The 57372-nt window shown below is 66.7% G+C and carries 46 protein-coding genes and 2 pseudogenes (2 of these 48 only partly in view); 20 read left to right on the top strand and 28 right to left on the bottom strand.

Annotated elements, in window-relative coordinates; translation table 11 throughout:
- From CBP34_RS18935 to CBP34_RS18955, 5 genes are all read left to right on the top strand, one after another.
- Window positions 1-2458 carry the 3' portion of a DEAD/DEAH box helicase gene (locus tag CBP34_RS18935; RefSeq protein WP_094098932.1) on the top strand. The gene continues 722 nt to the left of window position 1, outside the view, so the window shows 2458 of its 3180 coding nt (coding positions 723-3180); the start codon falls outside the window, past its left edge; its stop codon occupies window positions 2456-2458.
- Window positions 2459-2483: 25 nt separating this feature from the next.
- Window positions 2484-3422 carry a LysR family transcriptional regulator gene (locus tag CBP34_RS18940; protein ID WP_094098933.1) on the top strand — a complete coding sequence of 313 codons (939 nt, stop codon included), beginning with the start codon at window positions 2484-2486 and terminating at the stop codon, window positions 3420-3422.
- A 291-nt stretch (window positions 3423-3713) separates the two neighbouring features.
- Window positions 3714-5177 carry an FAD-dependent tricarballylate dehydrogenase TcuA gene (tcuA, locus tag CBP34_RS18945; protein ID WP_094098934.1) on the top strand — a complete coding sequence of 488 codons (1464 nt, stop codon included), beginning with the start codon at window positions 3714-3716 and terminating at the stop codon, window positions 5175-5177.
- Window positions 5164-6345 (top strand): tricarballylate utilization 4Fe-4S protein TcuB, encoded by a 1182-nt coding sequence (tcuB, locus tag CBP34_RS18950; RefSeq protein WP_094098935.1) that lies wholly within the window; start codon window positions 5164-5166, stop codon window positions 6343-6345. The genes tcuA and tcuB overlap by 14 nt, the downstream gene beginning before the upstream one ends.
- A 52-nt stretch (window positions 6346-6397) precedes the next feature.
- Entirely contained in the window at window positions 6398-7375 is a 978-nt protein-coding gene (locus tag CBP34_RS18955) for a Bug family tripartite tricarboxylate transporter substrate binding protein (protein ID WP_086913744.1), read from the top strand.
- A gap of 57 nt (window positions 7376-7432) precedes the next feature.
- On the opposite strand, the gene CBP34_RS18960 is transcribed toward CBP34_RS18955, so the two are convergent.
- The 4 genes from CBP34_RS18960 to CBP34_RS18975 all read right to left on the bottom strand — a co-directional run bounded on the left by CBP34_RS18960 (window position 7433) and on the right by CBP34_RS18975 (window position 11011).
- Entirely contained in the window at window positions 7433-7924 is a 492-nt protein-coding gene (locus CBP34_RS18960; protein ID WP_094099275.1) for an NUDIX hydrolase, read from the bottom strand.
- A 91-nt stretch (window positions 7925-8015) separates the two neighbouring features.
- The gene (locus tag CBP34_RS18965; protein ID WP_094098936.1) at window positions 8016-8720 is read right to left on the bottom strand and encodes a riboflavin synthase subunit alpha; all 705 of its coding nucleotides are present in this window, start codon (window positions 8718-8720) and stop codon (window positions 8016-8018) included.
- Between the two features lie 258 nt (window positions 8721-8978).
- Window positions 8979-10334, bottom strand: coding sequence for an esterase-like activity of phytase family protein (locus CBP34_RS18970; RefSeq protein ID WP_094098937.1), 1356 nt, complete (start codon window positions 10332-10334; stop codon window positions 8979-8981).
- 170 nt (window positions 10335-10504) lie between these two features.
- On the bottom strand, window positions 10505-11011 hold the full coding sequence (locus CBP34_RS18975) for a GNAT family N-acetyltransferase (protein ID WP_335622255.1): 507 nt from the start codon (window positions 11009-11011) through the stop codon (window positions 10505-10507).
- Between the two features lie 465 nt (window positions 11012-11476).
- On the opposite strand from CBP34_RS18975, the gene CBP34_RS18980 reads away from it, so the two are divergent.
- Entirely contained in the window at window positions 11477-13372 is a 1896-nt protein-coding gene (locus CBP34_RS18980) for a bifunctional metallophosphatase/5'-nucleotidase (RefSeq protein ID WP_094098938.1), read from the top strand.
- Window positions 13373-13453: 81 nt separating this feature from the next.
- Here CBP34_RS18980 and CBP34_RS18985 read toward each other — a convergent pair whose 3' ends face one another.
- From CBP34_RS18985 to CBP34_RS19020, 8 genes are all read right to left on the bottom strand, one after another.
- On the bottom strand, window positions 13454-15148 hold the full coding sequence (locus tag CBP34_RS18985) for an FAD-dependent oxidoreductase (protein WP_094098939.1): 1695 nt from the start codon (window positions 15146-15148) through the stop codon (window positions 13454-13456).
- A 144-nt stretch (window positions 15149-15292) separates the two neighbouring features.
- Window positions 15293-16834 (bottom strand): polyamine aminopropyltransferase, encoded by a 1542-nt coding sequence (locus CBP34_RS18990; protein ID WP_094098940.1) that lies wholly within the window; start codon window positions 16832-16834, stop codon window positions 15293-15295.
- Window positions 16831-19551 carry a DEAD/DEAH box helicase gene (locus CBP34_RS18995; protein ID WP_094098941.1) on the bottom strand — a complete coding sequence of 907 codons (2721 nt, stop codon included), beginning with the start codon at window positions 19549-19551 and terminating at the stop codon, window positions 16831-16833. Before CBP34_RS18995 ends, CBP34_RS18990 begins: the two co-directional genes overlap by 4 nt.
- Window positions 19548-21443 (bottom strand): ATP-binding protein, encoded by a 1896-nt coding sequence (locus CBP34_RS19000; RefSeq protein ID WP_094098942.1) that lies wholly within the window; start codon window positions 21441-21443, stop codon window positions 19548-19550. Before CBP34_RS19000 ends, CBP34_RS18995 begins: the two co-directional genes overlap by 4 nt.
- Before the next feature lie 3 nt (window positions 21444-21446).
- Entirely contained in the window at window positions 21447-23168 is a 1722-nt protein-coding gene (locus tag CBP34_RS19005) for a site-specific DNA-methyltransferase (RefSeq protein WP_094098943.1), read from the bottom strand.
- Between the two features lie 117 nt (window positions 23169-23285).
- Complete coding sequence (locus tag CBP34_RS19010) at window positions 23286-23510, bottom strand: DUF350 domain-containing protein (RefSeq protein WP_086928438.1); 225 nt, start codon at window positions 23508-23510, stop codon at window positions 23286-23288.
- A 21-nt stretch (window positions 23511-23531) separates the two neighbouring features.
- Window positions 23532-25031: a DUF4178 domain-containing protein gene (locus CBP34_RS19015; protein WP_086928437.1), complete on the bottom strand. Its 1500-nt coding sequence runs from the start codon at window positions 25029-25031 to the stop codon at window positions 23532-23534.
- 104 nt (window positions 25032-25135) lie between these two features.
- Window positions 25136-26179, bottom strand: coding sequence for an SPFH domain-containing protein (locus CBP34_RS19020; protein WP_094098944.1), 1044 nt, complete (start codon window positions 26177-26179; stop codon window positions 25136-25138).
- Between the two features lie 222 nt (window positions 26180-26401).
- On the opposite strand from CBP34_RS19020, the gene CBP34_RS19025 reads away from it, so the two are divergent.
- Window positions 26402-26650 (top strand): DUF2061 domain-containing protein, encoded by a 249-nt coding sequence (locus CBP34_RS19025; protein WP_094098945.1) that lies wholly within the window; start codon window positions 26402-26404, stop codon window positions 26648-26650.
- Window positions 26651-26860: 210 nt separating this feature from the next.
- Here CBP34_RS19025 and CBP34_RS19030 read toward each other — a convergent pair whose 3' ends face one another.
- Together CBP34_RS19030 and CBP34_RS19035 are read right to left on the bottom strand one after the other, a co-directional pair.
- Complete coding sequence (locus CBP34_RS19030) at window positions 26861-27166, bottom strand: flagellar basal body protein (RefSeq protein WP_094098946.1); 306 nt, start codon at window positions 27164-27166, stop codon at window positions 26861-26863.
- Window positions 27167-27244: 78 nt separating this feature from the next.
- On the bottom strand, window positions 27245-28177 hold the full coding sequence (locus CBP34_RS19035) for a LysR family transcriptional regulator (RefSeq protein WP_208616354.1): 933 nt from the start codon (window positions 28175-28177) through the stop codon (window positions 27245-27247).
- A 172-nt stretch (window positions 28178-28349) separates the two neighbouring features.
- Between CBP34_RS19035 and CBP34_RS20185 the strand changes: the two genes are divergently transcribed.
- Together CBP34_RS20185 and CBP34_RS20190 are read left to right on the top strand one after the other, a co-directional pair.
- Entirely contained in the window at window positions 28350-28748 is a 399-nt protein-coding gene (locus CBP34_RS20185) for a hypothetical protein (RefSeq protein ID WP_236748470.1), read from the top strand.
- Window positions 28709-29383, top strand: coding sequence for a c-type cytochrome (locus CBP34_RS20190; protein WP_418134695.1), 675 nt, complete (start codon window positions 28709-28711; stop codon window positions 29381-29383). The genes CBP34_RS20185 and CBP34_RS20190 overlap by 40 nt, the downstream gene beginning before the upstream one ends.
- Before the next feature lie 74 nt (window positions 29384-29457).
- Here CBP34_RS20190 and CBP34_RS19045 read toward each other — a convergent pair whose 3' ends face one another.
- Window positions 29458-30123, bottom strand: coding sequence for a response regulator transcription factor (locus tag CBP34_RS19045; protein WP_094098947.1), 666 nt, complete (start codon window positions 30121-30123; stop codon window positions 29458-29460).
- Window positions 30120-31970: a sensor histidine kinase gene (locus CBP34_RS19050; RefSeq protein WP_094098948.1), complete on the bottom strand. Its 1851-nt coding sequence runs from the start codon at window positions 31968-31970 to the stop codon at window positions 30120-30122. Before CBP34_RS19050 ends, CBP34_RS19045 begins: the two co-directional genes overlap by 4 nt.
- A 249-nt stretch (window positions 31971-32219) precedes the next feature.
- Between CBP34_RS19050 and aptA the strand changes: the two genes are divergently transcribed.
- The 4 genes from aptA to CBP34_RS19070 all read left to right on the top strand — a co-directional run bounded on the left by aptA (window position 32220) and on the right by CBP34_RS19070 (window position 37344).
- On the top strand, window positions 32220-33578 hold the full coding sequence (gene aptA / locus CBP34_RS19055) for an omega-aminotransferase AptA (protein ID WP_086913727.1): 1359 nt from the start codon (window positions 32220-32222) through the stop codon (window positions 33576-33578).
- A 315-nt stretch (window positions 33579-33893) separates the two neighbouring features.
- Window positions 33894-36218, top strand: coding sequence for an NADP-dependent malic enzyme (locus CBP34_RS19060; protein ID WP_094098949.1), 2325 nt, complete (start codon window positions 33894-33896; stop codon window positions 36216-36218).
- Between the two features lie 155 nt (window positions 36219-36373).
- Complete coding sequence (locus CBP34_RS19065) at window positions 36374-36781, top strand: guanyl-specific ribonuclease (protein ID WP_086913725.1); 408 nt, start codon at window positions 36374-36376, stop codon at window positions 36779-36781.
- Between the two features lie 137 nt (window positions 36782-36918).
- A complete protein-coding gene (locus CBP34_RS19070; RefSeq protein ID WP_086913724.1) occupies window positions 36919-37344 on the top strand; it encodes a barstar family protein in 426 nt (141 codons plus the stop codon).
- 282 nt (window positions 37345-37626) lie between these two features.
- Here the strand turns inward: CBP34_RS19070 and rsmA are convergent, their stop codons facing one another.
- The 3 genes from rsmA to CBP34_RS19085 are packed head-to-tail and all read right to left on the bottom strand — an operon-like array spanning window position 37627 to window position 42244.
- The gene (gene rsmA, locus CBP34_RS19075; RefSeq protein ID WP_094098950.1) at window positions 37627-38397 is read right to left on the bottom strand and encodes a 16S rRNA (adenine(1518)-N(6)/adenine(1519)-N(6))-dimethyltransferase RsmA; all 771 of its coding nucleotides are present in this window, start codon (window positions 38395-38397) and stop codon (window positions 37627-37629) included.
- A gap of 13 nt (window positions 38398-38410) precedes the next feature.
- A complete protein-coding gene (locus CBP34_RS19080) occupies window positions 38411-39808 on the bottom strand; it encodes a peptidylprolyl isomerase (protein ID WP_094098951.1) in 1398 nt (465 codons plus the stop codon).
- Window positions 39809-39817: 9 nt separating this feature from the next.
- A complete protein-coding gene (locus CBP34_RS19085) occupies window positions 39818-42244 on the bottom strand; it encodes an LPS-assembly protein LptD (RefSeq protein ID WP_418134696.1) in 2427 nt (808 codons plus the stop codon).
- Between the two features lie 96 nt (window positions 42245-42340).
- Here CBP34_RS19085 and CBP34_RS19090 point away from each other — a divergent pair, with 96 nt between their 5' ends.
- A complete protein-coding gene (locus tag CBP34_RS19090) occupies window positions 42341-43471 on the top strand; it encodes an aminoglycoside phosphotransferase family protein (RefSeq protein WP_094098952.1) in 1131 nt (376 codons plus the stop codon).
- Between the two features lie 92 nt (window positions 43472-43563).
- A pseudogene (locus CBP34_RS19095) lies at window positions 43564-44306 on the top strand (16S rRNA (uracil(1498)-N(3))-methyltransferase).
- A 21-nt stretch (window positions 44307-44327) separates the two neighbouring features.
- On the opposite strand, the gene CBP34_RS19100 reads toward CBP34_RS19095, so the two are convergent.
- The 3 genes and pseudogenes from CBP34_RS19100 to CBP34_RS19110 form a co-directional block, all read right to left on the bottom strand.
- Complete coding sequence (locus CBP34_RS19100; RefSeq protein ID WP_094099278.1) at window positions 44328-44645, bottom strand: antibiotic biosynthesis monooxygenase family protein; 318 nt, start codon at window positions 44643-44645, stop codon at window positions 44328-44330.
- A gap of 13 nt (window positions 44646-44658) precedes the next feature.
- The gene (locus tag CBP34_RS19105; RefSeq protein ID WP_157896514.1) at window positions 44659-45222 is read right to left on the bottom strand and encodes a DUF3617 domain-containing protein; all 564 of its coding nucleotides are present in this window, start codon (window positions 45220-45222) and stop codon (window positions 44659-44661) included.
- A 110-nt stretch (window positions 45223-45332) separates the two neighbouring features.
- Window positions 45333-46621 (bottom strand): annotated as a pseudogene (locus tag CBP34_RS19110) (acyl-CoA dehydrogenase family protein).
- Window positions 46622-46859: 238 nt separating this feature from the next.
- On the opposite strand from CBP34_RS19110, the gene CBP34_RS19115 reads away from it, so the two are divergent.
- Window positions 46860-47621: an SOS response-associated peptidase gene (locus CBP34_RS19115; RefSeq protein WP_094098954.1), complete on the top strand. Its 762-nt coding sequence runs from the start codon at window positions 46860-46862 to the stop codon at window positions 47619-47621.
- A gap of 4 nt (window positions 47622-47625) precedes the next feature.
- Here CBP34_RS19115 and ubiD read toward each other — a convergent pair whose 3' ends face one another.
- From ubiD to ubiU, 6 genes are all read right to left on the bottom strand, one after another.
- On the bottom strand, window positions 47626-49113 hold the full coding sequence (gene ubiD / locus CBP34_RS19120) for a 4-hydroxy-3-polyprenylbenzoate decarboxylase (protein WP_094098955.1): 1488 nt from the start codon (window positions 49111-49113) through the stop codon (window positions 47626-47628).
- A 66-nt stretch (window positions 49114-49179) separates the two neighbouring features.
- Window positions 49180-49776: a UbiX family flavin prenyltransferase gene (locus CBP34_RS19125; protein WP_094098956.1), complete on the bottom strand. Its 597-nt coding sequence runs from the start codon at window positions 49774-49776 to the stop codon at window positions 49180-49182.
- Window positions 49769-50182, bottom strand: a complete 414-nt coding sequence (locus tag CBP34_RS19130; RefSeq protein WP_094098957.1) for a putative zinc-binding protein — start codon at window positions 50180-50182, stop codon at window positions 49769-49771. Before CBP34_RS19130 ends, CBP34_RS19125 begins: the two co-directional genes overlap by 8 nt.
- Window positions 50179-50703 carry a ubiquinone anaerobic biosynthesis accessory factor UbiT gene (gene ubiT / locus CBP34_RS19135; protein ID WP_094098958.1) on the bottom strand — a complete coding sequence of 175 codons (525 nt, stop codon included), beginning with the start codon at window positions 50701-50703 and terminating at the stop codon, window positions 50179-50181. The genes CBP34_RS19130 and ubiT overlap by 4 nt, the downstream gene beginning before the upstream one ends.
- Window positions 50704-50747: 44 nt before the next feature.
- On the bottom strand, window positions 50748-51674 hold the full coding sequence (locus tag CBP34_RS19140; protein ID WP_094098959.1) for a U32 family peptidase: 927 nt from the start codon (window positions 51672-51674) through the stop codon (window positions 50748-50750).
- Between the two features lie 20 nt (window positions 51675-51694).
- A complete protein-coding gene (gene ubiU / locus CBP34_RS19145; RefSeq protein WP_094098960.1) occupies window positions 51695-52738 on the bottom strand; it encodes a ubiquinone anaerobic biosynthesis protein UbiU in 1044 nt (347 codons plus the stop codon).
- A gap of 231 nt (window positions 52739-52969) precedes the next feature.
- On the opposite strand from ubiU, the gene CBP34_RS19150 reads away from it, so the two are divergent.
- The 4 genes from CBP34_RS19150 to CBP34_RS19165 form a co-directional block, all read left to right on the top strand.
- Window positions 52970-54160, top strand: coding sequence for an MFS transporter (locus CBP34_RS19150; RefSeq protein WP_094098961.1), 1191 nt, complete (start codon window positions 52970-52972; stop codon window positions 54158-54160).
- 147 nt (window positions 54161-54307) lie between these two features.
- Window positions 54308-55240 (top strand): TauD/TfdA dioxygenase family protein, encoded by a 933-nt coding sequence (locus CBP34_RS19155; protein ID WP_094098962.1) that lies wholly within the window; start codon window positions 54308-54310, stop codon window positions 55238-55240.
- Between the two features lie 84 nt (window positions 55241-55324).
- Complete coding sequence (locus tag CBP34_RS19160; RefSeq protein WP_094098963.1) at window positions 55325-56380, top strand: ABC transporter substrate-binding protein; 1056 nt, start codon at window positions 55325-55327, stop codon at window positions 56378-56380.
- A 13-nt stretch (window positions 56381-56393) separates the two neighbouring features.
- Window positions 56394-57372, top strand: partial view of an ABC transporter ATP-binding protein gene (locus CBP34_RS19165; protein WP_162290906.1) — the 5' portion only. It continues 11 nt past the right edge of the window; only the first 979 of its 990 coding nucleotides appear in the window; it begins with the start codon at window positions 56394-56396; its stop codon lies beyond the right edge, outside the window.

Genomic DNA, 57372 nt, shown 5'->3' on the forward strand with positions numbered 1-57372 from the left:
GACAGGCTTCGGTTCGGCGTATGTGGGCAGCGCCAACCTGTCGGGCGCCGCGCTGACCGGCGGTCTGGAGTGGACCGTCAAGCTGACCCAGCGCGCGCAAGAGGCCCTGTTTGCCCGTGCCGTGGCCCATTTCGAGACGCTGTGGGCCGACAGCGAGTTTCAGCGCTACGACCCGGACAACGTTGAACACCGGCAGGCCCTGGCAGCGGCGCTGGGCCGCGAATCGTTTGGCGGTGAGCCTGCGGCCGCGATCAGTTTCTTTGATCTCCAGCCCAAGACCTATCAGCAGGAGATGCTGGAGCAGTTGGCCACCGAGCGCGCCCATGGCCGTAGCCGAAACCTCTTGGTGGCGGCTACCGGCACGGGCAAGACGATGGTGGCCGCGTTCGACTACCGCATCACCTGCCGCAGCGAAGGCGGGCGCCCGCGCCTTCTGTTTGTGGCCCACCGCGAGGAAATCCTGCGCCAGGCCCTGCGCACCTACCGCGAGGTGCTGCGTGCCCCCGATTTCGGTGAGCTGCTCACCGGCAGCCACCAACCCGAGCGCTGGGACCATCTGTTTTCCACCATCGACAGCCTGACCAGTCGCGATCTTGTGGCCAGTGTGGGTGCCGACCACTGGCACACGGTCGTGATCGATGAATGCCACCGTCTGGCGGCCGACCGGTTTGACGCTTTTGCCAAAGCTGTTCGGCCCAGCGTGTTGCTTGGGCTGACGGCAACGCCCGAGCGCAGCGACGGCCAACCCATCGCGCAGTATTTCGATGCACGGCCCGACGGCAGCCCGGCGGTTGAGCTGCGGCTGTGGCATGCGCTGGACCTGCAGCTGCTGGCGCCGTTTGAGTACTACGCCTGCGACGACACCACCGACTTCTCGGAAGTGCCTTGGGACCGACCGGGAGAGAGGGAGGCGGTGGATAACCTGGTCACAGGCAACGACATTCGCGCCCGGCTGGTCATCAACGAATGGCGCCGCTTGGCGTCCGATGCCAAGCGGTCGCGGGCCATTGTTTTCTGTGTGTCGGTGGCGCACGCCGAGTTCATGACGGACTGGCTCAATCGCGCGGGTCTGCCCGCTGCCTGTGTGGTCGGTACGACGCCGAGCGAAGAGCGGCGCCGCGCGCCTCAACGCTTGGCGCAAGGCGAGCTGTGCGCGCTGGTCACGGTCGATCTCTACAACGAAGGCATCGACCTGCCGATGGTGGACACGCTGTTGTTGCTGCGGCCCACGCAAAGCCCGGTGCTTTTCCAGCAGCAGGTGGGCCGCGGCCTGCGTTTGGCGCCCGGCAAGGAAAGCTGTCTTGTGCTCGACTTTGTCGGCCAGCACCGGACCGAGTTTCGGTTTGACCGTTTGCTGTCGAGCCTGACCGGCTTGTCGCGCCGTGAGCTGACGGACGGTGTGGAGAACGGCTTTGGCAGCTTGCCGCCCGGCTGTCACATTCACCTGCAACGCCAGACGCGAGAGCAGGTTTTACAAGGCCTGCGGGCCCTGATAGCGCAGAACTGGCGTCGCCTGAAAACTGAGCTACAGACCTACGCAGCACTGCGTGGCCGCTCCGCTGTGAAGTTGGCCGATTTTCTGCACGACCAGTCGCTGGAGCTGGAAGACATCTACCGCGCCAGCATTGGCCAAGGCCGCAGCGGCTGGACGGCACTGCAACGCGACGCGGGATTGATGGTTGCCGAACCCGGCCCGGAGGAGGACTACTTCAGCCGCCGCTTTGGTGACCTGCTGCATGTGGATGATCCGCGCCGGCTCGACGTGATGACCGCTGTCGGTGCGCGCCAAGACCCCTCACTGGCGCTCAATGCAGAGCAAGCCTTGGGTGTGCAAATGCTGGCGTACCAGATTGATGGGCGCCATGACCAGGCCGCCGGGCACGATGCCTTCATGGAGCGCATGGCGCGCCATCCCGCCATTGCGGCCGAGCTAGTGGAGTTATCTGCACTGCTGCAGGCCCGCAGCACTTTGGGCGCGCATCCCGTGCCCGGTCTCGAAGACACGCCCCTGTGCCTGCACGCCGCTTATGGCGTGCGCGAAATACTCACCGCAGTGGGCTGGCTGACAGCGTCGCGACGTGTGCCGTTTCAAGCTGGCACCTTGTCGCTGCTCAACCGCAAAACCGAACTGTTGTTCGTCACGCTCGACAAGAGCGAGGGTTACCACGACCGCATCGCGTACCACGACTACGCGATCAGCGCCGAGCGTTTCCATTGGCAAAGTCAGAACAGCGCAGGCCCGGACACACCAGGTGGCCGCCGCTACCTCGAAAGCGCGACCAATGGCTGGCAATTCCAACTTTTCGTGCGGCCGCGCAAGGGTGAGGCCTACCGCGCCTGCGGCCCCGTGGCGCTGGAGTCGGCCGAGGGCGATCGACCCATGAGCATCGTCTGGCGATTGCGCAATCCGTTGCCCGCGCGACTGTTCCGAGAGTTCAGTGTGTTACGCGGGATGTAGCACTGCCGTCAAAAAAAGGATTCCCATGGAACTGCGCCAACTCCGCTACTTCGTCCGCATCGTCGAACTCGGCTCCATGGGCCGCGCCGCGCTCGACCTGAACATGGTGCAGTCGGCCCTGAGCCAGCAGATCAGTCGCCTGGAGGGGGAGCTCAGCACCCGGCTGCTGCAGCGCACCGCCAAGGGCGCCGTGCCCACCGAGGCCGGGCTGGCCTTTTTCCGCGAGGCGCAACTGGCGCTGCGCCATGCCGACCAGGCCGCGCGCGCGGCGCAGCAGGCGCGCCTAACGGGCAGCGTGAGCGTGGGCCTGTCGCCCACCACCGCGTCGGTGCTGGGCGTGCCGCTGATGCGCGCCATGCACGAGCGCTACCCCGATGTGCGGCTGCATATGGTGGGCAGCCTCTCGGGCCACCTCTCGACCATGCTCAACGCGCGCCAGCTCGACCTAGCCGTGTTGTTCGACACGCAGCCGGCGCGCCGCTGGAGCGTGCTGCCGTTGCTGGAGGAGCGCCTTTTTTTGATCCGCTCAGCCCACCACCCCGCCCCGCAGCCCCTGCCGCTGCCGACAGGCAAGGTGGCGCTGGCGCAGTTGGGTGATGAGCCGCTGATCCTGCCCACCGGGCCGCATGGCCTGCGCAGCCGGCTGGATGCCGCCTTTGCCCAGGCCCGCGTGACGCCGCGCATGGCCATGGAGATCGATTCGCTGGCGCTGCTGATGGATGCGGTGGACATGGGGCTGGGCAGCACTATCCAGCCCTGGGCCGCCGTGGGCCGCTACCCCGATGCGGCGCAGCGCTTTGTGCTGACCGAAATCGAGGATGGCCCGGCCTACCGGCCCGCCGCGCTGTGCAGCCTGTCGGACGACGAGCTCTCGCCCGCCGCGCTGGCGGCGCGCGTGGTGCTGGGCGACTGCGTGCGCGAGCTGGTGCAGTCGGGCCGGTGGGTGGGAGCCACGCTGGTCTGACCCCGAGGGGCTGGTCTTACCGGGAGTCAGCCCATCACGATTCGTGATGGGGTCATGCCGGGCAACCCCTGCGCAAGCGGGGGCATTCTTTCTACATTCAAGGATGAACTGCATAACCCCCGCGAGTCGGTGCTAGTGCGGATCGGGATGGGCCACAAGGCGCCTTTTTGCGGCCAATAGCTCGGCTATTGTCAAGAAGAGCAACGCAGTGGACCGCCCGAGGCCGCGCTACCAACGGCCGCAGGGAGCTATGCAGGTCATCCTTAACCCCATGAATGAAGAGAACTGCCCATGACGCCTGACGTGCTCGTGATTGGCGGCGGCAACGCCGCCCTGTGCGCCGCGCTGATGGCCCGCGAGGCCGGCGCCAGCGTGCTGCTGCTCGAATCGGCTCCGCGCGAGTGGCGCGGCGGCAACTCCGGCCACACGCGCAACCTGCGCTGCATGCACGATGCGCCGCAGGACGTGCTGGTCGAGGCCTACCCCGAAGAGGAATATTGGCAGGATCTGCTCAAGGTGACGGGCGGCCTGACCAATGAACACCTGGCGCGCCTCGTCATCCGCGCTTCCAGCAACTGCCGCGACTGGATGCGCAGCCACGGTGTGCACTTCCAGCCGCCGCTCTCGGGCGCGCTGCATGTGGCGCGCACCAATGCGTTCTTCATGGGCGGCGGCAAGGCGCTGGTCAATGCCTACTACCGCAGTGCGGAAAAGCTGGGCGTGCAGATCCGCTATGAAGCGCCGGTGGACCGCATTGAGATCGAGAACGGCCGCTTCATTGCCGCGCATTGCACCGTCAACGGCAAACCCGAGCGCATCACCGCCAAAGCCTGCGTGCTGGCCGCCGGGGGCTTTGAATCGAACCGCGAATGGCTGCGCGAGGCCTGGGGCCAGAACGAGCGCGGCGAATGGCCGGCCGACAACTTCCTGATCCGCGGCACGGCCTTCAACAAGGGCGTACTGCTGCGCCATTTGCTCGAAGACCACGGCGCCGACCGCATTGGCGACCCGACGCAGGCGCACATGGTGGCCATTGACGCGCGTGCCCCGCTGTACGACGGCGGAATCTGCACGCGCATCGACTGCGTGTCGCTGGGCGTGGTGGTCAACCGCGAGGCCGAGCGCTTTTATGACGAGGGCGAAGACTTCTGGCCCAAGCGCTACGCCATCTGGGGGCGCCTGGTGGCGCAGCAGCCGGGGCAGATTGGCTATTCGATCATCGACAGCAAGGCCATCGGCCGCTTCATGCCGCCGGTGTTTCCGGGCGTCAAGGCCGACAGCCTGCCCGAGCTGGCGCAAAAGCTCGGCCTGCCAGTGGACACTTTCATGCGTACGCTCGACAGCTACAACGCTGCCTGCCGCGTAGGCCACTTTGACCACACCGCGCTGGATGATTGCCACACCGAAGGCGTCACACCCGCCAAGACGCACTGGGCGCGGACCATCGACACCGCGCCGTTCTATGGCTATGCGCTCAAGCCCGGCGTGACCTTCACGTATCTGGGCCTGCACACCGACGACACCGCCGCCGTGCGCTTCAACAACCAGCCCAGCGACAACCTGTTTGTGGCCGGCGAAATGATGGCCGGCAACGTACTGGGCAAGGGCTACACGGCGGGGGTGGGCATGAGCATTGGCACAGCATTTGGCCGCATCGCCGGCACGAACGCAGCTTTGGCATCAAAACGGCCTCCAGCGCCTGCTCGCCAAGCGCAAGAAGCTACAAAACAAGGAGCAAACCATGCAGTCGCTTGAAGCCCTGACGCGCGACGCCCGGGCGCTGGCGAACGGCGATATCGTGCTGTCGGCCCCTGAAACCGAGGTGGCACGCCAAATGCAGATCTGCAATGCCTGCCGCTACTGCGAAGGCTTTTGCGCCGTGTTCCCGGCCATGACGCGCCGGCTCGAATTTGGCAAGGCCGATATCCACTTCCTGGCCAACCTGTGCCACAACTGCGGCGCCTGCCTGCACGCCTGCCAATACGCACCGCCGCACGAGTTTGCGGTGAACGTGCCCCAGGCCATGGCCCAGGTGCGCGGGCAGACCTATGCCGATTACGCCTGGCCACCGGCGCTGGGCCAGCTCTACCAGCGCCAGGGGCTCACGCTGTCGCTGGCGCTGGCCGCAGGGCTGGCGCTGTTCCTGGTGCTGGCCGTGGTGCTGCACGGCCAGGGCCCGGCCGCGCTGTGGAGCACGCCGGTGGGCGGCTTTTACGGCATCTTCCCGCACAACCTGCTGGTGGGCTTGTTTGCGCCGGTGTTCCTGTTTGCCACGCTGGCGCTGGCGCTGGGCGTGCGCCGCTTCTGGCGCGACGTGACACCCGCCACCAGCGGCGCGCCGCTGTCCACACCGGCCGCTGCCGAGGCCACCGATGCGGTGCTGCGCCTCAAATACCTGGACGGCGGCCATGGCGACGGCTGCCACAACGAGGACGATGCCTACACCCTGTCGCGCCGGCGCTTTCACCACCTCACGTTCTACGGTTTCATGCTGTGCTTTGCAGCCACCAGCGTGGCCACGGTGTACCACTATGCCTTCGGCTGGGCCGCGCCCTACGACCTGCCCAGCCTGCCCAAACTGCTGGGCGTGGTGGGCGGCGTCAGCCTGGCGCTGGGTACGGCCGGCCTGTGGCGGCTGAACCTGCGCCGCCACCCGCTGCATGGCGATGCCGCGCAAAAACCCATGGACCGCGGCTTCATTGCCCTGCTGTTCCTCACCGCCACCAGTGGCCTGGCGCTGTGGCTGGGCCGTGACACGCCCGCCTTGGCGCTGTTGCTGTGCCTGCACCTGGGCGCGGTGATGGCACTGTTTGCCACGCTGCCCTACGGCAAGTTTGCCCACGGCATCTTCCGCACTGCGGCGCTGTTGCGCCACGCGGTGGAAAAACGCCAGCCCAACCCCATCGGGCTGGGTGCGGACTGAGCGCACCACGATCCCACGCCACCCATCACCCACAACACCCCGAGGAGACCCCATGAACAAACGCCAACTGCTGCGCGCCACCGCGCTCGCTGCCTCGTCCCTGCTGCTGGCCGGCACGGCCGCCGCCCAGGAATTTCCGCCCAAGAAACCCGTCACGCTGGTGGTGGGCTTTGCCGCGGGCGGCGCTGCCGACGCAGCCGCGCGCCTGATCGCCAAAAAGCTGGGCGAGAACATCGGCCAGTCGGTGGTGGTGGACAACAAGGGCGGCGCGGGCGGCAACATTGCCCACCAGTTTGTCGCCAATGCCGCACCCGATGGCTCGGTGCTGCTGTTCGGCTCGGTCGGCCCGCTGACCATTGCCCCGCATCTGATGAAGCTCAGCTACGACCCCTTCAAGGACCTGGCGCCCATCTCGGGCGGCGTGAACTTTCCCAACGTGCTGGTGGTGCACAAGGGCACGGGCGTGAAGACGCTGGCCGAGTTCGTTCAGCTGTCCAAAAAGAAACCCGGCAGCGTGGACTTTGCCTCCACCGGCGCGGGCTCGGCATCGCACCTGGCGGGGGAGTTGTTCAACCAGCGCGCCGGCATCGACATGGTGCATGTGCCCTACAAGGGCGGCGCGCCCGCGCTGCAGGACCTGCTGGGCGAACGCATTGCCTCCTACTTTGCCGCGCCGCCCACCGCCATGCCGCATGTGGAAACCGGCAAGCTGATTCCGCTGGCCACCACGGGCCTGACGCGCCCGGCCTACCTGCCCAACATCCCCACGGTGGCCGAGTCGGGCTTTCCGGGGTTCGAGGCGCTGAACTGGTATGCCTTCGTGGCGCCCGGCAAGACCCCAGCGCCGCTGCTGGACCGCTGGAACAAGGAGATCGTGAAGGTGCTAAATGACCCGGGCGTGAAGGAAGCCTTGCTCAAGCACGGCCTCACGCCGCAGCCCACCACGCGCGCCGAATTCACGGCCTTCATGAAGAAGGAATCGACCCAGTGGGCCGCCATCATCAAGGAGCGCAAGCTCACGGCGGACTGATTTCGGCACGGCACCCCGACGAGGCCACAGGTGCCTCGCTCAAACCATGCGGCCCCGTCAGAGGGCCGCTGCGTTTTGCAGCACGCTCGCGTCGGTGTGGATCAGTGCCAGCGGCGCACGCTGCCCGGCCAGGTAGTCCTGGATGCTCTGCAACACCAGCGGGCTGCGGTGGCGGCCTGCGCTGGCATGCAACTCATCCAGCGTCATCCACACGGTGCGCACAATGCCTTCGTCGAGCGCGCGCCATTCGTGGTGCGTGCCCACCGTGCCGGCAAAGGCAAACCGCAAGTAGGTGATGTCGTCGCCCGTGCGCGTGCGCGTAAAGCGGTTGAGGTACACGCCCACCAGGGCCACGGGTGTGAAATCGTGCGCCGTTTCCTCCAGCACCTCGCGCACGCAGGCCTCGATGGGTGACTCGCCCGGGTCCAGGTGACCGGCCGGGTTGTTGAGCTTGAGGCCATCGGCCGTGTCTTCTTCGACCAACAGGAAGCGACCATCGCGTTCGATGATGGCGGCCACGGTGACATTGGGTTTCCAGCGGTTTGGCATGGCGCGCATTATGACCATGGGCCGTGACAGGCGCCTGATGGGGCCCGCAAAGGCGCTTTGGAGCCGCCACGGGACGCTTCTTGAGCGCCGTTCAGTGCGGCACCACGGGCGCCTGCACGAAGTCGTCGAGCGACAGTCCCTTTTCCTGGAGCAGAGCCTCCAGCACCGGCTGCAGGCGGCCCAGGCTCTCGTGCACCGCCTCGCGCACGGTGTCCACCACCACCTGGGTGCTGCGCTCGATCTCGATATTCAGGCGGTCACCCACCAGCTTGTTTTCAAACACGGTGGCACGGCGGGTTTCGGGGATCAGCCAGACCTCGAACCAGCCCTCGGCCCGGTTCACTTCCGCCACCGTGAGGCTGGCGCCGTGGATGGCGATGTAGCCCTTGGCGAAAACGTATTTGCGAAAGTCGGGCGGCACGGCCACGCGCCACACCAGGTTGTTGTCGAACTCCCGGCGCTCGATGAGCGTGCCGGTGAAATCGACATGGCCCGACAGCGGGTGCCCGCCGATCTCGGCGCCATCCTTGGCAGCGCGTTCCACGTTCACGCGGTCGCCCTGCTGGTAGCTGCCCAGCGTGGTGATGTTCAGGCTTTGCAGCATCACGTCGAAGTTGGCCTGCGTGGGCGAGAGGATTTCCGTCACCGTGAGGCACACGCCGTCGGTGGCGACGCTGGCGCCAATGGCCAGGTCCTGGCAGAAGCCTTCGGGGAAGTCGAGCGTGAAGGTGCGCAGCCCTGCGCGGTCGTGTATGGCGGCAATGCCTGCCGTGGCTTGGACGATGCCTGTGAACATGGTGGCGCGGCTTTCCGGGTGCGTTGGAATGGGAGTCGGGAATTTTGCCACTGGCCGCCTTCACAGGTCACCCTGGGGTTGAAACCTGCATGCGTCCTGCTTTCATGTGTGTCGTACCAGCTCAGGGCGCCCAAAACTGGCGCAGCCCAGGCCAGGGCAGCCGAGCAAGGGCCGCCCCGCAGCGAGGGCTGCGTCCCCCTGCCCGCGCGCAGCGCAAGAGCGGGGGGAAGACGCGAAGCGTCTCAGGGGGGTGTCACCCTACCTTGCGCGCAGCAGCTCGCCGACTTCCAGCAGCACCAGCTCGTTGTCGTCGGCCTTGTTCGGGTCGCGGCTGCTGCTGAACGGCAGGTTGTTGTCGTTGCCCACCACGATGTGGGTGCCGTCCACCACATCCACGTTTTCGATGGTGAAGAACGGGAAAGTCAGCACGCCGTTGGTCAAGGGCTTCTTGGCAATCTTCTGCGGGTCCTGGATGGCCATGAGGTCGATGAAGCCGATCTTGCGGATCTCGCCGCCCACGTTCGCGTCGCTCATTTCCACCTTGTACACGCGCTTGAACTTGGGCAGATCATGGAAGCAGTCGGTGCGCTTTTGGTCTGCCGGGCAGGCCTTGTCGGCAGTGCCTTCGCCATTGTCGCGCTCGATGATCAGGCCCGTGGTGGCGTCGATCATGTTGAAGTCGCCAATCGCGTGGTGGTTGCCTTCCATCACGTACTTCCAGTGGCGGCCCGTCCATTGCTCGGACTTCACGTCGAACTCCAGCACGCGCAGGTATTGCTTGCCACTCACGTTTTCATAGGCCTTGGCCTCTTCGTTCCACAGCGCGCCTTCGAGCAGTGCATAGAGCTTGCTGCCGTCCTTGGAGGCGGCCATGGCCTCAAATCCCTTGGAACGCTTGACCTCGAACGCCGTGGGCTTGGCATCAGGGGCGCCGGGCATGAGCACACCAGGCGCGTCGGGCGAGCGCACCACCTTGCCATCCACCTGGGTTTCGAACACAGCCAGCACCTTGCCGCGCAGGTCGGCCTTGATCAGGAAAGGGCCAAATTCTTCGCCGATCCACAGCGCGCCACCGGCGAACTGGAAGCTCTCGGGGTCCAGGTCTGCGCCGGTCAGGTAGCGCTGCTTGGTGCCTTCCTGGGTGATGCGAAACGGCAGCTTCTTGTCGGGGTCGTGCAGGAACAGGGTTTTCAGGCGGTTGAATTTGCCGCTTTGAAAGTCCACCTTGTAGTGGCTCAGGTGCAGCATGAAGTCGGGCGAGTTGGCCTTGGAGCCAGCGCCGTTGTCGGTCAGAACCCAATACGAGCCATCGGCCATGCGCTTGATGCCCGAGTGCCCCTGCACCGGCTGGCCCTTGAACGGCACCGAAATGCCCGTGGGGCGACCAACCGACTTGCCTTCCACGCTGGCGAGCTTTTCGACGCGGCTGCCGGTGGTGAACTTGCCACTGGTCTGCAGGTCTGCAGGCGCATCCTTGGGGGCGGAGATCAGCGTGAGGGCGGGCAGCACTGCGTGTCCGGCCAGAGTGGCGGGGTAGGCCTGCTGGGCCAGGGCAGAGGTGGACGCGGCGCACAGCAGGGCGGCGCAGGCTGCAAGGCGGGAGAGACGGAGCATGGTGGCGATCAGGGTGGATGAAGCCGCAACGATGCATGGGCCGCGTGACTTGCCCGTGAACGCTACATGACGCCGCCTTGACAGGCCGGGGGGCAGTTCTGCAGAAGGCGCCCGCGCCCGCCTGCGTGTCCTGCGGGGGGGCCCAGCAGGCGCCCGGCTGGGCCATGCCGTCAGCGCGTGGAGGGCCAAGCTGTTGCCGCCGCCATGGCGCGCGCCATGTACACCGCGCCCGCGCCATAGGTGGCCAGGCGCTCGCGCTGCGCGGCATCGCCCAGCGGCCTGGGGGCATAGCCATGCCGCTCCCAATAGGTTTGTGAGCCCTGCACCGAAACCAGCGCCGTGTGCCGCAGTCCCTGCACCGCCGCCTCGTCCCACAGCGACTGCAGCAGTGCCTGCGCCATGCCCTGCCCGGCAAAGGCGGACAACACCGCCATGTCATGCAGGTACAGCGTGTCGGCCTGCGGCACGGGCTCGAAATCACCGTGCAGAGGCGTCACCTTGCCCAGTGCGGAGCGGTAGGCGGCCAGATAGGCGCAGATTTTTCCATCGCGCTCCAGCACCAGCGAGCAGTTGGCCGGGCTGGTCAGGCGGCGCGCAAACACCTCGGCGCTCTCGACGAAGCCCGGCCCATAGCAGGCGAGCTGCACGGCAAGAAGGTCCGCGAGGTCGTGGTGCACAAGGGCACGCAGACGGACAGGGGACTTTCGGGAAACAGGGGGGGTCAACACGGTGGCTGCAGACAAAAAGCAAGCACCGGATTGTCGGGCAAGGGGAGCCAACACCTGGTTGGCTTGCGACGCGCGCTCGGCGCGCGGGCGGTCAGACGGCCTGCGCGGCCTGTGCGGAGGCTGGCAGGCCCCAGGCGCTGGCGGTCACGGTCAGCACGGCAGCAATGGTGGCATTCACGGGCGGGAGAGAGAGGATCGGCATGGCAAACAGCATTCGGAAAACAGAACAATGCCGCAAAGGTAACCACCGGCCATGACGCGCTGATGACTGACTTGCGCCCTGTTCAAAGTGGACCAACGAAGCGTTGTGCGCACGGTATCGCAGGGACTATTGCGTGTCGTCACACGGCCGTCACGCAATGACAAAACACTGCGCCCTTGTTGTTTCAAGTCGTCACATTACCGAAGGCCCCCATGCACCTGCACGCTCCGTTCTCCACGCCCCGCCGTCCGCTGGCCCTGGCCCTGATGGGCGCACTCACCCTGGGCCTGGCGGCCTGCGGCGGCAGTGACGATGCACCCAGTTTCAAGACCATCGAGCTGAACATCGCCCACATCAACGACCACCACTCGCAGCTCGATGCCTTTGCCGCCACCGAGCTGACGCTCGACGGCGTGGCCACACAGGTCGAACTGGGCGGCTTTGCGCGCCAGACGGCGGTGTTCAAGTCGCTTGCCGGCACGCCCAACCTGCTCAAGCTGCATGCGGGCGACGCCATCACGGGCTCGCTGTACTACACCTTCTTCAAGGGCAAGGCCGATGCGCAGATGATGAACAGCATTTGCTTTGACGCCTTCATTCCCGGCAACCACGAATTCGACGACGGCGATGGCGTGTTCAAGGGCTTTCTCGATGCACTGGCCGACCCGGCCAACGGCGGCAACTGCAAGACGCCCACACTGTCGGCCAACATCGTGCCGCAGACCGGCACGCCGCTGGCCCCGGCCGGCGCCCCCGCCTACCTGCAGCCCTACACCATCAAGAAGATCGACGGCGTGGACGTGGGCATCGTGGGCGTGACCATTGCTGCCAAGACGATGAACTCTTCGCGCCCGCTGGCCACCACCCAGTTCCAGGACGAGGCGAAGGCGGCACAGAAGGCCATCGACGATCTCAAGGCCAAGGGCGTGCGCCACATCGTGCTGATGTCGCACCTGGGCTACGACAACGACAAGCAGATCGCCGCGCAACTTACCGATGTGGACGTGGTCATCGGTGGCGACTCGCACACCCTGCTGGGCGACTTCAAGGCGGTCGGGGTTGCTTCCGCCACCGGAACCTACCCCACGGTGGTCAAGAACAAATCGGGCGAGACCGTATGTATCGGCCAGGCCTGGGAATACGCCAAGGCCTACGGGCTCATGAACGTGAAGTTCAATGCGCAAGGCAGCGTAGCCAGTTGCGCAGGCAAGACCCAGCTGGTGATTGGCGACAGCTTCAAGCGCAAGGACAGCGCGGGCGCGTGGCAGCCCCTGGCCGACGCCGACCGCGCCGCACTGGTCACCAAGCTGGCCTCCCATGCCAATGTGAAGGTCGTGACGCCCGACGCCGCAGCCACCCAGACACTATCCGGCTACGCATCCCAGGTCACGGCCCAGAAGGCCATCACCATCGGCACGGCCAGCGAAGCCCTGTGCCTGATGCGCGTGCCCGGTGGCTCCAATAGCCGCAACACCGGTGTGGCAGGCTGCGAAACCGCCAACACCCTGGCGCGCGGCAGCGACGCCGCCCAGGTGGTGGCCGAAGCCTTCCTGCGCGCCAGCAAGCGCGCAGACTTTGCGCTGCAAAACGCCGGTGGCGTGCGCACGCCGATTGCTGCTGGCTCGCTCAGCATGAACACGGCGTTCACGCTGCTGCCGTTCACCAACGTACTGGTTGAGATGGACCTCAAGGGTTCGGAAGTGATTGCCGCCTTGGAAGACGGCGTGGCCGCCCATCTGGACGCGGCCGTGCCGTCGGACGGTGCGCACCCCTACGCCGCAGGCCTGCGCTGGGACCTGGACATGAGCAAAGCCAAGGGCCAGCGCTTCAGCAACGTGCAGGTGCGCAACAAGACCACGGGCGCCTGGGCCGCCATCGACCCTGCCAAGACCTACGTGCTGGTCACCAACGACTTCGTGGCTGCGGGTGGGGATGGTTATGCCACGCTCAAGCCCGTCTACACCGCAGGCCGCTATGTCAACACCTACCTGCTCTACACCCAGAGCTTCGTGGACTATGTGATCGCCCAGGGCACCATCGCCCGCCCCAAGGCGGCTGACTACTCGCACCAGAAGGTCATCACCAAGGCCGGCGTGGCGCTGCCCTGAGGAAGATCTGCGTGGCATGCGAACCCATGCCAAGCACCCAACCTGCTCCGGAGTGCAATGCCTTGGCGCTGTGTGGCGCCGCTAGCGCGCCACCGCCAGCCCCGCGCCATGCCCGCGCGTGAAGGCTTCTTCAAACACCGAATAGCCCGACCAGTCGCTGTGCGCAAAGGCCAGGCGTGCGGTGGTGGGCGTCGGGAGCCAGGCGGCGCGCTCACCATTTGATAGCTGTTTGCGCTTATCTGGCAGGGGTTGAAGGCCAATCTGGCTTAAAAACCCCAGCACACCCGGCGTGGGAATGGACATGGCGTGACCGTAACGGGTGATGTCCACGCGCGTGGCGCGGCGCCGCAGGTCGGGGTGGGGCACGCTCAAGGCGGCCAGCGTGGCGTTGGCCCAGTGCGTCCAGGGCTGGGTGGCCAGTTGCTCGCGGCCCTGCGGCACATCGCCCAGCGCCTGGTAGTAGCTCAGCACCGTGGGGCCGGCGAGCACGGCGCGCGGGTCCAGGCGCTGGTGGCCGGCGTCCACATAGCCCAGGCCACCCGGGTTGGCATCGCCATAGAGCACGTTGTCCCACGCGGGCGCGGCGCCGGGGCGGTCGGCCAGCGGTGCGTCGATGTGGATGTTGGCCACCAGCCACGGCGCCCACGACAGGCGCCGCGCGGCCTCGCGCAAAAAGGCGGGCGGGCCCTGCACCACACGCGCCGCCATGAACACCGGCAGCGCCACGATGCAGCGCTGCGCCTGCCAGCGCTCCATGCTGTCGGTGGCATGGTTGAAGGCGTCCACCTGCACGCCACGGCGGCCCTCGGTGATGCGCAGCACGCTGCAGCCCGTGCGCAACTGGCCCCCGTCGTGCAGCGGCGCGGCCAGGCGCTGGGTGAGCCAGCCGTTGCCCTCGGGCCAGGTGAGAACGCCCTCGCGGTCTTCGGCGGCGGCCTCGCCCGGCGCATGAAAGCCGTGGCGGCTGGCAAAGTAGTGGATGCCGGCCCAGGCCGACACGCGCGCCGTGCCCGCGCCATAGTCGTCGCGGCAGCAGTAGTCGAGGTACCAGCGCAGGCGCGGGTCATCCAGCCCCTCCTGGTCCAGCCATGCAGCAAAAGTCATAGCATCTAGCGTTTGATGGGTGGGCGCTAGTGGCCGTTTTGCATCCAAACCCTTGAGCATGGGCATGGTGAAGCGCGCGGCCTTGCCCAGCGCCTGCACCCGCTCGGCAAAGCGCCGGTACTGCGCCAGCGTGGCCTCGCCCACGCCCTGCACGGGCAGCAGGCCCTCTTGCCACTCGCCCTCGAAGAACAGGCGCTCCTGCGGGCTGTGGGCCAGGTGGCGCTCGTCGTATTGCCAGCGCCCGGCCACGCGCTGGCGCAGGCCCAGTTCTTCCAGCAGGTCTTGCACCTCGCGCGCGTCGTCGCCGGGCACGGGCAGGTAATGCGCGCCCAGCGGGCAGGCGATGCCGTTGACCTGGCCGCCGCGGCTGTTGCCGCCCGGCTGGTCTTCCAGCTCCAGCAGGGCAAAGTCATCCACGCCCGCCAGCCGCAGCGAGCGCGCCGCCGCCAGCCCGGCCACGCCGCCGCCCGCAATCACCACCTGCGCGCGGCGCACCACGGCGGGCGCGGGCAGGGTGCCCGTGGCCAGCAGGTCGCGCAGGGCATGGCCGCGCGCCATGTCGATGCCAGTGAAGCCGCCTTCGAGCGTGCGCGGCGCCCGGTCGCAGCCCGACGACAGCACGGACATGGCTGCCGAGGCGGCTGCGGTGGCAAGAAAGTGGCGGCGTTGCATGGCGTCAGTATCTTTCAGGCCGCATGATGCACGCGCTCGAAGAAACTGGCGCGGCCAAAGCCAGCAAACGCCGCGCAAGGGCCGCCCCGCCGCGCTGGCGTTGTCCCCCTGCGGGGAAGACGCGAAGCGGCTCAGGGGGGTATCTCAATGTTTTCCCCACTCGCGCTCATAGGTGTGCACCAGCGCCTGGTTGGACAGGCGGTTCACCTCGGCGGGCACGCGCGCCATGTCGAGCGGAAAGTCAAACAGCAGGGGCAGCGTGCCGGCGCTCAGAAACTGCAGCCCCGCAGGCAGCGCCTCGGGCAGGCGCCAGGGGCGGCGGCTGGCGATGACGAAGCCCCACTCGCCAAAGCTGGGCACATGGGCGTGGTAGGGCGCCGTGCGCAGACCCACCGATTCGATGGTCTGCACCACGGTCCAGAAGCTTTGCCGCGCCACCAGGGGCGAGGTGGTCTGCACCACGGCATAGCCGCTGGCGCTCAGGCGCTGCTCCAGCAGGGCGTAGAAGCTGTTGGTGTAGAGCTTGCCGATGGAAAAATTGGTGGGGTCGGGGAAGTCAACCACGATCACATCGAAAAGGTCATCGGTGTCCTGCAGCCACTGAAACGCGTCGGTGTTGACGACATGCACCTTGGGGTTGGCCAGCGCCCCGCCGTTCAGGCGCGTCAGCGTTTCATGCTGGCTGAACAGCCGCGTCATGGCCGGGTCCAGCTCGACCAGCGTGACCGATTCGACAGAGGGGTATTTGAGGATCTCGCGCACCGCCATGCCGTCGCCGCCGCCCAGCACCGCCACCTTCTTGGGCGCGCCATGCGCCGCCATGGCCGGGTGCACCAGGGCCTCGTGGTAGCGGTATTCATCGCGCTCGGCGAACTGCAGGTTGCCGTTGAGGAACAGCCGGTGGCCCTGCTTGCCTTGGGTGACCACGATGCGCTGGTAGGGCGAAGCTGCGGTAAAGACAATGCGGTCCTGGTAGAACTTGTCTTCGGCAAAGCTGGTGATCTGCTCGGCCCCCACCAGCGCGGCCAGCAGCAAGCCCAACACCATCACGCAGGCCGCCACATGCGCGCGCAGGCGGCGCAGCTCCCAGCGAAACAGCCACACCGCCCACAGCGCCACCAGCGCATTCATCAGGCCAAACAGCAGCCCCGTGCGGATCAGCCCCAGCTGCGGCACCAGCAGCAGCGGAAACGCCAGCGACACGGCCAGCGCGCCCAGGTAGTCGAACGTGAGCACCTGCGAAACCAGGTCTTTCAGCGCCACGTTGCGCTTCAAGATGCGCATGACCAGCGGAATCTCGAGGCCGACGAGCGTGCCCACCACCAGCACCATGCCATACAGCAGGAAGCGAAACGCCCCCGGCGCATAAGCGTTGGCGATGAAGAGCGTGGCTGGCAGCGCCCCACCGATCAGCGCCACCAGCAATTCGATGCGCAGGAAATGCGCCGGCAGCTGCCGCTCGAAATAGCGTGACAGCCACGAGCCCACGCCCATGGCAAACAGATAGGTGCCGATGATGGTGCTGAACTGCAGCACCGAGTCGCCCAGCAAATACGACGCCAGCGCGCCCGCCGCCAGCTCGTAGAGCAGTCCGCAGGCCGCCACCACGAACACGCTGGCGAGCAGGGCGATGTCGATGGGGCGGGCGCCGCCGGGTGGCGCCCCAGGCGCGGTGGCAGGTGTCATGCCAACACCGTATCGAGCTGCTGCGCCAGGCTCTTGCCGTCTTGCTGCCGGGTCAGCCAGCCAAATACGGCTTTGCCCGCGCTGGCCTGGGCCCACAGCGCACCGACCTGGCTCTTTTCAATTTCATAAGGGTCGCTCAGCAAATGCGCCCCCTTGTATTCGAGCAAGGCCACACGGCCATCGACCAGCTCGGCCACAAAGTCGGCAAAAAACCGGCCGCGCGACGTGGGCAGGGCAAAGCCGCAGGGCGCGGTGTCGAGGTTGCGCACCCATTGCTTGACCTGGGGGTGGCGGTCGATCAATTGCGCGCACTGAAACTCTTCGCCGCCGTCTTTCAGGTCGGCCAGCACGGCAAAGTAATGCCGCGTGAACTGGTAGCGCCCGCTGTAGCGCGACGCCACCGGTGCCGGGTAGCGGCCCGGCTCAAACACATGGGGCCGGGCCCAGTCGCTCTCGACCAACCATGCGCCCGCCTGGCCGTTTTGCAACACCAGCTGCCGAAACTGCCGCGTGGCCGCCTGGTCGCGCAGATCGCCCACATGCAGCGCGATGCACCGGGCCAACTGAAACCGCGCCTGCGCCAGCACCACCAGCGGCAGGCCGCAGGCGTGCAGCTGGTGATTCACCACGGCCGCCAGAAAAGCGCGGCGCTGCGACTGGGTGGTGCCCGCCAGCGGCGCGTGCAGCGCCTTGTGCAGCGACTGGTCCAGCCAGCGCACCAGCGTGTCGGCGGTGATGCTGCTGGCGCCGTAGTCCATGGCCATTTGCTGCACATCGATGGGGCGCAGCGTCACGCGTGCGTCCTTCACGTCGATCTCGATCACGTTCGACTCTTGCACCACATGAAAACCGGGCAGCTGCACGGCCTGGGGGCTGAGCAGGTCCAGCTCCACCGTGCCCAGCACCGCGCCCTGCTCCAGCGGCCACAGCGGCGCCTGTGCGTCGGTGCGGTAGGCCAGGGTGGGCACGGGCGCAAAGGGCACGCCGCGCGATGCGGGCGCCACGCTGGCCGCCACCAGCGCGTTGTGCTGGGCCACCTGCTCGCGCAGCTGCTCCTGCTTTTTGGCACCGCGCACCTGGGCCAGCATCAGCGCCTCGGTGCTGGCCTCGATGTGGCCCGCCACCACCACCTGCGCGGCGCCCGCAATGGTTTGCTGCTGTACACCGGGCACCGCCAGCAGCTCGGGCGTGGCCGCAATCGCTTCAAAATTGGTAGCTATCAGCGCTTGAGGGGCGGGCGCTAAAGGCGAATTTTGTTCATATTCTTCGCCAAACAGCGGGTAGCTCGAAGGCGGCGCCAGCATCGACGCCACATCCAGCGCCTCGAACCCCATGTGCTGGATCAGGCGATCTGCCAGCGCGTGCGCCGCCGCAGAAAACTCCGCTGCGCACACATGGGCATAGGCGCGGTTGAGCGCCTCGCGCCCGCGCCGGCGGGCATGCGGCATGCGCAGCACCCGGCCCAGCAACTGCTCCACCGCCGTGGCGCTGGTCAGCTTTTGCAGGCTGCACAGCACATAGGCAAACGGGCAGTCCCAGCCCTCGCGCAGCGCCTGCACGGTAATCACAAAGCGCACCGGGCAATGGCGCGCCGCCAGGTCGATGTCGTCCAGCCCGCGCTGGGTGCCCGTGGCCACCACGATCTGGTTGTCTGGCAGGTTGAGCTCGTTGACCAGATAGTCGCGCAGCTTCTCGGGCGGCATTTCGTCGCCCACGTTCTGCGCCTGAAACAGCACGATGGGCCGCACATAACCGTGGCCCTCGGCCTCGTCCTTCAGTGCCTCGGCCTCCAGCTTGCGCTGCGTCTGCACCGCGCCAAACACGGCGGCGGGCCAGCCCTCGGGGTGCTCGGCCAGCACGATGGGCAGCTTGATCATGTCCTCGGCCGCCAACTCCTGGGCGCTGACGTGGTAAAGCACATTGGTCTTGGCCGCAATCGGCGTGGCCGTCAGCTCCAGGATGAACGCGGGGTTCAGGCGCTGCAGCGCGGTGAAGCTCTTGTCCGTCTTGGTGTTGTGCGCCTCGTCCACGATGACCAGGGGGCGGTGCAGCGCCAGCCAGTTGGCCAGGCTCCAGCGCGGCTGGCCCACAAAGCCTGCCAGCACGCCGGTGGCATCTTGCGCGGCGTCTTGCGCCGTCACCACCGCGTCGGGCAAGTCATGCAGGCAGGCCATGGCGCCTTCTGGCGCGCCCTTGAAGTGCGGCTCAAAGCCCTCCGAGAAGCTGTACACATTGCGCTGGCCCGCGTCCTCGATGCGAAAGCTCTGGATAGTTGCCACCACCACCACGGCATGGCGCCCCCAGTCGGGCGGGGCGATTTGCGCCACATCGTCGAGCGTGCACACCTGCAAGCCCTCGCCGTAGGCATCGGTCAGCGCGGTGCGGTAGGCGTGGCCCGGCGTCTGCAAGGCCTTGAGCGTTTGCTGGCGGATGGCATCGCTGGGCACCAGCCACACGGCCACCGGCGCATCGCTGCCTTGCCACTCGCGCGCCAGCAGGGGCACCGCGTGCGCTGCCAACACCGTTTTGCCGCCACCCGTGGGAATGCGCAGGCACACGCAAGGCACCTGCGGGCCAAAGGCGTCAAGGTTGTACGGGCGGCCCGCCAGTTCGCCAAAGGCCAGCGCCGGGCTCTTGATGCGGGCTGCGCGGGCGAACGCGGCCAGCGCATCGAGGGCGGCCTGCTGGTAGGTCTTGAGGGTGATGGAATAGGTCATGAAAAATCTTCCCGCAGGCTGCGGTAGGCCTGCTGCGGGGAATGGGGCGTATCCGGCAACGTCATGGCAATGCGCTTTTGCGCCAACAGCGGGCGCAGGTAATCCTGTCGGATGGTTTCGGGCTTGCGGCTCAGCAATAGGGCCAGTTCTTCGGCCCGCCATGCCCGCACATTGCAAAGTTCCACTACCAGTTCGCGCACCAGCTCCGGCGGGTGGCGTCGGCCTATGCTGCCGATGCGCGCCGCCAATTGACCTGGAATTTCATCCAGCAGCGCATTCCGTTCCTCGTCCGACTTACTGGATAAGCCCTCAGACATGCTGGATAAGAGGGCTGGCTTACTGGATAAGAGGTCTGGCTTACTGGATAGTGCGTCCAGCTTGCCAGACAAGCCGCCAGGCGCGCCGCCCACCAGCTTGTCCGTAGGCTGGTACCAGGTCGCCGAGCCCCGGCCCTGCTGGTTGAAAAGGCCCGCGTCGCGCAATCGCCGCAGGGCGTTGCTGGCGGTCAGGGTGTCCACCTTGTTCAAAGCGCGGTAGGTCGCGTTGTCGATGGCGCCAGCCTCGCGCGCCACGACCAGGGCGCGGGCCTCCTCGTCGCTGAGCTGCAGGGCCTTGAACTGCCCCAGCCAGCGGATGTCGTCCTCGCCCAGAAAGTGGTGAAAGAAAAACAGGGTGCTGAACTGATCCTGGCCCCGGTCTGACTCGAACAGGGGTGGCACCAGCCCGGCCTTGTCCATCGCCTCGCGCATGGCGCGAATGCCGCTGCCCTTGGTTTCGGCAAAGCGGGTTTCATGCAGCACGGCGGCGATGTGGGGGTTGCGCGGCATGGAGCCCGGCTCCCCAAGGTGATCCGGCGACTTGAGCGAAAAGCCAGGGTTGCGGATTTCGAGCCGGTTGGCGTAGCGAACGACCTGCACCGGCGCCTGCACGCGGTAGCTGCGGTGCATCAGGGCATTGACCAGCGCCTCGCGCAGCGCGCGCAGCGGGATCACGGGCCGGTCGCTGCGCTGCAACTGGCCTTCTTCCAGCCCAAAGCCCTTGGGCAGGTCATCCAGCACCGCGGCCTGGGTGCGGCGCAGCAGCGTGAAGAGCGGCGCACGCAGCTCCACGGTGTCAAAGCGGCGGTCGGGATGCGGCACCCATTCACGTCCCGGCACCCGGATGTAGTCCACCCGCGTCATCGGAAAGCAGCGGCGCAAGGCAACGGGCTTGCCAAACAGCAGCAACCCGGCCACCGTGGGCTTCCATGCGCCTGTCGCATCGCGCCGCACCGCGCTCAAAGCCTGCAAGAGTTCTGCGTCCGTCCACCGCAGTTCCTCGGCATCGGGGTTGGCCTCGGCCCGGGCCTGGCGGTAGTCGGCAATGGCGTCGTCGTCCAGATCATCCAGTTCGGCGCCAGAAACCAGCCCCGTATCAAAACTTTCACGCTGGCGCGATTGGTACAGCGTTTCCAGATCGTCTTCGGTGCACCGCTGGTCGGTGCTGCCAATGCGGCGAAATGCGCCTTTGGGCAAGCCCGTGGCCTTGAAGTAGATGGGCTTGTCCTGCGGGGCGGCCTCGGGCACGAAAACCACCACGACCGGTTCGCCCGCCAACGTTTCGGTGCGGATCTCCACCCGCAGCGGCATGTTGAACGTCGTGGCGCACTGGCTGGCCAAGTCGGCGCTGAGCTTGTCCGGATGGGGCACGCCCTCCACCGCATACGCGGGAAACAGCGCCTGTTCATCGGGAGCCACGCCCAGCAGCAGCCAGCCACCGCCCAGATGCGGCTCATTGGCAAAGGCGCAAATGGTTTCCAGCAGCGACCTGCCCGCCTCCTGCGCTCGCTTGGCCTCAATGCGTTCGTTTTCGTCAAGCAGGTTCAGGCTTTCCAGCAACTCCGATGCGTTCATCCCTCACCGTGCCTTCACGTCATACGGAATGTGCTTGAACGTGACCCGCGCCAGCGCCAGGCGCGCTTCGCCCAGGCGGCAGGCCTCGCCATACACCACCAGCGGTGTCTCGGGGTGGGGCGTGGTGGCGTGCAGCTCCAGCAGCGCATCGAGCACGGCCGAGGTCAGCACATTGCCGCTGGCCGGGCGCTTGTCGCCCAGGATGCCGTTGAACAGCAGGTAATACGCCGTGCGGCTGCGCAGCACGGGGGCCGGTGCGGGAACGGGTTCGGGCGGGGGCAGCGCGTCGGGCGCCTGCAGGCCGAGTTCGCCCTGGGCCGGCGGGGTTTGCGCGGCTGGGGGCAGGGTTTCAGGTGAAATAGGCTCCTGGCGCCCGTCTGGCAAGCGCTCATAGCTATCAAAAACAGAGTGCGTGCCCAGGTGAGACGTGCCCGGCGTGGCTCGCGCGGGGTCAAAGGCGGTGCCGGTTTCCTGCTGCCAGACAAAGGCGGCCAGCGTGGCAAAGCGCACCTCGGGGTGGATGCAGCCATCGGCGTCAAAAATCGGCGCGCCCAGCCTCTGGAAGCGAAAGCCGCCGCCGCCCTGCCAGCCCACCGCCTGGCTGATGCCGCCCTGCTCGCCGTCAATCACCTTTTGCAGGCGCGGCAGGCAATGGGTGGCAGCGTGCTCGCCCATCTCGATGCCGATCCAGCGCCGGCCCATCTTGTGGGCGACTGCGGCCGTGGTGCCGGAGCCGAGGAAGCTGTCGAGGACGAGGTCGTTGGGGTGGGTGGCGATGTGGAGGATGCGCTGGATCAGGCGTTCTGGCTTCGGGGTCCCGAAGCTGGTTTCACCACCGAAAAGAGTGTTCGCCTCTTTTTTTGCTTCGTCGGTGTGACCTACTTCTTCCGATGGCCACCATGTCCAGGGAGCCAGCCCAGGCACTTCTGACAGGTAGCGAATGATGTTGGGCTGTGCATCCCCATTCTTGCCAAAGTAAATCCTGCCTTCTGCAAGTAAGCGCTCATAGGTAGCCCTGGCGATGCCCCAACACCGCCCGTCTGGGGGGAAATGCGATTTGCCGCTGGGTGTGACAACTTCGTAGAACTGTTCTGGCGTAGCGTGGCCTGCCTGTGCCGTCATCGGCACAGGCCGCCAACGCCCTTGTGGGTCGTTGTTGGGGTTGCGGTAAACCTTTGCCTGTTCCTCGTTCATGGGTACCAGATTGCGCTCACGCTTGAAACGTTCTGGATTTCGTGCATACACATGAAGGTAGTCATGCACATCGCCAATCGCTTCACGGTTTTCTCGTGAGTAGCGCTTTTGCCAAACGCAACTCGCCACAAAATTCCGCCGCCCAAACACCTCATCCATCAGCACCTTGAGGTAATGCCCCTCGTTGTCGTCGATCGTCACCCAGATCGAGCCGTCGTCACTGAGCAGGTCGCGCAGCAGCTGCAGGCGCGGCAGCATCATGCTGAGCCACTGGCTGTGCTCCAGGTTGTCGTCGTAATGCTCGAAGGCGCTTTTGGTGTTGTAGGGCGGGTCGATGAAGATGCATTTCACCTGCCCCCGGTAAAACGGCAGCAGGGCCTTGAGGGCTTCGAGGTTGTCGCCCTGGATGAGCAGGTTGCCTTGTGCGCTGGCGGCGTCGCCGTGGGTCGAGACGTTTTCCAGCAGGCGGTAGGGCACCTGGGCGGCGGTGGTGAAGGCGTGGGCGCGGTTGAGCCAGTCGAGGGTGGGCATGGGGTGGTGGTGTCGGGCCGGGGGGGCCGGTGAAAGCAGGCGGTATTGTGTGGCCTGCGCCATGGCGCGGAGCCACCCGCAGGGGGTGGCGCGGTGGGGCGGGGCAACGCGGTGACTTTAGCCGCCGTGGATGGCGGCCGCCACGATGATGCTGATGCCCAAACTCATGGCGGCCACCACCATGGCCAGGGCCTTGTTCTGTTTTTCGACGATTTCGCGCCACAGGTCGTAGGGCGTGATCTTGTCGATGAGGACGAAGCTGAGCCAGAACACCAGCACGCCCACCAGGGCAAACAGGATGGAGCCAAAAAATGCGGCGGGCCGCAGCCATTCAATTCCCATGATGACCTCCGTGGGTAAAAATTATTTGTGCCCGCCGCCGGATGAATACCCGCCAAACGAGCCGCCCGAACTGCGGTATCCGCTGCCCGACGACCCTGAGCAATTGCCCAGGATGATGAGCAGGATGAGGATGATGACCGCAATCAGGATGATGGTGCCGCAGCCCAGGCCCGACTTGGCCACGAAGGGGCCGGGGTCGTCGCGCTGCAGCACGTCTTTCTTGTCTTCGAGCTTGAAGGCCTTGACCACGGTGTCGCTGGCCAGCTTGTCGCCAGACGACCAGGTGATCTCACTCTTGCTTTGCTCCATCGACAGCAGGCCCTTGCTGCTTTCAAAGTCGCGGTTGCTGGTTTTCTGGCCGCGCTCCACCTGCCAGTAGAACTCGCCCAGCACGTAGGTGGTTTCGGCCTCGTAGCTGTATTTGAGCTGGTAGGTGGTGCCCATATAGGTGGCGCTGCGGCCGCTGGCGGCCAAGGTGGGCGCGCCCGTGGTGGGGCGCACCAGGCTCCAGCCTTCTTCCGAATCGACCAGAAAGGCAAAGCCGCGCTTTTGGTTGTAGAGCAGGTATTCGCTCCAGCCAAAGTGTTCATCGTCACCTGGCTCCACGCCCATGCGGTGCTGAAATCCCACCACCTGCCAGGGTACGCCCTGCAGCTGGCCCTTGCTGCCCAGCGGGATGATGGGGCGCACCGGCTCGTCCTGCTGGGCCGAGCGCAGTTCGCCGCCCACGCCGCTATCGAGGCTGATGATGCTGGCGCACGAGCCGCAGGTTACGGTTTTGGAGGTGGCCAGCTGCACCTGCACCGGCGCGCCGCAGTGCGGGCAGTTGAACTGGCGGCCTTTTTCGTCTTTGGCCGATTCGTCTTTCAGACCGGTGAGCTGCAGGTCTTCGAGCAGTACTGCCTTGCCGCGCTCGACGCCGGGCGGTGTGTGGCCGTAGTCGATGCTGACCACTTCACCGTCGGCGCTGCGCAGCTCCACCAGGTCGAAAAGCTGCCCCAGCGGCGGCAGCTTGGGCAGCTCGCCCTGGGCCGAGATCAGCTGCGCCTGGCCCGTGTAGGCCACGCTGTAGGGCTTGCCGTTGATGGCCGTTGTGGTGCCGATGCGAAAGCGTGCGGCCTCGGGCATGTCGCGGCCGGGGTCGATGGGGCGAGTGAAGACGTAGGCGCCGTTGTCCTCGCCCAGCGTGGCCAGCGTGCCGTCTTGCAAGAAGGCGGCCCATTCGGTCCAGACGCCCGCGTCGCCCTTGTATTGCAGGCGTCCAATCAGCGTGAAGGGCAGGTCCTTGCCGTCGATGTTGATGCGGCCGCTGGCCATGAGCTGCAGCGGGCTGTGGTCGTCGAACAGCTCGGCCATCTTGCCCAGGCGCGTGAGCACCTCGCCGCTGCGCACCACGGTGCTCTGGCAGTAGCCGCAGACGGCGTGCGTGGACTGCGCGCTCTTGAACTCAACCGGCGCACCGCAGCCGGGGCAGGGCGCGCGGTAGTAACGCTGGGTGGGCTGTGTGGGGTCGGTAGCCATCGGGCGGGGGCTGCTTGCGCCGTGCAGCGCGGACTTGAGGCGTTTTTGGCCTCAAGCGCTTTTCTGCAAAGCACTAGCAGCTATTGAGTTGATAGCAACCAGGGTCAAACCAGCTTCTTGAGCAGCTCGACCTTCTTGGCGTCGAACTCTTCCTGCGTGAGGATGCCCTTGGACTTGAGCTCGCCCAGCTTTTCCAGCGTGGCCATCACGTCCTCGGGCTTGACGCCTGCCGCCGCAGCAGGGGCTGCCTGCGCTGCCGTACCGCCACCTTGCAGGCCAGCCTGCAGGTTTTGCGCCAGCACCTGGCCCAGCGCCACGCCGGCGCCCAGGCCCATGGCATCGCCCGCAATGCCGCCGCCGCCACTGCCCGCGCCTTCCGCGAACTTCGGAATCGCCTGCGCCGTCTGGTACTGCATGAACTTGCCCATGTCGTTGCCGACCATGCCCATGCCGATCTTCTGGTCGAGAATTTTTTGCAGCTCTTCGGGCAGCGAGACGTTCTGCACCGTGAGGTTTTCGATCAAGAGGCCCAGCTTGGCGAAGACCGGCGCCAGCTCCTTGGTCAGCGCCTCGGCAAACATCACCTGGTTGGCCGCGAGGTCCAGAAACGGCAGGCCGCTGCCGGCAATGGCGTTGCTGATGTTCTGCAGCACCAGGCCGCGCAACTGGCCTTCCAGGTCGGCCACGGGGTAGGAATCGCGCGTGCCCGATATTTCGGTGTGGAACAGCTTGGGGTCGGCGATGCGGAAGGCGTAATTGCCAAACGCGCGCAGGCGCACGGCGCCAAAGTCCTTGTCGCGGATGGTGATGGGCTGGGGTGTGCCCCATTTCTGGTCGATCTGCTGGCGCGTGCTGAAGAAGTAGACATCGCTCTTGAAGGGCGACTCGAAAAGCTTGTCCCAGTTCTTTAGGTAGGTCAGCACCGGCAGCGTCTGCGTGGTGAGCTTGTAGGTGCCGGGGCCGAACACGTCGGCCACCTGACCTTCGTTCACGAAGATGGCCATTTGCGACTCGCGCACCGTGAGCGAGGCACCGTTCTGGATTTCCATGTCGGCCATCGGGAAGCGCCAGGCCAGCGTGCCATCCCCCTCTTCGGTCCACTGGATGATGTCAATGAACTGTTTCTTGATGAAGTCCATGAGGGCCATGCGGTGCTCCCGGTTGTGCTAAGGGGTTGGGCAAAAAGAGCGGCCATCATAGCAACGGGGGGTGACGGCGAAAGCGGCCGGTTCGGGCCGCGCGGCAGCGCTTGATAGCGGCTATCTGCGCTTTAGGCACGATCAATTGGTCGTTTCTATTGAGAATGACTACCATTTGACTGTGCCTGCTTTTCACCGCAGGCCCTGTTTGTTGAAGCCAAGGAGTTCGCCATGTCCTTCATCCGCCGCACCGCCCGCCAGAACAAGACCATGCTGATGAAGACGGGCAGCTACTACCTCATCCACATCTGCGTGGCCGCCCTGGTGGCCTATGCCGTCACGGGCAACCTGTGGGCCTCGCTCACGCTGAGCCTGCTCGAACCCACGGTGCAGGCCGTCGCCTTCTTCTTTCATGAAAAGGCCTGGGAACGGGCCGCCCGGCGCAACGCCGGCAGCGCCGCCACACTGCAGAACGCCTGAACCAACCCCACTCTTAAAGGAGCATCACCATGTACCGCGTTCCCTTGCGCAGCCGCAGCACCGCCGGTCTTGCCTTTCAGCGCTGGCTGGTGCACCGCCTGGCCGGGTTGGCGTCGACCGGCTGAAGCGCTGTTTTCGGGCCGCAGAAACAGCAATGCCCCGACAGGCGGGGCATTTGCGCGAAGGGGGTCTGGCTTTGCGGCGTGCGGCTCAGGCCTTCACGTCGAGCAGCGCGCCCATCATCTCGTCCTGTGTCTGGATGGTCTGCAGGTTGGCCTTGAACGCGTAGGTGGCTGACATCTGCTCCACGGCCTCTTTTTCCAGCGCCACGCCGTCCGCCTCTTGCTGGCGTTGCACCGTGGCGCGCACGCCCGCGCTGTCGGCCACGGCCTGCTGCGCCACCGCCTGGCGGCGGTAGCCGGGCGTGTTCATGTTGGCCACGTTGTTGGCCGAGGCATCCAGCCGCAACTGGGCGGCCTGCAGGCCCGAACTGCCAATTGAAGAAAGGGATGCCATGGAACGCCTTACAAAAAGTTGCAACAACAGACCGCATTCTGCAGCCCGCCGCGGGCTGCGCGCAAGGCCATGCGCCCATCATCCATGCGCGGCCAGCAGGCATTGCGCAAACGCCTGGGCCGCGCGCGGCGGCTGGGGCGACTTGCGCAGCACGCTGACAAACTGGCAGCGGTAGAAGAACTGCGCCGGCAGCACGGCCTGCATCTGGCCCTGGCGCTCGAAGGCTTCGGCGTAGTGGTCGGGCAGAAAACCCAGGTAGCGGCCCGAGAGGATCAGCGTGGCAATCGACTCCTGGTCGAACCCCGTGGCCTTGCGCGGCAGGCGCGCGCTGTGGCTCAGCTCCATGTTGGGCGAGTGATAGCCCAGGCCCGCAAGCTGGTAGGCGCGCAGCGATTCCCAGGTGAGCGTGGCATGGTCGGTGCCATAGAGCGGGTGCCGTGCGCCGCAGTACAGCAGCATGGTTTCGGTGAACAGGTTGGCATAGACCAGGCTTTGCGATGCCCGGTGCGCCGGGATGATGCCCACATGAAAGCTGCCGTCGATCAGCCCGCGCTCGATGGCGGGGATGGCGGCCACATGCATTTGCAGGCTCACATCCGGGGCCTGCTCGGCAAACAGCGCAATCGCATCGCCGATGTGCGCCGCCGGGTTGCTGGCGGTCTTGTCGAACACCGCCACGTCGAGGCGCCCGCCCATGCGGCGGTGGATGTCGTCGATGCTGCTGCGAAACGCATCCACCGCGCTGAGCAGGCGCAGGGTTTCGTCGTACACGCGCTGGCCTTCGGCGGTGAGGGCAAAACCCGCGCGCCCGCGCCGGCACAGCGTGAGGCCCAGGCGCGTTTCCAGGTCCTTCATGTGGCGGCTGACGGTGCTGGTGCCGATGTTCAGCTCCAGCTCGGCCGCCGACATGCCGCCGCACTCGGCCACGCTCTTGAACACCTGCAGCAGGCGCAAATCCATGTCGCTGAGCTGGCCCAGCACGGCGCGTTCACGGGGGGAAGGGACAGGCATTGCGGTGATGCGGGCAAGGGAGAAACAGCCCCCGAGACTACCAGCCCGGCTGCCCGGTTTGGCGCGAACGCAATAGCCTGAAAAGGCTACCGGCTTGGCCGGAACGGGCGCTTGTTCCGTCGCCGGGCGCTCTCTAGGATGAACCCGTCCCATGAGAAAAGAGAGTAAAACCATGACCACCGCCCTCCAGAAACTGCTTGCCGCCCCCGCGCTGGCGCTGCTGTGCACCGCCGCCTTTGCCGCCCCCGAGGCCCCCGCGCCCGTCAATCTGGTGGGCCGCGCCGTGCCCGAGATCGACAAGCTGCCGCCCGGCCAATACCGCGAACTGGTGCAGTACGGCCACGAGCTGACCACGCGCACCTTTGCCCACATCGGCCCCGAGGTGCAGGACGTGCGCCGCCGCCTGGCCGGCAACAACCTGGCCTGCGCCTCGTGCCACCAGCAAAACGCCACCAAGCCCTTTGCCATGCCCTGGAGCGGCGTGTCGGCCACCTTCCCGCAGTACCGGGGCGCGAGGACGACATCAGCACCGTGGAAGAGCGCGTCAACGGCTGCATGGAGCGCAGCATGAGCGGCAAGCCCCTGGCGCTGGACTCGCGCGAGATGAAGGCCTTTGTGACCTATATCTCGTTCCTGTCGCAGGGCATTCCGGTGGGTGCCACGGTGCAGGGCGCTGGCATGGTGCAAAGCAAGATGCCCAACCGGCGCGCCGACACGGTGGCGGGCGGCAAGGTGTACGAAGCCAAGTGCGCGGTGTGCCACGGCGCCGACGGCCAGGGCCTGCGTGCGGGCAAGGTGGGCGATGCCCAGGGCTACACCTTCCCGCCGCTGTGGGGCAACGACACCTTCAACAACGGTGCCGGCATGAACCGCCTGATCATGGCCACGCGCTTTATCAAGCACAACATGCCGCTGGGCGCCTCGCATGAAGCGCCGCAGCTGAGCGACGACGAGGCCTACGATGTGGCCGCGTTCATGCTCTCCAAGCCGCGCCCCACCAAGGCCAACCTGGAAGTGGACTTCCCGGCGCGCTGGAACAAGCCGGTGGATTCGGCCTTCCCGCCCTACCTGCTGGGCGCCACGCCCGACCAGCACCGCTTTGGCCCCTACCCGCCACTGGTGGAAAAGCAAAAGCAGATGGTGGAGCAGCTCAAGGCCGGCGCTGCGGCCGAACGCGCCAACGCAGCTGCCAAAAGCGCCCGTTAAACGTCTGAAGACTTGAGGTGTTTTGAGGCTTCAGCGCTTGCGAAATAAGCGCTGACAGCTATCCATTAAATAGCTTACAAATCCTGCGGCGGCGATGCAGGTGCGCTGCCATCGTCCAGCGCCTGCGGGTCGGCGCGCAGGATCAGGCGGGCCAGGTCGGCGGCGTGGCCGCTGCCGGTTTTCTCGGTGATGCGCTGGCGGTGCACATGCACCGTGTGGTCGCTGATGCCCAGTTGCCGCGCCACTTCCTTGTTGCTCAGGCCCAGGGCCAGCAGGCGCGCCACGTCGCGCTCGCGCGGCGACAGTCGCCCTAGCTGCTCCTGTGCAGCGGCGCGCAGCCCCTGCTGGCGCTGCGCCGCCAGGCCCGCCGCCACCGCGTGGTTCAGCGCATCCAGCAGCGCCTGCTCGCGAAAAGGCTTTTGCAGAAAGTCGATGGCGCCTGCGCGCATGGCCTGCACGGCCTGGTCGATGTCGCCGTGGCCGGTCATGAACACGATGGGAAATGCCCGCCCCAGGGCGGCCAGGCGCCGCTGCAGTTCCAGCCCGCTCATGCGCGGCATGCGGATGTCCAGCAGCAGGCAGCAGCCCTGCGGCGCGGGCGCCGGGTCGGCGTCCAGAAAATCCTGCGCCTGCGCATAGCCCACGGGCGCAAAGCCCAGCCCTTCCACCATGAACAGGGTGGAGCGCAAAAAGGCGGGGTCGTCATCGACCACATGGATGACGGGAGCGGGTGCGGTCATGGCGCGGTTTCCTGGGGGGGCGTGGGCGGGGCCAGCGGTAGCAGCAATTCAAACACCATGCCGGGGTCGCCCGCTGCACCGGCCGGGCGGGCCTGCAGTGCGCCGCCATGCGTCTCGGCAATGCCGCGGCAGATGGCCAGGCCCAGGCCCAGGCCGTCGGGGCGGGTGGTGTAGAAGGGCTCGAACAGGCGTGCGCGCGCGGCCTCGCTCAGGGGATCGCCCTGGTCTTGCACGGCGATCGCCAGATGGTCGCCCTGGCGTTCGATGTGGATGGTGATGGGGGCGTCGGCGCGGCCTGCGGCCCGGTGGGCGTCCAGCGCATTCTTGAGCAGGTTCAGCAGCACCTGCTGGATTTGCTGCGGGTCGCCCGGCACGCGCAGGTCCGCGCTGCCCGGCGCGCATTCCACGCGGATCGGCGGCGCCTGGCCCAGCAGGCCGCAAAACAGGGCCACCGCCTCGTGGGCCAGCACCACCGGGTCGCTGAGCGCGCGCACCGGCACCCGCTTGCGCGCCAGCGCGCGAATGCTCTCGATGACCCGCGTGGCGCGCTCGGTTTCCTGGCCGATGTCCTGCAGCGCCACGGCCAGCGCGTCCGGCGCGAGCTGGCCGCGCGCGGCGCGCCGCTGCACGCTGGCGGCATAGTTGGCAATGGTGGCCAGCGGGTGGCTGAGCTCGTGCGCCAGCGTGGCCGACAGCTCCCCCAGGATGGACAGGCGCGAAAGGTGGTCCATGGCCTCCTGGCCCTGCGCAATCTGCTGTGCCAGGCGCTCGCGCTCGCGCAGGCTGCGCGAGAGTTCGGACGTGCGGCGCTTGACCAGCAGCTCCACATGCAGCATGTAGGCCGCGCCCAGCAGCAGCACGGCCAGCGTGCCCGCCAGCAGATACCAGTAGCGGCCCAGCAGCGCCTGCGGGCGCGTGTCGCGCAAAAACGCATAGGGCTCGACCTGCAGCGCGCGCAGCACCTCGTGCACGCGCTGGTAGTCGGCCGGCACCGACCAGCGGCCGCCCTGGGCATCGGTGGGCTGGGTCAGCAGGGCCAGCAGCACGGTGCGGGCCAGCTCGGGCGGCGTGCTGGCCAGTGCGGCAAAAGCCCAGCCGGGGTACAGCGGCGTGGACGACCGGCAGGGCGCCGGCGCATCGGGCCGCGCGCCCACCACCACCAGCGCGCCGGGGGGCACGCGGCCGGTGCGCTCCAGCTGCTCCAGCACGCAGGTGCGCAGAATGCCCGCATCGGCCCGGCCCGCCAGCACCGCATCGGCCACGCGCTGCATCGGAAAACCGGTGAACACCCGCTGCACCGCACCGGCCTCGGCGTCCAGGCCGCTTTGCAGCCATTCGTGCGCCACCAACTGGTAGCCGCCAAACGCATCTTCGGCCACCGCCGCCACGCGCTGCCCGCGCAGGGCGTCGAGCGAGGCGGCCACTGGCGTGCCCGCCCGCACCACCACGGCCGAGCCCACGGTGTGCGCGGGGTCGTCGCTTTCGGCCGTGGTCTGGGTGGCGATGCGCGTGGCGCCATGGCGCGCCTCCAGCCGCACGTAGTGTCCGGGGTTGGTCACCACGAAATGCAGGGCCTGCTGCGCCAGCGCCGCTTCCAGCGCAACCGGGTCGAGCACTTGCAGCCGCACGCTGTGCCCCGGCAGCGCGCGCGCCAGCCCGTCGGCCAGGGGCTGCCACAGGCGCTGGGTGTCTTCGCCGTCGAGCACGGCGAGCACGCCGATGGTGATGCGGGCCGGTGCTGCAGCGGGCACGGCCTCGGCCCCGGCCAGCGGCACCGCCATCAGGCAGGCCGCCGCCAGCCCGCGCCATGCCGCGCGGGCGCATCGGAAGGGGGTGGGCCTGCGCATGGGCGAATTGTAAGCAACGCAAGCGCCCCGGTTTTGAGGTCAAAACAGGTTGAATCGCTTACAAGAATTGCGTTAACAGCTATTGTTTCAATAGCAAATCAGGTGCCATTCATGCGCGGCGGGACCGATCAATGCTTGCATAAATTCGCAAGTGAACATTGATATTGCTTTCTTTGAGCAATTGGAAACCGGGGCAACAATGGCGGCTCAGTGCCCCGGCTGGGGCCCCATCTGCATCGGAGAGACCCCATGAGCTTTGCCCCCATCGACACCCCCGCCGCTGGCGCTGCACCCCGCATGGACGCCGAGTGGCTCGACGCGCACTGGATGCCGTACACGGCCAACCGCCAGTTCAAGGCCCATCCCCGCATGATCGTGGAGGCCAGCGGCGCGTATTTCACCGACAGCGAAGGCCGCAAGATTTTTGACGGGCTCTCGGGCCTGTGGTGTTCGGGTCTGGGCCACGGCCGCCGCGAGATCGCCGAGGCCATCGGCAAGCAGGCGATGAAGCTCGACTACGCCCCCGCCTTCCAGTTTGGCCACCCGCTGTCGTTCGAGCTGGCCAACCGCGTGAAGGAACTGACGCCTGCCGGGCTCGACTATGTGTTCTTCACCGGCTCGGGGTCTGAATCGGCCGACACCTCGCTCAAGATGGCCCGCGCCTATTGGCGCGCCAAGGGCCAGGGCACCAAGACGCGCCTGATCGGCCGCGAAAAGGGCTACCACGGCGTGAACTTTGGCGGCATCTCGGTGGGCGGCATCGTGGCCAACCGCAAGCTGTTCGGCCAGGGCGTGGAGGCCGACCACCTGCCCCACACCCAGCCGCCGGCGGGCTCGTTCCACAAGGGCATGCCGCCCACGGGCAAGGAGCTGGCCGACCGCCTGCTCGACGTGATTGCACTGCACGACGCCTCGAACATTGCCGCCGTGATCGTGGAGCCATTTTCGGGTTCGGCCGGCGTGGTGATCCCGCCCGTGGGCTACCTGCAGCGCCTGCGCGAGATCTGCACGCAGAACAACATCCTGCTGATTTTTGACGAAGTGATCAGCGGCTTTGGCCGCTCGGGCGCGTTCACCGGCGCCGAGGCTTTTGGCGTGACACCTGACATCCTGAACTTTGCCAAGCAGGTCACCAACGGCGCGCAGCCGCTGGGCGGCGTGGTGGCCAGCAAGGAGATCTACGACACCTTCATGGCGGCGGGCGGCCCCGAGTACATGCTCGAATTTCCGCACGGCTACACCTACTCGGCCCACCCCGTGGCCTGCGCGGCGGGCATCGCGGCGCTCGACATCCTGCAAAAGGAAGACATGATCGGCCGCGTCAACGCCCTGGCGCCGTACTTCGAGCAGGCCGTGCACAGCCTCAAGGGCGCCAGGCATGTGGCCGACATCCGCAACTTCGGCCTGGCCGCCGGCTTCACCATTGCGCCGCTGCCCGGCGAGCCCGCCCGCCGCCCGTACGAGATTGCGATGAACTGCTGGAAGAAGGGCTTTTACGTGCGCTACGGTGGCGACACCATCCAGCTGGCACCGCCGTTCATCAGTGAAAAGGCCGAAATCGACCGCCTGATCAATGCACTGGGTGACGCGCTGGCGGAAACAGCGTAAGGGACACCAGCCGAGGCTCTGCACAATACGCTGCATTTTTAATAGCATTTAGCGCTTTACCCATAAGCGCTGGATGCTCGTTTCATGGGCCTTCCTGCTTCACAGCGCATGGCTTGCACCGGCGCCAGGAGCGGTGCACGGCACAGCGCCGCTTCGATCCTTTCGCGAACAAGTGTTTCAACCAGGCAAGCACCTTGGCGGTCCAGGGTTTTCACGGGACGAAGCCTACAATGCACCTCCCCCTTACAAGCTGACGGCCCGCCCCGAGCAGATCCACCGCGGACCCCAGCACTTTCTGAAAGCTGGAGACGCTTGATGCCCGAGAACACCACGGCCGACAACAACAACAACAACCTTCCCGACAAGCGCGCCCTGCTGCGCAAGGCTGCTCTCGAATACCACGAGTTTCCCAAACCCGGCAAGATTGCGATTGCCGCGACCAAGCAGATGGTCAACCAGCACGATCTGGCGCTGGCCTATTCGCCCGGTGTGGCCGCACCGTGTGAAGAGATCGTCAAAGACCCCAACGCCGCCTTCAAATACACCAGCCGGGGCAACCTGGTGGGCGTGGTGACCAACGGCACCGCCGTGCTGGGCCTGGGCGACATCGGCCCGCTGGCCGGCAAGCCGGTGATGGAAGGCAAGGCCGTCCTGTTCAAGAAGTTCTCGGGCATCGATGTGTTCGACATCGAGATCAACGAGAAAGACCCCGAAAAGCTGGTCGAGATCATCGCCAGCCTGGAGCCGACTTTTGGCGGCATCAACCTCGAAGACATCAAGGCGCCCGACTGCTTTTATATCGAGCGCAAGCTGCGCGAGCGCATGAAGATCCCGGTCTTTCACGACGACCAGCACGGCACGGCCATCACCGTGGGCGCGGCCATCCTCAACGGCCTCAAAGTGGCGGGCAAGGACCTGAAAAAAATCAAGCTCGTCACCTCGGGTGCGGGCGCTGCCGCACTGGCCTGCCTGGGCCTCTTGGTCAAGCTGGGCATTCCGCGCGAGAACATCTGGGTGACCGACCTGGCGGGCGTGGTCTATGAAGGCCGCACCGAGCTGATGGACGAGGACAAGGTCCAGTTCGCGCAAAAAACGTCGGCCCGTACGCTGGGCGAAGTGATCGCGGATGCCGATGTGTTTCTGGGTCTGTCGGCCGGCGGCGTGCTCAAGAAGGACATGGTGGCCAGGATGGCCGCCCGCCCGCTGATTTTTGCCCTGGCCAACCCCAACCCCGAAATCCAGCCCGAAGACGTGAAGGCCGTGCGCGATGACGCCATCATGGCGACGGGTCGCTCGGACTTCCCCAACCAGGTCAACAACGTCCTGTGCTTCCCCTACATCTTCCGGGGCGCGCTTGACTGCGGCGCCACCACCATCACGATGGAGATGGAAATCGCCGCCGTGCACGCCATCGCCGAGCTGGCCCAGGCCGAGCAGAGCGAAGTGGTGGCGGCGGCCTATGTGGGCGAGCCGCTGGCGTTTGGCCCGGAATACCTGATTCCCAAGCCGTTCGATCCGCGCCTGATGATGATGATTGCGCCGGCCGTGGCCCAGGCCGCGGCCGACAGCGGCGTGGCGCTGCGCCCGATCGCCGACATGGACGCCTACCGCGACCATCTGCAGACCTTCGTGTATGCCTCGGGCACCACCATGAAGCCCATCTTCACCGCTGCCAAGGCCGCCACCAAAAAGCGCGTGGCCTATGCCGAGGGCGAGGAAGAGCGCGTGCTGCGCGCCGCGCAGATCGTGGTGGACGAAAAAATCGCGCGCCCCACGCTGATCGGCCGCCCGGCCATCATTGCGCAGCGCATCGAGAAGTTTGGCCTGCGCCTGAAGGAGGGTCAGGACTACGACATCGTCAACGTCGAGCAGGACCACCGCTACCGCGACTTCTGGCAGACCTACCACCGCATGACGGAGCGCAAGGGCGTGACCGCCCCGATCGCCAAGATCGAGATGCGCCGGCGCCTGTCGCTGATTGGCGCCATGCTGCTGCACAAGGGCGAGGTGGATGGCCTGATCGCGGGTACCTGGGGCCACACGGCGCACCACCTCAATTACATCGACCAGGTGATCGGTAAGCGCCCCGGCGTGAACACCTTTGCCTGCATGAACGGCCTGTTGCTGCCCGACCGCCAGGTGTTTCTGGTAGACACCCACGTCAACTACGACCCCACGGCCGAGCAATTGTCGGAAATCACCATGATGGCGGCCGAGGAAATGCTGCGCTTTGGCATCAAGCCCAAGGCGGCCCTGCTGTCGCACTCCAACTTTGGCTCCAGCGACCAGCCCAGCGCCGTGAAGATGCGCCAGACGCTGGAGCTGTTGCGCGTGCAGGCGCCCTGGCTCGAAGTGGACGGCGAAATGCACGGCGACGTGGCCCTGGACGGCAAGGCGCGCGCCGCGCTCATGCCCCACAGCAGCCTCACGGGCGATGCCAACCTGCTGGTGCTGCCCAACATCGACGCCGCCAACATTTCCTACAACCTGCTCAAGACGGCAGCAGGCGGCAACATCGCCATTGGCCCGGTGCTGCTGGGGGCCGCGCAGCCGGTGCACATCCTCACCCCCAGCACCACCGTGCGGCGCATTGTCAATATGACAGCCATTACCGTGGCCGATGCCAGCGCAGCACGATAAGCCTTCAACAAATAGCGTGCACTAACTCAGGTGCACACGCAAAACCCATGGCGCCTGCCCAATCTTTGTGCAGGCGCTTGCTTTTTGGGGGGCTTTCAGCGACACTAGCCCGTTGAAATTTCGGGTTAACCCGTAGTTTCTGAAAGGTGTCGTTGATGCTCAAGGCTGTAGCCGCCCAGGTGCGAAAAGCAGGGGTTTTGTGTGTTGTGGGTGTTGCGTTGGTCCTGGGCCCGGTTGCCGGACATGCCCGGAAATCCCCGTCCTCCGACGGTTCCATTGCTTCCATCGCCGTGGCAGAACTGCCCCCCCAGGGTCGTTCGACCTATGCGCTGATCCACGATGGCGGCCCTTTTCCGTTCGACAAGGACGGAACGGTTTTTGGCAATCGTGAACGGATATTGCCGGCCCACCAGCGCGGCTATTACCGGGAATACACCGTCAAGACCCCCGGCGCGCGCAATCGAGGCGCCCGGCGCATTGTGTGTGGTGGCAAGCCCCGGTTGCCGGACGCCTGCTATTACACCAGCGACCACTACGCCAGTTTTCGCAAGATTGTCGAATGATGTCCGATGGATTGTCCGCCCGCGCCAGCCCGGGCAGCGGGCAGCGAGCCGCCTTGTTTTCCCGACCCGAATCCCGCATCCTGCGGTTTTGTGGTCAGCCAGAAGTTTTTGGACCTTATAAAGAAAGAGCAACGGAGATGCAGACGCCCCTTCGTAAAGACCATGAAACGCCACTGCGTGGCGTGCGCACCAACATCGTGCAGTCCATTCGCGCCTTTCGCGTGCAGGATCTGCAAGATGCCGCTGCCTCCCTCGGTCACCATTTTTTGTATGCCAACCTGGCCCACGCCCAGTCCAAACAGGATGTGCTGGACCTGATTGCAGCGCAGTTCACCTTTCCGTCGCATTTCGGCAAGAATTTCGACGCGCTCTACGACTGCATGACCGATCCCCTGCACAAATCGGGGCCGCAACCGGGCTTCATCGTGGTGCTGGAGCAGATTCCGGCCACCGGCAAGTTCGACAAGGAAGCACGCGAGCAGCTGCTGGACATCTTCCGTGACGCGGCAGACTTCTGGGGCGACCGCAAGATTCCCTTCCGCTGTTTCTATTCTTTTCTGTAGCCCGTTCTGCAACCACCAGCCAAGCAGAACGGGCGAACGAGGCTAAGGAAACGACCGCGGTCCAGGGCATCGCCATCGACCCGGAAACCGCCGAGAAGATGCCCACCGACAAACTGGTCGACATCTCTCCCCTGGCGCTGCGCATGAGCAGCCCGTTCAACGCGGGCTACTGGCTGACAGCCGCCTGAGCGCGCGCAAGCCGTGTGCATGTGAATGGCCCGCCCTTGGCGGGCTTTTTCATGAAAAAACCGACCCTGGCCCTTATGGAGCAAGCGCCAGGCGCTATGCTTTTTGATCCAGTGCGAGGGCCAGCGCCACATATTCGTGCACCGGCACTTCTTCTGCGCGGCGCTGGGTGTCGAAGTGGCCGGCAAAGCCCCGGCCTTCCAGCCAGCGGCCCAGGGTGTGGCGCAGCAGCTTGCGGCGCTGGCTGAATGCCACCTGGACCAGTTCGGACAGCAATGCCGGGCGCACCGCCGTGGGCGCGTCATGCGGCACCATGCGCACCACGGCGCTGTCCACGCGCGGCGGCGGATCAAAGCTCTCGGGCGGCACGAACAGCACGTTCTCCATCGCATAGCGCCACTGCAGCATCACGGACAGGCGCCCATAGTCGGAGGTGGCTGGCGGCGCCACCATGCGGTCTATCACCTCTTTTTGCAGCATGAAATGCTGGTCTTCGATCACCGACACATGCTCGAGCAGGTGGAACAGGATGGGCGTGGAGATGTTGTAGGGCAGGTTGCCGACCACCCGGATCCTGGGAACCTGCAGCGTGAGCGCCAGCTGCGTGAAATCGACCTTCAGCACGTCGGACTCGATGACATTGAGCTGTCCGTGCAGCCGCAGCCGCAAGGCCAGGTCCCGGTCCAGCTCGATCACCGTCAGGCGCCCCAGGCGCTCTACCAGGGGCTGGGTCAGCGCCGCCAGGCCGGGGCCGATCTCCACCATGGGCTGGCCCGGCTGGGGCGCGATGGCGCCCACGATGGCTTCGATGATGCCGCCGTCCGACAGAAAATGCTGGCCAAAGCGCTTGCGCGGAATGTGTTTCATGCAGCGGCCCGCTTCACTGCGGCGCGTCGCGGTATTCGACGTAGGCCCGGCCGCGCAACTCCTGCACCCAGGTGGCAAAGGCTTCCTCGACCTTCTTCTCGCGCACCGTGTCACGTGCCATGTCGCGCTGCTCGCGCTGGGTAAGCTTGGCCTCGCGGCGCTCCACCAGTTGGATCAGGTGCACGCCAAAACGCGAAACCAGGGGCTCGCTGACCTCGCCCGGCTTGAGCGCGTTCATGGCCTGCTCGAATTCGGGCACATAGCGGCCCGGGTTGGCCCAGCCCAGATCGCCGCCCTGCTTGGCGCTGCCATCCTGCGAATGCTCGCGCGCCAGCTCGGCAAAGTCTGCCTGGCCCGCCACGATGCGGCGCCGGTAGTCGGCCAGCCGCGCTGCGGCAGCGCTCTCCGTCAGCTGGGGGCCGGTGCGCAGCAGGATATGCCGTGCATGGCTCTGCGTCACCAGGGTGGGCACACCCGCAGTGGTCTTGTCCGCCACCTTGAGCACATGAAAACCTGCCGCAGACCGCACGGGCCCGGCAATGCCGCCCACCGGCAGCTGCGCCGTGGCGCTGACAAACAGCTCGGGATAGCGCTCGGCCGGGCGCATGCCCAGCAGCCCGCCCGCCGTCTTGGCCTCGGCAGCGTCCGAGAACTCGCCAGCCACGGTCGCGAAATCCTCGCCGGCACGCACCTTGTCCGCGGCGCGCTGGGCGCGGGCCTGGCGCTCGGCCACCTGGGCGGGGCTGGCGTTTTCGGGCACCGCCACCAGAATATGGCCCAGGTTGATCTCCTGCTTGGAGGCGTCGGCCCCCGACTGCTGTTCGCGCAGGTACTGGTCCACGTCGAGATCGCTCACGCGCACCCGGGACTGCACGTCGCGCTCGCGCAGGCGTTGCAGCAGCATCTGGTTGCGCAATTCTTCGCGAAAACGTTCCTTGCTGATGCCGTCAGCGGCCAGCCGGCGGTGCATTTCTGCCACGCTGACGCTGTTTTGCTTGGCCACGCCCTCCTCGGCCTGGCCCACGGCAAAGTCGTCCACGCGAATCCCTCCTTCACGGGCCAGCTGCAGCTGGATCTTTTCCACGATCAGTCGCTCCAGCACCTCGCGGGCCAGCAGGTCGCCGGGCGGCAGGGCAACGCCCTGCTGGGCCATCTGCTGTGCAATGCGGGCCGCGCGGGTCCGCACCTCGTTGTTGGTGACGGGTTCCGAATTGACCACCGCCACGATGAAATCGGCTTGCCGCAGTGCCGCGCTTGCACCGGGCGCGGGCAGGGTGAAGGAAGGCGCGGCAGGCGCCGTGCGAAGGCCCGCTCCCGCAGCCCCCGAGGGGCGCAGGCCCTGCGCCGCGGCGCCGGAGGTCACGAAAGAAGCCAGGCACGCCAGGCCCAAAGCAATTGCACGGTGGTTCATGGTGTCAGGTTAGTCATAGTTGCTGAAGCGGCTGGGGGTGCTGACCTGCTCACGCAGGGATTGGTAGCGCGGCACGTTCCGTTTCAGGGTATCGAGGGGGTTGGAGCCCAGGCTCAGGCGCGAAAATCCCACAAATTCGATCTGGAACAGCAGCCGGGTGTTGGAGGTGGTCACGCTGCTTTGCAGGCGTTCGATCACCACGCGGCCAATCCAGCAGCAACTGTCGTATTCAAAGCCCACCACGGTATCGACGAGCTTGCGGTCCTGCAGGCTGTAGTTCAGGCGGCCCACGGTGTACCAGCGGCCGCTGCCCTGACCCTGGCCTTTGGCGCGCTCCGGGCCGTTGCCCGCGACCTGGCCGCCCCACAAGGCGACCAGCGGCCACTGCCAGCCCACATCGATCTGTTCGCTGGAGCCGCGCTGCAGCCGGTAGACCGCGTTCACGGTGCGGTAGTTGCCCGGGCTGTAGCGCGCCCCGATGGTGGAGCGGATGGAGCGCCCTGTTTTGGGGTTGTATTGCACGGTGGAGTCAAAGCCCCACTGCGGAGTCCAGTTGATGCCCGCCCCCAGCAACACATCGGACAGGCGCTCGCTGACGGGCGCGCCACCGGGCAGCAGGGTCACGTCCTGGTCGGAGAACCGCAGGCGCTGGGCAACACCCAGGCGCACGGCTTCGGCGCCGGTGTTGGAATCGAGAAACCGCGACGTCACGCCCAGGGTGAGCAGGTTGTTGTCTGCCAGGCGGTCATTGCCGCCATACGCGTTTTCGGTGTAGATGGTGCCAAAGTTGAAGTCCGTGGCCGCCGTGTCATACAGCGGCAGGCGGCGTTGGTCGCGAAAGGGCGTGTAGGTATAGAACGCGCGGGGCTCCAGCGTTTGCGTGAAGGCGCGCCCCAGCAGGCGCGCATCGCGCTCGAACACCAGCCCGCTGTCCAGGCTGAAGGTGGGCAGGGTGCGGCTGGCCGAGCGCTCCCCGGTTTTCAACGGGTTGTCGAACTGGTATTGCGTGGCGTGCAGCTGCAGCTTGGGGATGACGAAGCCGCCCGGAGCCAGAAAGGGGCGGCTCAATTGCGCCTGCACAAAGCTGCGCTGGCCGTCGGCCGGGTTGGGCAGCGCCCGGTCCGCCTCGAAACGCGTAGTGTCGGCCACCATGCTGAAATCCAGGCCCCGACCCAGATCCTGGGGCGTGTAGCGCCACAGCAGCTGGGGCATGAGGTTGTAGGGCGGAACGATCGGCGAGGCCACATCCTGCAGGGCCTGCCACTTGAGCGTGCGCACCTGGGCCGACATGTCGCCTGACGCCCACGACAGGGATGCGTCGCTGGGCAGCAGGCGCTGGCGCAGGGGCAAGGGCGTCCGCGCGAAATCGCGCCAGTAATTGTCATCGCTCACCCGGTTGAGGTTGAGGTTCAGGCCCACGCCACCCACGGGGGTGCTGATCTGCCCCTGGTGCTGCGCCGAATAGCCCCAGCGCATGCGGTTGCGCTGGCTGTCCGAGGGCATCAGGCTGGCATCCACCTGGCCCTGGTAGTCGCTTTCAAGGTAGCGAAACTCGCCGCCGAGCTCGACGCCGCGCTTGGCCATGATTCCGCCACGCAGCGTGGCGTCGCGGTTGGGGGCAATGTTCCAGTAGTAGGGCTGCAGGTATTCAAGGCCGTTGCGGCTGTCCAGGCCCACCGTGGGCGGCAGGAAGCCGGACTTGCGCTTGTCCGACAGCGGAAAGCTGATGTACGGGATGGGCAGCACCGGCAGCCCCTTGAATTCCAGCACCCCGCCCTCGGCGGTGCCCACCTCTTCGGCCTGGTCCAGGCGGATGGTCTTGGCGCGCAGCACCCAGTCCGGTTCCCAGGTTGCGGAATCGTCCTTCTGGCAGGTGGTGTAGGTGGCGTTGTGCACCACCGAACGGTCGCGGTCCAGAAAATCCACGCGCGTTGATACGCCATGGGCGCCAGTGCCGAGAAAACGATACCGCGCGTCGCTGAAAAAGCCCTCGAACGCGTCCACATGCAGTGACAGCGCCGAGCCGTCATAGGTGTTGCCCGCCTTGTTGATGCGCACATTCCCCTGTGCCTGGGCCAGGTCGTCCGGCACGGTGTACTCCAGCCGGTCGGCACGGATCACGGTGTCGCCACGGCGCAGCTCGGCATTGCCGTCGATGACGGCCTTCACGTCGGGCTGGCCCGTGATGCGGTCGCCCGACACAAACACCGGCAACTGGGGCCGCAGGTCGGCCGGCAGGGTTTCCTGCAGTAGCGGGCTGCGACGCAGCGCCGGTGGGGCATCCCATGCGTTGGGCGCGTCGGCCTGCGCCAGCGCGGCCAGCGGCATGCCGCACCAGGCCAGCGCCACCGCGTAGGCCAGAGGCTGCAGCCCCGGCCGTGGGGCGCGCGCAGCAGCGTGCCGCACCGGCCGGGAAAGGGGTTGGAGCTTGTGCACGAAAGAGGGCTGGCGGCGGGGCACGTCGGGCAATATGGACAGGGCTTGAGAAACGGCCCGCGCCAGGCAGGGCGGGTTTGTAAAATGGGATTATCCATGAGCCACCCCTCTTCCCCCCCAACGCCCCTTGCCGCGGCATCGTCCGCCCCCGCCAGTCCCGTCAGCTGGCCCGATGCAGCCCGGCAGGCGGCGTTCGAGCAATGGCTCGCGCCACTGGTGCCAAGCCACCAGTTGCTGCCCGCCAGCCTGCGCCCGGCCTCGGCCGACGCCAGCTTTCGCCGCTACCTGCGCATCGACAGCGCATCGGGCGCCAGCTGCATCGTGATGGATGCGCCCCCGGACAAGGAAAACTGCCGCCCCTTCGTGCAGGTACAGGGCCTGATGGCCGCCGCCGGCCTGAACGTGCCGCAGATCCTGGCGTGGGATGAACCCAGCGGCTTCATGCTGCTGAGCGACCTGGGCAGCACCACGCTGATCGAGTTGCTGCGGCCCGAAGCCCCCCAGGCCGCGCTGGGCTGGTATCTGCAGGCCACCGATGTGCTGCTCGACTGGCAAAAGGCCTCCCAGCCCGGTGTGCTGCCCGCATATGACGAAGCCCTGCTGCGCCGCGAACTCGCGCTGTTTCCCGACTGGTACCTGGCCAGGCACCGTGGCATCACGCTGGATGACAGGCAGCAGACCACGCTGGCCAATGCCTTCGATGCCATCGTGGCGCACAACCTCACTGCCCCGCAGGTCTATGTGCACCGCGACTTCATGACCCGCAACCTGATGGCGCCCACCCAAGAGGGCGGCCCGCTTGGCGTGCTGGACTTCCAGGACGCCGTCTATGGCCCCATCACCTACGACATCGCCAGCCTGCTGCGCGACGCCTTCATCAGCTGGGAAGAGGAACTCATCCTCGACGTGACCGTGCGTTACTGGGAGAAGGCCCGCAAGGCCGGCCTGCTGGGCGCAAACAGCGCCAGCGGCTGGGGCGAGGACTTTGGCGAGTTTTACCGTGCCGTGGAATGGATGGGACTGCAGCGCCACCTCAAGGTGGCCGGCATCTTTGCGCGCCTCACGCTGCGCGATGGCAAGCCGAAGTACCTGGCCGATGCTCCGCGCTTCATGGGCTACATCCGCGCCACGGCCCACCGCTACCGCCAGCTGGGGCCATTGCTCAAGATGCTCGACCAGATCGAGGGCACCGAGCCCGTCACGGGTTTTGCCTACGGCCGCATGTAGCAGTGCAGCCGGACGCGCAGCCAGAAATATTGATTCAAATCAGGCTCTAGCGCTTTTTTATCAAGCGCTAATAGCTATAAATTAAGTAGCAAATGCCCCGTTTCCATTGCCCGGAGCCCCTGGCCACCGGGGCCGAGATTGACCTGCCCCCCGGCGCCGCGCGCCATGTGCAGGTGCTGCGCCTGCAGCCGGGCGACGGCATCACGCTGTTCCATGGGGGCCAGGGTGTCGACAGCCCCGGCGGCGAGTTCGATGCCACCGTGCTGCGCATGGGCCGCAGCGACGTGCGCGTGCAGGTGGGCGCCCACCACGCCATCGAACGCGAAGCCCCGCGCGCCGTGCACCTGCTGGCCGGCATCACCGCCAACGAGCGCATGGACTGGCTGGTGGAAAAAGCCACCGAGCTGGGCGTGGCCAGCATCACGCCGCTGGTGGCTGAGCGCAGCGTGCTCAAGCTCAAGGGCGAGCGCGCCGAGAAAAAACTGGCCCACTGGCAGGCCGTGGCCGTGGCCGCGTGCGAGCAATGCGGCCGCAACCGCGTGCCCGCGGTGCACGATGCGGTGGACCTGGCCGGCTGGCTGCGCGCCCAGGCGCTACTGCCCGCACCGGGCACGCGCCTGCTGCTGTCGCTGCGCGCCGGCACCGGGCCGCTGCACGCCGCCGCCGGGCCGGGCACAGGTGCGGTGGTGTTCCTGTCGGGCCCGAAGGTGGTCTGAGCGCTGCCGAGGAAGACCTGGCCCTCGCGCAGGGCTTCGCCCCGGTCACCCTGGGGCCGCGCGTGCTGCGCGCCGAAACCGCGCCGCTGGCGGCGCTGGCAGCGCTTACTCTGCAATAGATCCCGCGCCGCGCGCGCTAGCTACATGCCGTAGTCGCGCTCCACGCGTGCAATGCGCGTCTTGAAGCCCGCGTACCACTGTTCCCGGCCCCGGTGCTGGGCCTCCTGGTGCTCGGCATTCGCTTTCCAGGCGGCGATGGAGGCGAGGTCAGCCCAGTACGATACCGTGATGCCCAGGCCGTCGCGCGCCGACTCCACGCCCAGAAAACCCGGCTGCTGCGCGGCCAGCTCCACCATGCGCTCGGTCATGGCGCCATAACCCTGGTCGCCCTCGGTGCGCAGGCTGGTGAAAATCACCGCGTAATACGGCGGCGCGGGGGTGTTGGCGAGGCCGTCCATCTCAGCGCCCACCTCAGCGCGCCATTGGCACGGGCTTGATGGCGCCGCAGTTGTCCGACAGCCACTTGCCGGACTGCGCCATGTCGATCTGCTCGGGCTTGCCCGCGTTCTCCGTCTTGAATTTGAATTGGCCGGTGTAGGCCGTTGGGCCCTGCATGCTGACCGTGCCCTCACCACTGGACGGCGGCTGGCCCTGTCCACCCTTGCAGCTGAAGGCGACTTTCATGGTGTTGGCGTTGATGCGCTCCACTTTCTGCGTGCAACCCTGCTGCGGCGCAATGGCGTCCCTATCGGCCTGCTCCTGGGTGACGCAAATCTTCATCGTCTGGCCCTTGGGCCCCATGCCCACGCCCTGCTGGGCCATCATCTGTTCCATCTGCCTGCGCTGCTCGGGCGGCATGCTGGCCAGGGACTTCTGCATCTCGGCCATGGCCGCTTCCATCTGGCCGCTCTGGCTTTTCATCGTCACGCTGTGTTCCCATAGTCCGGGCCGCATTTTTTGCGCCTGGGCGTGGGCCAGGCCCAGGGCGCCGGGCAACAGCACGGCAGTGGTGACGGCAATGGCAAGCATTTGCATGGCAGGGCGCTCCGGGCAGGATGACAAGAGACCGACAGTATCCCCAAGCCGCGCCGGGCTGCCAAGGGCCTGTGCGCGGGCCCGCATCGTGCAGTGCAAGCGCGGGTTGGTCAGGCGCGCAGATGGGGCTGCGCACGCAATTGCTCGGGCGTGGTGAAGTAAGCCGCCGAATCGCCAAGCCCGGCGCGCGCCAGGGCCAGCACGTGCCGCGCCACGGTGCGCAGGTGCACCTCGTCGGGCCCGTCCATCAGGCGCAGCGCGCGGCCCCAGGTCCAGAATGCGGCCAGCGGCGTGTCGGGCGACAGGCCCATGGCGCCAAAGATCTGCATCGCGCGGTCCGCCACGCGCTGCTGCAATCGCGCGGCCACCACCTTGATGGCGGCGACTTGGGCGCGCACCTGCCGTACATCTGCCGTATCGCCCTGGTCCAGCAACCAGGCCGCATGCCACACCAAAAGGCGCGCCTGGTCGATCTCGATGCGCGACTCGGCAATCCACTCCTGCACATTCGCCTGCTCGGCTAGCGGCTTGCCAAAGGCGGTGCGCTCCAGCGCGCGCTCGGTGGCCAGGGAGAGGGCCAGCTCGCACTGGCCGATGGTGCGCATGCAGTGGTGCACGCGGCCCGGCCCCAGGCGCGCCTGGGCCATGGCAAAACCTGTGCCCCAGTCGCCCAGCAGGTGGTCGGCGGGCACGCGCACACCCTGCAGCAAGATCTCGCAATGCCCTCGGGCGCATGCTGGTGCAGCACGCTGATGTTGCGCACGATCTGCACGCCCGGTGCATCCACGGGCACCAGCACCATGCTGTGGCGGTGGTGGCTGTCGGACCCATCCGCATCGGCGTTGCGGCACAGCACGATGAGCAGCCGGCAATGCGGGTGCGCCGCACCGGTGATGAACCACTTGCGGCCGCTGAGCACCAGGTCGTCCCCCTCGCGCCGCACGGTGGTCTGCAGGTTGGTCGGGTCGGACGAGGCCACGTCGGGCTCGCTCATGGCAAAGGCCGAGCGCATGCGCCCCTCCAGCAGCGGCGTGAGCCACGCCATGCGCTGCGCGGGCGTGGCAAACCGGTGCAGCAGCTCGATGTTGCCGGTGTCGGGTGCGTGGCAGTTGAATACTTCGGCCGCCCAGGGCAGACGGCCCATGGTTTCGGCCAGCGGCGCGTAGTCGAGGTTGGACAGGCGCGTGCCCGGCTCTTCGCCCTGCAGCGTGGGCAAAAACAGGTTCCACAGGCCTTCCTCGCGCGCCAGGGCCTTGAGGTCCTCCAGAAACGGCGGCGGGTAGTCGCCCGCCTGCACCGATGCGTGCCAGGCCGCGTTGTAGGGCAGCAGGTAGCGGTCCATGAACGCCTGCAGGCGCTCACGCAGTTGCCGGGCCAGGGGAGAGGGTGCGAAGTCCATATAGGCATTGTGAAAACCCACGCGGCCCGTGTCACAACGCAGGCGACATGGGGCTTGATGCACGTCACGGTTTCACGCCAGAAATGGAGGTGGAAGCGGGTGCGGAAACGGTTGCGAAAAGGGCCAAGAAACCGGCTTTGCTAAAACTGCTTCGCTTTTCATAGCTATCAACGCTCATTGCACAAGCGCCAGAGGCTTTTTTGACTCAAACTGCCGCGCACGCAGGTACCATGGCCCGATGAGTACCCATTACGAAACCCTGCAGCAAGCCGACGCCTACCGCGAGGCATTTGCGGTCGAACCTCCAGCGGCGCTGGGCGAGCGCCATCTGTGGCCGCGCAAGCCAGGCTTTTTCATCGTGCATGCGGCCACGGCGGCGGCGCTGTCGCAGGCACCAGGCGCTACGCCTGAGGCAGAGGCGGCACCGGATGCCGCGCCTGATGCCACCGACACCGCGGCGCCCGCGCGCGTGCTGGTGCCCGCGCAGTGGGGTCTGGTGCCGCACTGGGTCAAGTCGGCGTCTGACGCCAAGCTGCGCGCGCCCAAGCTGGTCAGCGCCAAGTCGGACACCGCCTCCACCGGCACGGCGTTTCGCGATGCCTGGCTGAACGGCCAGCGCTGCATCGTGCCGATGGCCGCTTTTTATGAGGACGACCTGCGCAGCGGCAAGGCCGTGCCCACCCGCGTTGCGCGCGTGGACGGCAAGCCCATGGGCGTGGCAGGCCTGTGGGCGCGCTGGCAGGGTGCGGATGGCGAAGTCATCATCAGCTACTGCCTGCTCACGGTGAACGCCAACAACCACGCGCTGCTGCACCGCTACGGCCAGCCCGGCAGCGAAAAGAGCATGCCCGCCATACTGAACGAAGGCGCCTACGATGCGTGGCTCACGGCGCGGCCCGAAAAGGCCAAGGAGTTCATGCGCCAGTACGCGGCGCAGTGGCTGCTGGCCAACCCGGTGGAGAAGAAGGCGGACAAGGTGCCCAAGGGCTTTCTGGGCTGAGGCCTCACAACCCCAGCGCCTGAAAGAGCTGCTCCGCCCGCGCTGTTGCCTCGGGCGCCATCTGCATGGGCCGGCCCCATTCGCGCTGGGTTTCACCAGGCCATTTGTTGGTGGCGTCCATCCCCATCTTGCTGCCCAGGCCGCTCACGGGCGAGGCAAAGTCGAGGTAGTCGATGGGCGTGTGCTCCACCAGCAGCGTGTCGCGCGCCGGGTCCATGCGGGTGGTGATGGCCCAGATCACGTCGGGCCATGTGCGCACATCCACATCGTCATCCACCACCACGATGAACTTGGTGTACATGAACTGGCGCAGGTGGCTCCACACGCCCATCATCACGCGCCGCGCATGGCCGGCGTAGGCCTTTTTGATGCTCACCACCGCCATGCGGTAACTGCAGCCCTCGGGTGGCAGGTAGAAGTCCACGATCTCGGGGAACTGCTTTTGCAGCAGCGGGATGAACAGCTCGTTCATCGCCAGGCCCAGCACGGCGGGCTCGTCGGGTGGCTTGCCGGTATAGGTGCTGTGGTAGATCGGGTCCTTGCGCAGCGTGATGCGGTCGATGGTCAGCACGGGAAATTCGGCGCATTCGTTGTAGTAACCGGTGTGGTCGCCGTACGGCCCTTCCAGCGCGTGCTGCCAGCCACTGGCGTGGTTCGCATCGGGCTGGATATGGCCTTCGAGCACGATCTCGGCCGTGGCGGGCACCTGCAGCGGCACGCCCAGCGCGGGTGTGACTTCGGTGCGCGCGCCGCGCAGCAGGCCGGCGAACTGGTATTCGCTCAAGCTGTCGGGCACGGGTGTGACGGCGCCCAGCAGCGTGGCGGGGTCGGCGCCGAGCGCTACGGCCACGGGGTAGGGCTGGCCGGGGTGCTGGGCGCAGTGGTCGGCAAAGTCCAGCGCGCCGCCGCGGTGGGCCAGCCAGCGCACGATGACCTGGTTGCGCGAGAGCACCTGCTGGCGGTAGATGCCCAGGTTCTGCCGCGCCTTGCGCGGGCCGCGCGTGATGGTGAGGCCCCAGGTGATGAGCGGGGCCACGTCGCCGGGCCAGCAGTGCTGCACAGGCAGGCGCGCCAGATCGACATCGGGGCCTTCCCACACCTCTTGCTGGCAGGGCGCGCCGCGCGCCACGGTGTGCGGCGCCATGTTCCACAGGGTCTTGAGCAGCTGGCCCATGCCCAGCATGTCCTTGAAGCCCTTGGGCGCCTCGGGCTCTTTGAGGGTGGCCAGCAGCTCGCCCAAAGTGCGCACACCGCGCAGGTCGGGCACGCCCATGGCGCGCGCCACGCGGGCGGGGGTGCCAAACAGATTGGTGAGCACCGGCATGCGGTGGCCCATGGGCTGCTCGAACAGCAGCGCGGGCCCCCCGGCGCGCAGCACGCGGTCGCTGAGTGCGGTCATCTCCAGGTGGGGCGAGACGCTGCCCTCCACGCGGCGCAGGTCGCCCGTGGCTTCGAGCTGGGCCATGAAGTCGCGCAGGTCGCGGTAGGCCATGGTGTGCAGAGTTTATGAATGTAATCGGCTGCTAGCGCTTATTTGATAGGCGCTAGCAGCTATGAATCAAGGAGCATCCGGTTCCAGACCCTGCCAGCGCGGTGCCAGGTCGTGGGGCACGTCGATGAGGTCGAGCGCGCGCGCCACGCTGTAGTCCACCACTTCGCCCACGGTTTGCGGGCGCAGGTAGAAGGCGGGCAGCGGCGGGCAGATGATGCCGCCCATCTCGGTCACGGCCACCATGTTGCGCAGGTGCGTAAGGTGCAGCGGCGATTCGCGCACCATCAGCACCAGTCGGCGGCGCTCCTTGAGCGCCACGTCGGCCGCGCGCGTGAGCAGGTTGTCGGCCAGGCCGTGCGCAATGGCGGCGAGTGTGCGCATGGAACACGGCGCCACCACCATCGCATGGCACTGGAACGAACCGCTCGCAATGGCCGCGCCCACGTTGTGCACGTCGTGCACGCGGTGCGCCAGAGCCTCGACGGCGGGGCGGTCCATATCCAGCTCGTGCTGCAGGTTGCGCCAGCCCGCGTCCGAGACGACCAGGTGCGTCTCGATACCGCTCTGGCCCTGCAGCACCTGCAGCAGGCGCGCGCCATACACGGCGCCGCTGGCGCCCGAGATCGCAACGATGACGCGGCGCGGGGTGCCGATGTCAGCCATGCGAAGGCTCCAGGCCCGCGGCCCGTTCCAGGGGCTGCGAAAGTTGGTCGGCCTCGACCTGCTCCAGCACCAGCGCGGCCTGCACGGGGTCGAAGTCTTCGTGCGCGCGTTTTTTCACGCCGTACTGCTGCAACTGGTAATGCCGGTCGGCGGCGATGCCGTGGCGCGCCAGTGTGCTTTTCACGCAGACCAGCGGGCAACCGTCGAGCGCGATGATGGGCCGGCCCGAGCGCACGATTTTCATCAGATGCGGCACATCGCCGCCCACCCCCGCGATGCACGACATCTCGGCCACGCCGCGCCGATCAAGCTGCAGCGCCACATGGTTGGCCAGCTGCGCGGCGCTGGAGCAGCCCGAGCAGGAATAGACGAGGGGGTGGTTCGGGTCGGCGGCCATGGCGGTCATCGTCCTGCGGGGCGCGATGCGGAGTCCAGGCGCTGCCGAAGGCGGCCCAGCACCTGGCGCGGCGCCAGCAACGGCACCCATTGGCGCGGGTCCAGCACCGGCAGCTCGATCGCATCGAGGGCGTTCTTGACCACCAGGCCCAGCTCGGTATCGCCCTCCATCGACAGACGGCGATTGAAGAACAGCGTGTCGGGGTCCTGCTGGCGCTGGGCCAGCAGCAAAAAGTCATGGGCGGTGGCGCTCAGCGTCAAATCGGCCATGGCGGGGGCGACCAATGGGGCGTGGGGTGCAAAGCGCTGGCCAGTCCAGGCAAAGTCGAACACCAGGCGCGCATCGCGCACCTGCACGCGCATTTTCTTGTGCAGCATCAGCTGCCCCACATCGGCGGGCAGATGCCGGGCCAGTGCCAGGTTGAGCGCGGTCACCAACAGCAGCGAGCCGGGGTAGGCGGGCAGGCGCGACAGCAAGGCCCCCACAGGGAAGGGAACCACCAGAAGATCAGAAGAAGTAGAAGCAGCCATGGCGTGGGGTGGCACTCGGGTCAGGGTGAAAAGCACGATATCCATCAGGGGTTCGGGGCATTGCCAGCGGCCTGCCCCTGCTCCAGGCCAGGACGGTCGAACCAGTAGCCGTTGCAGGGCTGGTCGGGCATGAAGGCTTGCATGCGCTGCACGTAATCTGCGCCGCCGGGCTGCTGCGCCGGGCCGCGGGCTTCGTCGAACAGCGCAATGATCTGCGCCATGTGCTGCGACTGCGGGCTCAGCCGCACCAGATCCACGCCCAGCGCGCGCATCGCGGCCAGCTCGTTGGCCAGGTTGTAGACCCGGGCCGACTGCGTCTGCGTGCCATTGAGGACCAGAAAGTCCTCGCTCTCGCGGGTGCGTAGCGTCAGGCCGTCGGCATGTTCCAGGCAGCTAAAACCGCAGTCATCCTTGGGCAAATTGCGGTGGCGTGCCGTGAAGCAGCGCGCCGAGTAGGCCAGTGGCATGCGCCCGTACGCAAACACTTCCGTTTCAAGCCCGGCAGGGCGATTCACCAGCATGGCGGCCAGCGCATCCTGCGCCATCTCCAGCGGCATCACCCAGCGGCTGGCGCCCAGCTGCGCCATCCATTGCAGCGAGGGCGCGTTGTACAGGTTCAGGTGCGGGCCTGCAACGAAGGGCCGACCCGGCGTTTGGCCCGACAGGCAGCGCACCGCGCCCATGTCGTTGGCCTCGACGGTGAACTCGGCGTTGTCAGCGATCTTGTGCAACACGCTCACGTCCGAGCCCGACTCGATCAGCACCTGCGTGGACAGCACGGCCTGCTTGCCGGCGTCCTGCAGCATGCGGGCAATGTCCAGCCAGTCGGCCAGCCGCAGTTCGTGGCGGCGCGAGCACACGGTTTCGCCCAGGTAGACCACGTCGAGCGGCGTGGCGGCCATGGCCTCGTAGAAAGCGAAGATGGTTTCGCGCGGCCAGTAGTACAGCAGCGGACCCAGGGATAGTTTCATGGTGCGGTCTCCGGGGTGCGTCATTTCCAGGGGCGGTGGTAGGCGCCCAGCGTGTGCTGCTGGCCCTCGGCCACCTGGTCGAGGCTGGCCATCCAGGTGGTCTTGGGGGCGTAGCGGTGGGGGTTGGCCAGGCACTGGTCCATGGCTTCGCGCCAGACCCTGGTGACTTGCGCCACATAGGCCGGGCTGCGCTGGCGGCCTTCGATCTTGATGGCGCGCACACCGATCTTGAGCAACTGGGGCAGCAGCTCCAGCGTGTTGAGGCTGGTGGGCTCTTCGATGGCGTAGTAGTTCTCGTCGTCCCCCACGTCGAAGCGGCCCTTGCACAGCGTGGGGTAGCCGGCGTTTTCGCCGGGCGCATAGCGGTCGATCAACACGCCGTTCAGGCGCGACTCGCGGCCCTGCGGTGTCTCCTGCCAACGCACGGCCTTGGGCGGCGAGCACACGCCGTGCGTGTTGGGGGATTCGCCCGTCACGTACGAAGACAGCGCGCAGCGCCCCTCGACCATCACGCACAGGCTGCCAAAGCCGAACACCTCGATCTCCACCGGGGTCTTGTCGATGACCTGGCGCACCTGCTCCATCGACAGCACGCGCGGCAGCACGGCCCGCACGATGCCGAACTGCTCGCGGTAGAAGTTGATGGCCTCGTAGTTGGTGGCCGAGCCCTGCACCGACAGGTGCAGGCGCAGCTTCGGATGGCGCTGCGCCGCGTAGTGCATGAGCCCGGGGTCGGCCAGGATGACGGCGTCCACCCCCAGGTCCACCGCCTTGTCCAGGGCGCTGCGCCAGGGGTCGGGGTTGGACGCCTGGGGATAGGTATTGAGCGCCATGAACACCTTGCAGCCGCGCTCATGCGCGTAACGAATGCCGCTGGCGATGGCCGCCTCGTCAAAGTTCAGACCCGCAAAGTTGCGCGCGTTGGTGGCGTCGCGCAGGCCCAGGTAGACACAGTTGGCACCGTTGTCCACCGCGGCCTTCAGGGCGGGCAGGCTGCCGGCGGGGCAGACCAGTTCAAGGGCGGTCGCCGCAGGGGGCGCCGCAGTCGGGTTCAGGGATTCCATCACAAGCAATCAATGGCCGGCTCCGGGCATGGAACCACGGCACTGGCGGCACCTTAGCGACTGGGGGCTGCGCGGCGGCTGATCTTCGTCAACTGCAGTGCACAATGCCAGACGAATGCCGTCGGGCTTTGATGCAGGCCATGCCGTCGGGCCGCTGGCAACGGGTTCATGCGCCCCGTCACCCCGTCACCCCGTCACCCCGTCACCCCTTATCCCCAACGCCATCCCGCCGTGAACCGAAACCTCTGGCTGCTGGCCCTTTGCCAGGGCCTTTTCCTGACCAACAATGTGGTCTTCATCGCCATCAACGGCCTGGTGGGCCTGCAGCTGGCGCCGTTTGGCTGGATGGCCACGCTGCCCGTGATGGGCTATGTGGTGGGCGGCGCGCTGTCCACCCCGCTGGTGGCGCGCAGCCAGGCGCGCTGGGGGCGGCAGGTGTCGTTCCAGATCGGGCTGGCCGTGGCGGTGCTTTCGGCGCTGCTGTGCGCGGTGGCGGCGTTTGCGGGCAACTTCTGGCTGCTGTGCACGGCCACGCTGGTGGCGGGCTACTACAGCGCCAACGGGCAGCTCTACCGCTTTGCCGCCGCCGAACTGGCCGCCCCCGACTACCGCGAAAAGGCGGTTTCGCTGGTGCTGGCCGGTGGCCTGCTGGGCGCGATCGCGGGGCCCAACCTGGCCAGCGCCACGCGCACGCTGTTTCCCGCCGCGTTTGCGGGCGCCTATGTGGCGCTGATGGCCGTGGCGCTGTTGTCCATGGCGTGCATGGCCGCCATCCGCTTCGAGGCGCAGCCGCAGGTGCTCAACGCGGCGGGCCAGCCCGCCCGTGGCCGGCCATTGCCCGAGCTGATGCGGCAGCCGGCCTTCCTCGTGGCCGTGCTGGGCGCCGCCCTGGGCTATGGCGTGATGAACCTGCTGATGGCCGCCACACCGCTGGCCATGCAGGTCTGCGGCTTTGCTTTTGATGATGCGGCGCTGGTGCTGCAGTGGCATGTGATCGGCATGTTTGCACCGGGCTTCTTCACGGGCCACCTCATCAAGCGCTATGGCGTGCTGCCCATCATGGGGACGGGTGTGCTGCTGAACCTGGCCTGCGTGGCCGTGGCGCTGATGGGAGTGGACTTGCACCACTTCGGTATTGCACTGTTCATGCTGGGCGTGGGCTGGAATTTTCTGTTCACCGGCAGCACGGCGCTGGCCCTGACGGCCTACCGCCCCGAAGAAAAGGACCGCGCCCAGGCCGCCCTCAATTTCTGCGTGTTTGCCACGCTGGCCGTGAGTTCGCTGTTCTCGGGCGTGCTGGTCACCACCCAGGGCTGGACGCTGCTCAACTACGGCTCGCTGGCGCCCATTGCGATCACGGGCGCGGCCTTGCTGTGGCTGGCATTGCGCCAGCGCCGGGCGCGGGCGGCATCAACGCCCTAGACCGCCACCGATATTTGTTTTTGTCATTTGCAAGCGCGAAAAACGTGGTTTTCACCGCCGGGCGCCTTCCCTAGACTTCATTCGCACTGACCCGCCCGGGCCGCATCGGCGGCCCCGGTTTGGCGCCGGTGCCGTGAGAAGTCGCCCATGTCTGCTGTCCTTTCCGCTGTTCTGTCCACTGGTGATGCCGCCACCCCGGTGGCCGCCACATACCCGTCGCCAACCTTTGAAATCCGCCCCACCGCCGACGCGGCCGGCCCGCTGGGCGCCGAGGTGCTGGGGCTGGACCTGGCGCAACCGCTGACCGCCGATGACTTTGCGCGCCTGCACCGGGCGCACCTGCACCACCATGTGCTGGTGTTGCGCAACCAGCGCATCACGCCGCGCCAGCAGGTGAATTTCAGCCGCCGCTTCGGGCCGCTGCAGATCCATGTGCTGAAGAACTTCCAGCTCGCGGGCCATCCCGAGATCCTGGTGGTCTCCAACATCAAGGAAAACGGCCAGCCCATCGGCCTCGGGGATGCGGGCCATTTCTGGCATTCCGACCTGTCGTACAAGGCCGTGCCCAGCCTGGGCTCGCTGCTGCACGCCCAGGAGCTGCCCGCCGTGGGTGGCGACACCCTGTTTGCCGACCAGCACGCGGCCTACGACGCCTTGCCCGAAGCATTGAAAAAGACCATCGCCCCGCTGCAGGCCGAGCACAGCTACCTGGCCCGCTACGACGAGCTGCGCGCGAAGTGCCCCTGGCGGCCCGCGCTCACGCAGGCGCAGATCGATGAAGTCCAACCCGCGGTGCACCCCGTGGTGCGCACCCACCCCGAAACCGCGCGCAAGGCGCTGTTCGTCAGCGAGCACTTCACCACGCGCATCGTGGGCCTGCCCGAAGACGAAAGCCGCGACCTGCTGGCCCAGCTGTTTGCCGCCAGCGTGAAGCCCGAATTCGTCTATCGCCACCGCTGGCAGCCGCATGACCTGGTGTTCTGGGACAACCGCTCGGTGCTGCACCTGGCCACAGGCACCCCCGACACCGAGCGCCGCAAGCTCTACCGCACCACCATCGAAGGCGATCTGCCTTTCTGAGGCGCTTCGTTTTTTATAGCTTCTCGCGCTTATCCCATAAGCGCCAGAGGCACTTTTTACTCATATCCAACCGAAGAACCTGCCATGTCCCACCCCACCCGCCGCCTTTTCACCCGCCGCACCCTGGGCCGCAAGACGGCCGCCGTGCTCACCGCTGCGGGCCTGTTCACGGCGGGCCTGGGCTTGTCGGCCCCGGCGCATGCCGCCGAAGGCCAGTTGCGCATTGCCCAGCAGTTCGGCATCGTCTACCTGCTGCTCAATGTGGCGCAGGAGCAAAAGCTGATTGAAAAACACGGCAAGGCAGCCGGGGTGGACATCCAGGTGGACTTCCTCAAGCTGTCGGGCGGCTCGGCGGTGAACGATGCGCTGCTGTCGGGCAACATCGATATTGCCGGCGCCGGCGTGGGCCCGCTGTTCACCCTGTGGGACCGGACCAAGGGCAAGCAGAACGTCAAGGGCGTGGCTTCGCTGGGCAATTTCCCCTATTACCTGGTCAGCAACAACCCGGCCGTGAAGACCATTGCCGACTTCACCGACAAGGACCGCATTGCGCTGCCCGCCGTGGGCGTTTCAGTGCAGTCGCGCGTGCTGCAACTGGCCTCGGCCAAGCTCTGGGGCGAGAAGGAATACAACCGCCTCGACAAGCTGCAGGTGGCCGTGCCGCACCCGGACGCTACCGCCGCCATCATCAAGGGCGGTACCGAGATCAACGCCCATTTCGGCAACCCACCGTTCCAGGACCAGGCCCTGGCCGGCAACCCGAACGCGCACATCGTGCTCAAGTCTTACGACGTGCTGGGCGGTCCGGCCTCGGCCACGGTGCTCTACGCCACCGAAAAATTCCGCGCCGAGAGCCCCAAGACCTACAAAGCCTTTGTCGATGCCCTCGACGAGGCGGCCAAGTTCGTCACCGCCCACCCCGAAAAGGCGGCCGACATCTACCTCAAGGTGTCGGGCGGCAACACCGACCGCAAGCTGCTGCTGAGCATCATCCAGAACCCCGAAGTGCAGTTCAAGATCAAGCCCGAGAACACCCTGGGCCTCGGCCAGTTCCTGCACCGCGTGGGCGCCATCAAGAACCAGCCCTCCGCGCTCAAGGACTACTTTTTTGACGACGCCCTGACCGCGGGCGGCAACTGAACGCCCCCATGCCCTGGCCCCACTGGATTCGCCACCGCTCCCGCCAGCAAGGCCTGGTGGGCCTGCCGGCCCGACCCGCGCATACGCCAGCACCCGCACCAGGCGCCACGCCCGCGCTGGAGGCCCCCTGCTGCAGGTGGACGGCGTCAGCATCGACTACCGCACGCACGAACGCGTGGTGCGCGCCACGCACCGCGTCTCGTTCGACGTGCACGCGGGCGACCGCTTCGTGCTGCTGGGCGCCTCGGGCTGCGGCAAGTCCACGCTGCTCAAGGCGGTGGCCGGGTTCATCGCCCCGAGCGAGGGCGAGATCCGCCTGCAAGGCCGCACCGTGACCCAGCCCGGACCGGACCGCGTGGTCGTGTTCCAGGAGTTCGACCAGTTGCCCCCCTGGAAGACCGTGCGCGAGAACGTGGCGTTTCCGCTGCTGGCCTCGCGCACCTGCGGGCGCGCCGAGGCGGCCGAGCGCGCGGCGCTGTATCTGGAGAAAGTGGGGCTGAGCCGGTTTGCCGATGTGCACCCGCACCAGCTCTCAGGCGGCATGAAGCAGCGCGTGGCGATTGCCCGGGCCCTGGCCATGCAGCCGCAGGTGCTGCTGATGGACGAACCCTTTGCCGCACTCGACGCGCTCACGCGCCGGCGCATGCAGGAAGAACTGCTGGGCCTGTGGGACGAGTTTCGCTTCACGCTGATTTTCGTCACGCATTCGATTGAAGAGGCGCTGGTGGTCGGGAACCGCATCGCCATCCTCTCGCCCCATCCGGGCCGCCTGCGCGCCGAGATCAACAGCCACGCATTCGGCCTGCACAGCCTGGGCGGCAGCGCATTCCAGGCCACGGCGCGGCGCATCTACGGCCTGCTGTTTGAAGGGCAGGACACCCCATCCACCGAACCCGCTGCAACGCCCGTGCCGGGGTCGGTGGAGGCCGACGCGGCCGCCCTGGCCCGTGGGCCACGCACTGCGGCCGGGCACGGCGCCCTGCCTTTCCGGA

Source organism: Acidovorax carolinensis (assembly GCF_002157145.1).
Taxonomy (GTDB): Bacteria; Pseudomonadota; Gammaproteobacteria; order Burkholderiales; family Burkholderiaceae_C; genus Acidovorax; species Acidovorax carolinensis.

Bases quoted from the DNA above. Each gene is read 5' to 3' on its own strand.
- CBP34_RS19130 (WP_094098957.1), bottom strand. From the start codon at position 50,182: ATGACCGCCATGGCCGCCGACCCGAACCACCCCCTCGTCTATTCCTGC.
- CBP34_RS19005 (WP_094098943.1), bottom strand. From the start codon at position 23,168: ATGCCCACCCTCGACTGGCTCAACCGCGCCCACGCCTTCACCACCGCC.
- CBP34_RS18980 (WP_094098938.1), top strand. From the start codon at position 11,477: ATGCACCTGCACGCTCCGTTCTCCACGCCCCGCCGTCCGCTGGCCCTG.
- CBP34_RS19115 (WP_094098954.1), top strand. From the start codon at position 46,860: ATGAGTACCCATTACGAAACCCTGCAGCAAGCCGACGCCTACCGCGAG.
- CBP34_RS19160 (WP_094098963.1), top strand. From the start codon at position 55,325: ATGTCCCACCCCACCCGCCGCCTTTTCACCCGCCGCACCCTGGGCCGC.
- tcuB (WP_094098935.1), top strand. From the start codon at position 5,164: ATGCAGTCGCTTGAAGCCCTGACGCGCGACGCCCGGGCGCTGGCGAAC.
- CBP34_RS19100 (WP_094099278.1), bottom strand. From the start codon at position 44,645: ATGGACGGCCTCGCCAACACCCCCGCGCCGCCGTATTACGCGGTGATT.
- CBP34_RS19035 (WP_208616354.1), bottom strand. From the start codon at position 28,177: ATGCCTGTCCCTTCCCCCCGTGAACGCGCCGTGCTGGGCCAGCTCAGC.
- CBP34_RS18955 (WP_086913744.1), top strand. From the start codon at position 6,398: ATGAACAAACGCCAACTGCTGCGCGCCACCGCGCTCGCTGCCTCGTCC.
- CBP34_RS19050 (WP_094098948.1), bottom strand. From the start codon at position 31,970: ATGCGCAGGCCCACCCCCTTCCGATGCGCCCGCGCGGCATGGCGCGGG.
- CBP34_RS19090 (WP_094098952.1), top strand. From the start codon at position 42,341: ATGAGCCACCCCTCTTCCCCCCCAACGCCCCTTGCCGCGGCATCGTCC.
- CBP34_RS19015 (WP_086928437.1), bottom strand. From the start codon at position 25,031: ATGGCTACCGACCCCACACAGCCCACCCAGCGTTACTACCGCGCGCCC.
- CBP34_RS18990 (WP_094098940.1), bottom strand. From the start codon at position 16,834: ATGACACCTGCCACCGCGCCTGGGGCGCCACCCGGCGGCGCCCGCCCC.
- CBP34_RS19065 (WP_086913725.1), top strand. From the start codon at position 36,374: ATGCTCAAGGCTGTAGCCGCCCAGGTGCGAAAAGCAGGGGTTTTGTGT.
- CBP34_RS19020 (WP_094098944.1), bottom strand. From the start codon at position 26,179: ATGGCCCTCATGGACTTCATCAAGAAACAGTTCATTGACATCATCCAG.
- CBP34_RS19105 (WP_157896514.1), bottom strand. From the start codon at position 45,222: ATGCAAATGCTTGCCATTGCCGTCACCACTGCCGTGCTGTTGCCCGGC.
- CBP34_RS19010 (WP_086928438.1), bottom strand. From the start codon at position 23,510: ATGGGAATTGAATGGCTGCGGCCCGCCGCATTTTTTGGCTCCATCCTG.
- CBP34_RS19000 (WP_094098942.1), bottom strand. From the start codon at position 21,443: ATGAACGCATCGGAGTTGCTGGAAAGCCTGAACCTGCTTGACGAAAAC.
- CBP34_RS19070 (WP_086913724.1), top strand. From the start codon at position 36,919: ATGCAGACGCCCCTTCGTAAAGACCATGAAACGCCACTGCGTGGCGTG.
- CBP34_RS19080 (WP_094098951.1), bottom strand. From the start codon at position 39,808: ATGAACCACCGTGCAATTGCTTTGGGCCTGGCGTGCCTGGCTTCTTTC.
- CBP34_RS18965 (WP_094098936.1), bottom strand. From the start codon at position 8,720: ATGTTCACAGGCATCGTCCAAGCCACGGCAGGCATTGCCGCCATACAC.
- ubiD (WP_094098955.1), bottom strand. From the start codon at position 49,113: ATGGCCTACCGCGACCTGCGCGACTTCATGGCCCAGCTCGAAGCCACG.
- CBP34_RS19155 (WP_094098962.1), top strand. From the start codon at position 54,308: ATGTCTGCTGTCCTTTCCGCTGTTCTGTCCACTGGTGATGCCGCCACC.
- CBP34_RS18940 (WP_094098933.1), top strand. From the start codon at position 2,484: ATGGAACTGCGCCAACTCCGCTACTTCGTCCGCATCGTCGAACTCGGC.
- CBP34_RS19025 (WP_094098945.1), top strand. From the start codon at position 26,402: ATGTCCTTCATCCGCCGCACCGCCCGCCAGAACAAGACCATGCTGATG.
- CBP34_RS19045 (WP_094098947.1), bottom strand. From the start codon at position 30,123: ATGACCGCACCCGCTCCCGTCATCCATGTGGTCGATGACGACCCCGCC.
- CBP34_RS19140 (WP_094098959.1), bottom strand. From the start codon at position 51,674: ATGAAACTATCCCTGGGTCCGCTGCTGTACTACTGGCCGCGCGAAACC.
- CBP34_RS19030 (WP_094098946.1), bottom strand. From the start codon at position 27,166: ATGGCATCCCTTTCTTCAATTGGCAGTTCGGGCCTGCAGGCCGCCCAG.
- CBP34_RS18970 (WP_094098937.1), bottom strand. From the start codon at position 10,334: ATGCTCCGTCTCTCCCGCCTTGCAGCCTGCGCCGCCCTGCTGTGCGCC.
- CBP34_RS18995 (WP_094098941.1), bottom strand. From the start codon at position 19,551: ATGACCTATTCCATCACCCTCAAGACCTACCAGCAGGCCGCCCTCGAT.
- CBP34_RS18985 (WP_094098939.1), bottom strand. From the start codon at position 15,148: ATGCAACGCCGCCACTTTCTTGCCACCGCAGCCGCCTCGGCAGCCATG.
- tcuA (WP_094098934.1), top strand. From the start codon at position 3,714: ATGACGCCTGACGTGCTCGTGATTGGCGGCGGCAACGCCGCCCTGTGC.
- aptA (WP_086913727.1), top strand. From the start codon at position 32,220: ATGAGCTTTGCCCCCATCGACACCCCCGCCGCTGGCGCTGCACCCCGC.
- CBP34_RS18960 (WP_094099275.1), bottom strand. From the start codon at position 7,924: ATGCCAAACCGCTGGAAACCCAATGTCACCGTGGCCGCCATCATCGAA.
- CBP34_RS20185 (WP_236748470.1), top strand. From the start codon at position 28,350: ATGACCACCGCCCTCCAGAAACTGCTTGCCGCCCCCGCGCTGGCGCTG.
- ubiT (WP_094098958.1), bottom strand. From the start codon at position 50,703: ATGGCTGCTTCTACTTCTTCTGATCTTCTGGTGGTTCCCTTCCCTGTG.
- rsmA (WP_094098950.1), bottom strand. From the start codon at position 38,397: ATGAAACACATTCCGCGCAAGCGCTTTGGCCAGCATTTTCTGTCGGAC.
- ubiU (WP_094098960.1), bottom strand. From the start codon at position 52,738: ATGGAATCCCTGAACCCGACTGCGGCGCCCCCTGCGGCGACCGCCCTT.
- CBP34_RS19125 (WP_094098956.1), bottom strand. From the start codon at position 49,776: ATGGCTGACATCGGCACCCCGCGCCGCGTCATCGTTGCGATCTCGGGC.
- CBP34_RS19060 (WP_094098949.1), top strand. From the start codon at position 33,894: ATGCCCGAGAACACCACGGCCGACAACAACAACAACAACCTTCCCGAC.